Source organism: Corynebacterium sp. AOP36-E1-14, from assembly GCF_052377495.1.
GTDB lineage: Bacteria > Actinomycetota > Actinomycetes > Mycobacteriales > Mycobacteriaceae > Corynebacterium.
The window spans coordinates 56,995-114,029 of record NZ_JBQSWV010000006.1; the positions used below are offsets into that span (position 1 = coordinate 56,995).

General features: G+C 69.9%; 54 protein-coding genes (2 of these 54 only partly in view). 42 read left to right on the plus strand and 12 right to left on the minus strand.

What is annotated here, in order from left to right:
* Positions 1-369, plus strand: the 3' portion of a protein-coding gene (locus tag ACT3TD_RS04415; protein WP_441579217.1) for an Rv2175c family DNA-binding protein. It extends 24 nt beyond the left edge of the window; only the last 369 of its 393 coding nucleotides appear in the window; the start codon falls outside the window, past its left edge; the stop codon is at positions 367-369.
* On the opposite strand, the gene ACT3TD_RS04420 is transcribed toward ACT3TD_RS04415, so the two are convergent.
* Positions 283-1,899, minus strand: a complete 1,617-nt coding sequence (locus tag ACT3TD_RS04420; RefSeq protein WP_301442086.1) for an alpha-(1->6)-mannopyranosyltransferase A — start codon at positions 1,897-1,899, stop codon at positions 283-285. The genes ACT3TD_RS04415 and ACT3TD_RS04420 overlap by 87 nt on opposite strands.
* Positions 1,900-1,901: 2 nt before the next feature.
* A complete protein-coding gene (locus ACT3TD_RS04425) occupies positions 1,902-3,026 on the minus strand; it encodes a polyprenyl synthetase family protein (RefSeq protein WP_301442085.1) in 1,125 nt (374 codons plus the stop codon).
* 127 nt (positions 3,027-3,153) lie between these two features.
* Here ACT3TD_RS04425 and ACT3TD_RS04430 point away from each other — a divergent pair, with 127 nt between their 5' ends.
* Positions 3,154-4,155, plus strand: coding sequence for a methylenetetrahydrofolate reductase (locus ACT3TD_RS04430; RefSeq protein ID WP_301442084.1), 1,002 nt, complete (start codon positions 3,154-3,156; stop codon positions 4,153-4,155).
* Between the two features lie 19 nt (positions 4,156-4,174).
* On the opposite strand, the gene ACT3TD_RS04435 is transcribed toward ACT3TD_RS04430, so the two are convergent.
* A complete protein-coding gene (locus ACT3TD_RS04435; RefSeq protein ID WP_301442083.1) occupies positions 4,175-4,774 on the minus strand; it encodes a GNAT family N-acetyltransferase in 600 nt (199 codons plus the stop codon).
* Positions 4,775-4,930: 156 nt separating this feature from the next.
* On the opposite strand from ACT3TD_RS04435, the gene ACT3TD_RS04440 reads away from it, so the two are divergent.
* The 23 genes from ACT3TD_RS04440 (at position 4,931) to ACT3TD_RS04550 (ending at position 32,430) form a co-directional block, all read left to right on the plus strand.
* A complete protein-coding gene (locus tag ACT3TD_RS04440; RefSeq protein ID WP_301442082.1) occupies positions 4,931-5,368 on the plus strand; it encodes an SAV_6107 family HEPN domain-containing protein in 438 nt (145 codons plus the stop codon).
* 130 nt (positions 5,369-5,498) lie between these two features.
* Positions 5,499-5,891 carry a DUF3040 domain-containing protein gene (locus ACT3TD_RS04445; RefSeq protein WP_301442081.1) on the plus strand — a complete coding sequence of 131 codons (393 nt, stop codon included), beginning with the start codon at positions 5,499-5,501 and terminating at the stop codon, positions 5,889-5,891.
* Positions 5,892-6,406: 515 nt separating this feature from the next.
* A complete protein-coding gene (gene mraZ / locus ACT3TD_RS04450) occupies positions 6,407-6,838 on the plus strand; it encodes a division/cell wall cluster transcriptional repressor MraZ (RefSeq protein WP_301441989.1) in 432 nt (143 codons plus the stop codon).
* Positions 6,839-7,049: 211 nt separating this feature from the next.
* Entirely contained in the window at positions 7,050-8,126 is a 1,077-nt protein-coding gene (rsmH, locus tag ACT3TD_RS04455; protein WP_301441988.1) for a 16S rRNA (cytosine(1402)-N(4))-methyltransferase RsmH, read from the plus strand.
* Complete coding sequence (locus ACT3TD_RS04460) at positions 8,123-8,857, plus strand: hypothetical protein (RefSeq protein WP_301441987.1); 735 nt, start codon at positions 8,123-8,125, stop codon at positions 8,855-8,857. The genes rsmH and ACT3TD_RS04460 overlap by 4 nt, the downstream gene beginning before the upstream one ends.
* 236 nt (positions 8,858-9,093) lie before the next feature.
* Complete coding sequence (locus tag ACT3TD_RS04465; protein ID WP_301441986.1) at positions 9,094-10,989, plus strand: peptidoglycan D,D-transpeptidase FtsI family protein; 1,896 nt, start codon at positions 9,094-9,096, stop codon at positions 10,987-10,989.
* On the plus strand, positions 10,986-12,620 hold the full coding sequence (locus ACT3TD_RS04470) for a UDP-N-acetylmuramoyl-L-alanyl-D-glutamate--2,6-diaminopimelate ligase (RefSeq protein ID WP_441588135.1): 1,635 nt from the start codon (positions 10,986-10,988) through the stop codon (positions 12,618-12,620). Before ACT3TD_RS04465 ends, ACT3TD_RS04470 begins: the two co-directional genes overlap by 4 nt.
* Positions 12,617-14,122 carry a UDP-N-acetylmuramoyl-tripeptide--D-alanyl-D-alanine ligase gene (locus tag ACT3TD_RS04475; RefSeq protein ID WP_301441984.1) on the plus strand — a complete coding sequence of 502 codons (1,506 nt, stop codon included), beginning with the start codon at positions 12,617-12,619 and terminating at the stop codon, positions 14,120-14,122. Before ACT3TD_RS04470 ends, ACT3TD_RS04475 begins: the two co-directional genes overlap by 4 nt.
* 8 nt (positions 14,123-14,130) lie before the next feature.
* Positions 14,131-15,231, plus strand: a complete 1,101-nt coding sequence (gene mraY, locus ACT3TD_RS04480) for a phospho-N-acetylmuramoyl-pentapeptide-transferase (protein WP_301441983.1) — start codon at positions 14,131-14,133, stop codon at positions 15,229-15,231.
* Positions 15,232-15,261: 30 nt separating this feature from the next.
* A complete protein-coding gene (gene murD, locus ACT3TD_RS04485) occupies positions 15,262-16,722 on the plus strand; it encodes a UDP-N-acetylmuramoyl-L-alanine--D-glutamate ligase (protein ID WP_301441982.1) in 1,461 nt (486 codons plus the stop codon).
* Positions 16,719-18,212 (plus strand): peptidoglycan glycosyltransferase FtsW, encoded by a 1,494-nt coding sequence (locus ACT3TD_RS04490; RefSeq protein WP_301441981.1) that lies wholly within the window; start codon positions 16,719-16,721, stop codon positions 18,210-18,212. The genes murD and ACT3TD_RS04490 overlap by 4 nt, the downstream gene beginning before the upstream one ends.
* Positions 18,213-18,215: 3 nt before the next feature.
* Entirely contained in the window at positions 18,216-19,334 is a 1,119-nt protein-coding gene (gene murG / locus ACT3TD_RS04495; protein WP_301441980.1) for an undecaprenyldiphospho-muramoylpentapeptide beta-N-acetylglucosaminyltransferase, read from the plus strand.
* 38 nt (positions 19,335-19,372) lie between these two features.
* Complete coding sequence (gene murC / locus ACT3TD_RS04500; protein ID WP_444614825.1) at positions 19,373-20,827, plus strand: UDP-N-acetylmuramate--L-alanine ligase; 1,455 nt, start codon at positions 19,373-19,375, stop codon at positions 20,825-20,827.
* Between the two features lie 6 nt (positions 20,828-20,833).
* Positions 20,834-21,547, plus strand: a complete 714-nt coding sequence (locus ACT3TD_RS04505) for a cell division protein FtsQ/DivIB (protein WP_301441979.1) — start codon at positions 20,834-20,836, stop codon at positions 21,545-21,547.
* 148 nt (positions 21,548-21,695) lie between these two features.
* Positions 21,696-22,982 carry a cell division protein FtsZ gene (gene ftsZ / locus ACT3TD_RS04510; protein WP_301441978.1) on the plus strand — a complete coding sequence of 429 codons (1,287 nt, stop codon included), beginning with the start codon at positions 21,696-21,698 and terminating at the stop codon, positions 22,980-22,982.
* A complete protein-coding gene (pgeF, locus tag ACT3TD_RS04515; RefSeq protein ID WP_301441977.1) occupies positions 22,963-23,715 on the plus strand; it encodes a peptidoglycan editing factor PgeF in 753 nt (250 codons plus the stop codon). The genes ftsZ and pgeF overlap by 20 nt, the downstream gene beginning before the upstream one ends.
* A gap of 70 nt (positions 23,716-23,785) precedes the next feature.
* Positions 23,786-24,370, plus strand: coding sequence for a cell division protein SepF (locus ACT3TD_RS04520; RefSeq protein ID WP_301441976.1), 585 nt, complete (start codon positions 23,786-23,788; stop codon positions 24,368-24,370).
* Positions 24,371-24,376: 6 nt separating this feature from the next.
* Positions 24,377-24,673, plus strand: a complete 297-nt coding sequence (locus tag ACT3TD_RS04525; RefSeq protein ID WP_301441975.1) for a YggT family protein — start codon at positions 24,377-24,379, stop codon at positions 24,671-24,673.
* Positions 24,674-24,850: 177 nt separating this feature from the next.
* On the plus strand, positions 24,851-25,894 hold the full coding sequence (locus ACT3TD_RS04530; RefSeq protein WP_441579161.1) for a DivIVA domain-containing protein: 1,044 nt from the start codon (positions 24,851-24,853) through the stop codon (positions 25,892-25,894).
* A gap of 49 nt (positions 25,895-25,943) precedes the next feature.
* Positions 25,944-26,102, plus strand: a complete 159-nt coding sequence (locus ACT3TD_RS04535; protein ID WP_301441973.1) for a hypothetical protein — start codon at positions 25,944-25,946, stop codon at positions 26,100-26,102.
* A gap of 293 nt (positions 26,103-26,395) precedes the next feature.
* Positions 26,396-29,602: an isoleucine--tRNA ligase gene (gene ileS / locus ACT3TD_RS04540; RefSeq protein WP_444614821.1), complete on the plus strand. Its 3,207-nt coding sequence runs from the start codon at positions 26,396-26,398 to the stop codon at positions 29,600-29,602.
* A gap of 141 nt (positions 29,603-29,743) precedes the next feature.
* Complete coding sequence (locus tag ACT3TD_RS04545) at positions 29,744-31,060, plus strand: HNH endonuclease signature motif containing protein (RefSeq protein WP_301441971.1); 1,317 nt, start codon at positions 29,744-29,746, stop codon at positions 31,058-31,060.
* Positions 31,061-31,095: 35 nt separating this feature from the next.
* Positions 31,096-32,430: a DNA polymerase IV gene (locus ACT3TD_RS04550; RefSeq protein WP_301441970.1), complete on the plus strand. Its 1,335-nt coding sequence runs from the start codon at positions 31,096-31,098 to the stop codon at positions 32,428-32,430.
* Here ACT3TD_RS04550 and ACT3TD_RS04555 read toward each other — a convergent pair whose 3' ends face one another.
* Positions 32,431-33,336 (minus strand): asparaginase, encoded by a 906-nt coding sequence (locus ACT3TD_RS04555; protein ID WP_441582049.1) that lies wholly within the window; start codon positions 33,334-33,336, stop codon positions 32,431-32,433. It abuts the gene before it with no gap.
* An 80-nt stretch (positions 33,337-33,416) separates the two neighbouring features.
* On the opposite strand from ACT3TD_RS04555, the gene ACT3TD_RS04560 reads away from it, so the two are divergent.
* Positions 33,417-34,013 (plus strand): hypothetical protein, encoded by a 597-nt coding sequence (locus ACT3TD_RS04560; protein ID WP_441579163.1) that lies wholly within the window; start codon positions 33,417-33,419, stop codon positions 34,011-34,013.
* Here ACT3TD_RS04560 and ACT3TD_RS04565 read toward each other — a convergent pair.
* Complete coding sequence (locus tag ACT3TD_RS04565) at positions 34,010-34,939, minus strand: hypothetical protein (RefSeq protein WP_441579164.1); 930 nt, start codon at positions 34,937-34,939, stop codon at positions 34,010-34,012. The genes ACT3TD_RS04560 and ACT3TD_RS04565 overlap by 4 nt on opposite strands.
* Before the next feature lie 80 nt (positions 34,940-35,019).
* Here ACT3TD_RS04565 and lspA point away from each other — a divergent pair, with 80 nt between their 5' ends.
* Genes lspA through rarD form a run of 4 tightly spaced genes read left to right on the plus strand, consistent with a single transcriptional unit; the run spans position 35,020 to position 38,028 of the window.
* The gene (lspA, locus tag ACT3TD_RS04570; RefSeq protein WP_301443403.1) at positions 35,020-35,541 is read left to right on the plus strand and encodes a signal peptidase II; all 522 of its coding nucleotides are present in this window, start codon (positions 35,020-35,022) and stop codon (positions 35,539-35,541) included.
* A 23-nt stretch (positions 35,542-35,564) separates the two neighbouring features.
* Entirely contained in the window at positions 35,565-36,476 is a 912-nt protein-coding gene (locus ACT3TD_RS04575; RefSeq protein WP_301443410.1) for an RluA family pseudouridine synthase, read from the plus strand.
* On the plus strand, positions 36,476-37,156 hold the full coding sequence (locus tag ACT3TD_RS04580; protein ID WP_301443404.1) for a hypothetical protein: 681 nt from the start codon (positions 36,476-36,478) through the stop codon (positions 37,154-37,156). Before ACT3TD_RS04575 ends, ACT3TD_RS04580 begins: the two co-directional genes overlap by 1 nt.
* Positions 37,153-38,028 (plus strand): EamA family transporter RarD, encoded by an 876-nt coding sequence (gene rarD, locus ACT3TD_RS04585; protein WP_301443405.1) that lies wholly within the window; start codon positions 37,153-37,155, stop codon positions 38,026-38,028. The genes ACT3TD_RS04580 and rarD overlap by 4 nt, the downstream gene beginning before the upstream one ends.
* Here rarD and ACT3TD_RS04590 read toward each other — a convergent pair.
* Together ACT3TD_RS04590 and ACT3TD_RS04595 are read right to left on the minus strand one after the other, a co-directional pair.
* Positions 38,025-39,332 carry a D-arabinono-1,4-lactone oxidase gene (locus tag ACT3TD_RS04590; RefSeq protein WP_441588134.1) on the minus strand — a complete coding sequence of 436 codons (1,308 nt, stop codon included), beginning with the start codon at positions 39,330-39,332 and terminating at the stop codon, positions 38,025-38,027. The two genes, rarD and ACT3TD_RS04590, sit on opposite strands and share 4 nt — an antisense overlap.
* Positions 39,329-40,501 (minus strand): amino acid deaminase/aldolase, encoded by a 1,173-nt coding sequence (locus ACT3TD_RS04595; protein WP_444614822.1) that lies wholly within the window; start codon positions 40,499-40,501, stop codon positions 39,329-39,331. Before ACT3TD_RS04595 ends, ACT3TD_RS04590 begins: the two co-directional genes overlap by 4 nt.
* A gap of 62 nt (positions 40,502-40,563) precedes the next feature.
* On the opposite strand from ACT3TD_RS04595, the gene nadA reads away from it, so the two are divergent.
* The 7 genes from nadA (at position 40,564) to ACT3TD_RS04630 (ending at position 48,471) form a co-directional block, all read left to right on the plus strand.
* On the plus strand, positions 40,564-41,646 hold the full coding sequence (gene nadA / locus ACT3TD_RS04600) for a quinolinate synthase NadA (RefSeq protein WP_441579927.1): 1,083 nt from the start codon (positions 40,564-40,566) through the stop codon (positions 41,644-41,646).
* Positions 41,643-42,557, plus strand: a complete 915-nt coding sequence (nadC, locus tag ACT3TD_RS04605; protein ID WP_301444063.1) for a carboxylating nicotinate-nucleotide diphosphorylase — start codon at positions 41,643-41,645, stop codon at positions 42,555-42,557. Before nadA ends, nadC begins: the two co-directional genes overlap by 4 nt.
* Positions 42,558-42,728: 171 nt before the next feature.
* Positions 42,729-43,487 carry a hypothetical protein gene (locus tag ACT3TD_RS04610; protein WP_444614823.1) on the plus strand — a complete coding sequence of 253 codons (759 nt, stop codon included), beginning with the start codon at positions 42,729-42,731 and terminating at the stop codon, positions 43,485-43,487.
* Between the two features lie 166 nt (positions 43,488-43,653).
* On the plus strand, positions 43,654-47,217 hold the full coding sequence (gene dnaE / locus ACT3TD_RS04615; protein WP_441582051.1) for a DNA polymerase III subunit alpha: 3,564 nt from the start codon (positions 43,654-43,656) through the stop codon (positions 47,215-47,217).
* A complete protein-coding gene (locus ACT3TD_RS04620; protein WP_301443708.1) occupies positions 47,214-47,861 on the plus strand; it encodes an IMPACT family protein in 648 nt (215 codons plus the stop codon). The genes dnaE and ACT3TD_RS04620 overlap by 4 nt, the downstream gene beginning before the upstream one ends.
* Positions 47,862-47,880: 19 nt before the next feature.
* The gene (locus tag ACT3TD_RS04625) at positions 47,881-48,111 is read left to right on the plus strand and encodes a hypothetical protein (protein WP_301443707.1); all 231 of its coding nucleotides are present in this window, start codon (positions 47,881-47,883) and stop codon (positions 48,109-48,111) included.
* 3 nt (positions 48,112-48,114) lie between these two features.
* The gene (locus ACT3TD_RS04630) at positions 48,115-48,471 is read left to right on the plus strand and encodes an RNA-binding S4 domain-containing protein (RefSeq protein WP_301443706.1); all 357 of its coding nucleotides are present in this window, start codon (positions 48,115-48,117) and stop codon (positions 48,469-48,471) included.
* Here ACT3TD_RS04630 and ACT3TD_RS04635 read toward each other — a convergent pair.
* From ACT3TD_RS04635 to ACT3TD_RS04650, 4 genes are read right to left on the minus strand one after another with little or no spacing between them, the layout of a single operon-like run.
* Positions 48,453-49,454 (minus strand): GTP pyrophosphokinase, encoded by a 1,002-nt coding sequence (locus ACT3TD_RS04635; protein ID WP_301443705.1) that lies wholly within the window; start codon positions 49,452-49,454, stop codon positions 48,453-48,455. The genes ACT3TD_RS04630 and ACT3TD_RS04635 overlap by 19 nt on opposite strands.
* Positions 49,451-49,972 (minus strand): hypothetical protein, encoded by a 522-nt coding sequence (locus ACT3TD_RS04640; protein WP_441579810.1) that lies wholly within the window; start codon positions 49,970-49,972, stop codon positions 49,451-49,453. Before ACT3TD_RS04640 ends, ACT3TD_RS04635 begins: the two co-directional genes overlap by 4 nt.
* 16 nt (positions 49,973-49,988) lie before the next feature.
* Positions 49,989-50,831: a BRCT domain-containing protein gene (locus ACT3TD_RS04645; RefSeq protein WP_441579809.1), complete on the minus strand. Its 843-nt coding sequence runs from the start codon at positions 50,829-50,831 to the stop codon at positions 49,989-49,991.
* 11 nt (positions 50,832-50,842) lie between these two features.
* Positions 50,843-51,379 (minus strand): TetR/AcrR family transcriptional regulator, encoded by a 537-nt coding sequence (locus tag ACT3TD_RS04650; protein WP_441579808.1) that lies wholly within the window; start codon positions 51,377-51,379, stop codon positions 50,843-50,845.
* A 114-nt stretch (positions 51,380-51,493) separates the two neighbouring features.
* Between ACT3TD_RS04650 and ACT3TD_RS04655 the strand changes: the two genes are divergently transcribed.
* Positions 51,494-52,210, plus strand: a complete 717-nt coding sequence (locus tag ACT3TD_RS04655) for an Rv0361 family membrane protein (protein WP_301441714.1) — start codon at positions 51,494-51,496, stop codon at positions 52,208-52,210.
* Entirely contained in the window at positions 52,207-52,728 is a 522-nt protein-coding gene (locus tag ACT3TD_RS04660) for a hypothetical protein (protein WP_301441713.1), read from the plus strand. Before ACT3TD_RS04655 ends, ACT3TD_RS04660 begins: the two co-directional genes overlap by 4 nt.
* 16 nt (positions 52,729-52,744) lie before the next feature.
* Here the strand turns inward: ACT3TD_RS04660 and ACT3TD_RS04665 are convergent, their stop codons facing one another.
* Positions 52,745-54,451, minus strand: coding sequence for a hypothetical protein (locus tag ACT3TD_RS04665; protein ID WP_301441712.1), 1,707 nt, complete (start codon positions 54,449-54,451; stop codon positions 52,745-52,747).
* Positions 54,452-54,543: 92 nt separating this feature from the next.
* On the opposite strand from ACT3TD_RS04665, the gene hisD reads away from it, so the two are divergent.
* The 3 genes in view from hisD to hisB are tightly spaced (each overlapping or abutting the next) and all read left to right on the plus strand, a layout consistent with a single transcriptional unit that may run on beyond the window.
* Positions 54,544-55,863, plus strand: coding sequence for a histidinol dehydrogenase (gene hisD / locus ACT3TD_RS04670; RefSeq protein ID WP_301441711.1), 1,320 nt, complete (start codon positions 54,544-54,546; stop codon positions 55,861-55,863).
* Positions 55,864-57,000 carry a histidinol-phosphate transaminase gene (locus tag ACT3TD_RS04675; RefSeq protein WP_301441710.1) on the plus strand — a complete coding sequence of 379 codons (1,137 nt, stop codon included), beginning with the start codon at positions 55,864-55,866 and terminating at the stop codon, positions 56,998-57,000.
* Positions 56,997-57,035, plus strand: partial view of an imidazoleglycerol-phosphate dehydratase HisB gene (gene hisB / locus ACT3TD_RS04680; protein WP_441579362.1) — the beginning only. 558 nt of this gene lie beyond the right edge of the window; the window shows 39 of its 597 coding nt (coding positions 1-39); its start codon is at positions 56,997-56,999; its stop codon lies off the right edge, out of view. Before ACT3TD_RS04675 ends, hisB begins: the two co-directional genes overlap by 4 nt.

Here is a 57,035-nt window from a genome sequence, read left to right on the forward strand (position 1 = left end):
CGTCGCCTCGCCGAGGCGGTCTCGGGCCTGCCCGCAGGTACGCAGGTCCTCAACGTGCCCGAGGTCGCCGAGGTGCTCGACGTCCTGGTGACCCGCGTGATGGACGACCTGAACAGTCACCGCCTGGTCGCCGTGCACGTCGACGGCGTGCGCCAGGTCCCGGCCCGCTTCTTCACCGACGGCGGCGAGCTCAACCGCTTCGTCCCGGGGCTCGTCGCCCTGCTGGCCGACGGTGGCTACAGCGACGCGGAGATCCTGGAGTTCCTGTTCACCGAGGACGAGTCACTGCCGGGTCGTCCCGTCGACGCCCTGCACGGGCACCTCGCCCGGGAGGTCATGCGCCGCGCCCAGGCCATGGCCATCGCCTGACGTCTGCGACCTGTCCCCGCTGCTCCGGAGGCAGGAGGTCGTTGCCCACCACATCAGCAGGCCGACGACCACGAGCCACCACAGCGAGTAGAGGCGGTTGTTGCCGCCGCCGTCGAAGGTCATCGACATCACCATCGACAGCCACGCGACCACGATCACCGCGCGACGGTCTCGGACCCAGACGCCGAACAGTGCCAGCGGTGCCATGTAGTACCAGGGCAGGACGACGGCGTTGAGGACGCAGGTGACCGCGTAGGCCGCGGTCGCCCCGACCATGGCGTCCCTGGCGCCACGGCGCCACACGGCCCAGCAGACCACGAGTCCGAGAAGCATGAGGACCATGGTCACCGGACGCAGGACCGCGACGATCTCGTTGAAGTAGATCTCCTCGCTGAACAGGCTCAGCGGACGCACCAGCAACCCTGCCAACAGGGACGCCAGGGACAGCGGGTTGATCACCTTGGTGTTGCCGCTGATCTCGGCGACCCAGCCCCAGGTCTGCCCGCTGGCCCAGGTGATCGCCGCGACGGAGACCAGCATGACCGCCACCGAGCCCAGTCCGCCGAGCAGCATGCAGACCAGACGGGCAGGGGTGATGCGGGGCAGGTCACGGAGTACCTCGCGGAAGCTACGACGGGGACCGTTCGCCCCGGGGGCCTCGCCGGCACGACGTGCAACGAAGACCCACACCAGGAACGGCAGGGCGAACAGGGCGGTGGCCTTCAGCGCCACGCCTGCGCCGACCAGGGCGGAGCCGTAGACCAGCCCACGGACCGGTGCGGCCCTGAATCCCAGGTACAGGCCGGTGCACACCAGGGCCATCATCGTGACCTCGTTGTGCATTCCGCCGATGAAGTGGATGACCGCCAGCGGGTTGGCGACACCGATCCACACGGCGAGTTCCGGGGAGCTGCCGATACTGCGGGCGAGGCCGGCCACCGCCCACACCAGGACGGCGAAGCTGGCCAGCGAGAGGATCTTGTAGGCGATGATCCCGGCGGTGATGTTGTCCCCGGTGATCCGGGTGATCCCGTCGCCGATCCACAGGTGCAGGGGGCCGTAGGGCGTGGTGGTGTTACGCCAGTCGCCGCTGACCTCGAAGAACATGCGTCCGGGGTTGGCGGAGGCGCCCACCTCGTAGGCGTTGAGGCCGTCGCGGGCCAGGGTGCCCTGCATCAGGTAGGAGTAGATGTCGCGGCTCATCAGCGGGCCGGCGAAGAACAGCGGGGCGACCCACGCGACGATGGTGGAGGCGCCGAGCCTCTCGCCGAGCCGGACGATCCGTCCGCCCACGACGATCCACGAGGTGATCATCAGCAGGATCGCCACCCACATGAACACCACCACGATGCCGTAGAGGTGGCCGAACCCCAGGTTGGACCAGCCCAGTTCCTGCAGGAGGCCACCGCGGTTACGGGTGGCGCCCACGGAGTGCGAGCACAGTGCCAGCAGCACCGAGCCGACCACCCCGAGGATGACGGCCGTGCGACGGGGCATGTCCCGTAGCCGGGCCCCGGTCCGTGTCAGCACGTTCAGCTCCTCCGCTCCGTGAGTTGTTCGGCGACACCGACGAGGTCGTCGGTGACGGCGTCGCCGAGCCCGCCGGCGCGCAGCGTGGCCACGGCCCGGTCGGTGAGGGAACGGATCAGCGCGGTCGACTCGGTCGCCGCCCCGGAGTCGACGATGATCCCGCGCAGGACGTCGACCTCGTCCTCCGTGGTCACCGTCCCCATGCCGGCGCGCAGCCGGGCGGCCGCGGACGGGTCCGCGGCGTCGGCGGCGCGCAGAGCGGAGGCCACCAGGTAGGTCCGCTTGCCCGAGCGCAGGTCGTCGCCGGAGGCCTTGCCGGTGACCGAGGGGTCACCGAAGACGCCGAGATGGTCGTCCTCCAACTGGAAGGCGATGCCGATGTCGCGGCCCACCGAGCGCAGCATCCGGACGGTCTCCGCCGGCGCGTCCGCCAGAACGGCGCCGAGGTGCAGGGGACGCTCCACGGTGTAGGCGGCGGTCTTGTAGGTGTTGACCTTCCACGGCGCCTCCGGGTCCTCGGAGCCGCTGGCCTCCACCGAGATGTCGAGCATCTGCCCGGCGATGACCTCGGTGCGCATGGCACGCCACGGTTCACGCGCCCGGCGCAGCGCGGCGGCGGAGACCCCGGAGTCGGCCAGCATGTCGTCGGCCCAGGCGAACGCCAGGTCGCCGACGAGGATCGCCTGGCTGACCCCGTAGGCGCCGGCGTCGCCGAGCCATCCGTCGTGCCGGTGCCGGGCCTCGAAGGAACGGTGCACGGTGGGGCGTCCGCGGCGGGTGTCGGAGCGGTCGATGATGTCGTCGTGCACCAGGGCGCAGGCCTGGATGAACTCCAGGGAGCTGGCCGCGGCGACGAGTGAGGTGGCGTCCGTCCCCTCGTCGAGCGACCCGCCGCCACCCTCCAGGGCACAACGCACCCCGGCCCAGGTGAAGAGGGGACGCAGTCGCTTACCGCCGACGATGAACGCCGAGAGCTCGTTGATGCCCTGCTCGATGACGGGGTCGATGCCGTCGAACTCCGCGTGCCTGGCGGCCAGGAAGTCCGTGAGGGTGGCGTCGACGACCGGCGGGACGTCGGACAGCGGGCTGTCCACGTGCCAGGTCGGCGTCGGGGCGGCGTCGGCCATCGGGGGGTGCCTCCGTAACGTGAAGAAGTAGGGGACGGGGTGATTCATCCCCATAGTAGGGACCGGTGCGCGGAAAGCGGACCTCGACCTGCCCGAGACGCCGGGTGGTCTTCTAGGATGGGGCGCTATGGTCAACGAAATTCACCGCGAAACTCACCGCCCCGCCCCGGCGAGCCTGCAGGTCGCCGTCGCAGACACCCTCAAGTGGGGTACGCCCGGACGTGTGCCCTTCTCGGTGGAGTTCATGCCCCCGCGCAACGACGACGCGGAGCAACGCCTCTGGTCCGCCGCGGAGGCCTTCCACGACCTCGGCGCCAGCTTCGTGTCCGTCACCTACGGTGCCGGCGGTTCGAGCCGGGAACGAACCGAGCGCGTCGCATCCCGCCTGTCGGTCAAGCCGTTGACGACGCTGCTGCACCTCACCCTCGTGGACCACCGTGAGGAGGAGCTCCGCGACATCCTCCGCGAGTTCGCCTCCCTGGGCCTGACGAACCTGCTGGCGTTGCGCGGCGACCCGCCGGGTGACCCCACGGGTGACTGGTCGCCGGTCGACGGTGGGCTGAACTTCGCCCACGAACTGATCGAGCTCGTGCGGTCGATGCCGGAGTGCTCCGACTTCGACATCGGCATCGCGTCCTTCCCGGAGGGGCACTACCGTGCCGGGAGCCTGGAGAACGACACCCGCTACACGCTGCAGAAGCTGCAGGCGGGTGCGAGCTACTCGATCACCCAGATGTTCTTCGACGTCGACCACTACCTGCGTCTGCGGGACCGGCTGGCGGCGGCGGACCCGGTGCACGGGGCCAAGCCGATCATCCCGGGTCTGATGCCGATCACGTCGTTGCGCTCCGTGCGCCGGCAGATGGAGCTGGCGGGGGCGTCGCTGCCGGCCTTGCTGGAGGATGAGCTGACCAGGGCGGCCGCCGGTGACGAGGTGAAGAATGCCGCGGCCATCCGTGAGGCCGGCATCGACGTGACCTCGAGGATGGCGGAGCGGCTCATCGCCGAGGGCGCGCCCGACCTCCACTTCATGACGATGAACAACGTGCGCGCCACCCAGGAGGTGCTGCACAACCTGGGCATGGCACCGGCCTGGGGCCCGGAGCTCGGGCAGGACATGGTCCGCTGACGGGGTGCCGTCGGGGGCGTCAGCGCCTGGGGAGGGTGAGGATGCCGAAGGGGCGGGGGTCTGAGCCGAAACGGAAGTCACGCAGCAGGTCCCCGAAACCTGCCGCCCGGTAGAGCGACCAGGCCGCGTTGGACTCGTCGGGAACCTCCGGGGTGGAGAGCAACGCGACGGGGCTGTGGAGATGGGGGAGCAGGGCGTCCAACATCGCCCGGCCGGTGCCGTGCCCCTGGTAGTCGGGGTGGACGTGGACCTCGGAGATCTCGTCGTAGTCGCTGAGCAGGTCGTCCGCCTCATCGGGCGTGCTGCCGGCAGTCCGTAGCCCACGGTGGACCTCCCGGTACCACCAGCTGTGCAGGTCGCCGGGGAATCCGTACGCCACGCCCACCGCGCGGTGCCGCGAGCTGCCGGGGTCCGGGGTGGAGTGTGCCGGATGGGTCAGCGCGACGACGCAGCGGAACCCGGGTTTCCGGGCGTTGGCGATCCAGAGCTGACGGCGCTGGCTGAAGGTCTCCGGAGGGTAGTCCATGGCCCGCAGGTGGATGTCGACGAGCTGGTCGATCCTCCGCACGTAGTCCTGGGCGGACAGGGGGCACACACTGATACGGAGGTCGTCGTTCACCCCACCATTGTGGCAAACCAGGGGAGGAGGGACGGCGGATTCCCCGAAACTAGAACATCTGTTCGAGTATAGTTCCGGTCGCCAGTTTCGTGTCCGGGGTGCCCCGTAGTTTCAGGTGCATCATCGCAACGTGGAACGGGACGTAAGGAGGCGGTCATGGTTCAGGGAGCAGGCGACAATGTCGCGAGGATGGCGCGGTCGCGCCGGGGTGGGGCGGTCCTGCCCGAGACGTTCGTCATCGAGGCGGAACGTCTGCTGGAGCTCAGCAGGACCGACCTGGTCCGGGAGGAGCGGCTCACGTGGGCCTACCGGGCTGCACTCCGTGCGGCGGGGGCGGTCATCCAGTTCGCCCGGAAGAAGCGCCGCCGGCTGCCCCCGGGCAGTGCCTGGGAGAAGGTCCGTGCCTTGGCGGGTGACGAGGAGATGGAGCGGTGGTGCGACCGTTTCGCCCCGCACGCCCGGCTGGTCGCGCAGGTGGAGATGGGCCTGGTCCCGGACCTCGGGGAGCACACCGTGGCCGAGGTCTACCACGATGCCTGCGAGTTCCTCGACGCCGTCCGGGGCATGGTCGGATACCTCCCCGAGGTAGCGTGACAGGTCTGTGTTCACCCTGGGGTAGGCTGGTGGACATCGAGGCGGAACTTTTCTCACTCCTTGTGCGTTAACACGGTAGAGACAGAACAACCGTCAACATCTACACCCGACACCTCAGGGGAGGACGATCGTGGCACTTTCGGAACAGGAACGGCGCATGCTGCAGGAGATCGAGCAGGCGCTGATTGCCGACGACCCCAACCTCGCCCGGCAGGCAGCCGGGGACACCTCCGTCGGCGGTGGCTTCAATATCGGGATCCGCTCTGTGGGGGTTTTCCTCCTCGGCGTCTGTCTGCTGATCGCCGGTATCGCTCTCTCGCAGAACAGCCTGTGGTTCGTGGGCCTCAGTGTTGTCGGGTTCCTCGTGATGTTCGGCGGCGGGCTGCTGGCCTTCCGCGGGCCGTCCGGGTCGGGTAACGGCAAGGTGAAGGCCAACCCCTCCTCCGGCAAGCAGGGCTCCGGGTCCTCCGGCGGCGGGGTCGCCGACCGTATGGAGGACAGCTTCCGTAAGCGCTTCGAGTAGGCAGCCGCAGTAGGCCGCCGGTCAGGGGAGACCAGCAACCTGCCGCACACACCGCCAGCGGGCGGGTCCGATCATTGATCGGACCCGCCCGCTGTTGTCGTGTGTCACCACGCTTTCCCCACTTTGCTCCACCCGGCCCGGTGGGTGTCGACCCCGATGCGCCTCGGCAGGGCTCTGGCGTGCCTAAAGTCCCTCGTTCTGCCCTGTCTGCGCTCCGGCGACACGGGCCTGCGGGCGCTCCCAGTGAGTTCTACGAAAACTTCCCCCACCTTCCCCCACCATGCACCTGTTCTTATATCTGCAGTTCACGCGCCTGCAGTGTCGAGGCTATCTTCAGGTCTCCGGCATGAGATGCAACTTCTGTGGTCTTGTGTGACTGATGGGCTAGTCAGTGTGGTTGGAAGTGGGGTACTGTGGGGCGCACTGGGGCACAATGGTCCCCGGGACAACTTCACAGAGATCGCATACGGCAACAACATTTCAGATGCCCGGGATGGCCGGGGGAGGGAGCCGACATGTTCTTCGGCACCTTCACCCCGAAGCTTGACGACAAGGGTCGGCTGACCCTTCCCGCCAAGTTTCGTGAGCAGCTGTCGGACGGCCTCGTCGTCGTCAACGGTCAGGATCACAGCCTGGCCGTGCACACGAAGGCGGAGTTTCAGGTGCGCGCGTCGAAAGCCGCCGCAGCCTCCCGGTCGAATCCGCAGGCGAGGGCCTACGTCAGGAACCTGGCGGCCAGCGCCGACGAGCAGGAGCTCGACAAGCAGGGCAGGATCACCCTCTCTGCGGGGCACCGGGACTACGCGGGACTCAACAAGGACTGCGTGGTCATCGGCTCCGTCGACTTCATCGAGATCTGGGATGCCGAAGCGTGGGACGCCTACCTGGCGGAACACGAGTCGGACTTCGCCGACGGTGACGACGACTCCCTCGCCGGGATCATCTGAGCTACCGCCCGCCCTCCGCCGTATGCCCCGCGACGCCGGTGGGACTGTGTGCCGGCCCTCATCTGCGCGGACGACCTTGACTTTGATGTACTTCCCCGACATCAAACCTGGCCCGTGCAGGTGAGGCCCCGTGTACAGTCCCGGCGGCGTTGCGATGACCACGTGAAGACAACAGGACCGGACGAGCGCCCCTGAAGAAAGGACCACCCCGATGACCGTCGCCGACGACGAGAAGCAGCCACGCGTCTCTGGCGAGCACGGGCACGTCCCGGTCATGCGCGACCGCATGGTCGACCTGGTCGGCAAGGGCGTCGGCACGGGCACGGACTCCGGGCAGGCGCCCGAGACCCCCGTCATCGTCGACGGAACCCTGGGCGCGGGTGGCCACACCGAAGTCTTCCTCGAACGATTCCCGCAGGCCGTCGTCGTCGGACTCGACCGCGACCCGGCCGCCATCGCCCAGGCGGAGCAGCGCCTCGCCCGGTTCGGCGAGCGGTTCGTCGCCTACCGCACCCGGTTCGACGGGCTCGGTGACGCGATCGACACCCTGGTGGAGCAGGGGAGGATCCCCGCCACCGCCCGTGAGGTCGGGGTCTCGGGCTACCTCTTCGACCTGGGTGTGTCGTCGATGCAGCTCGACCAGGCCGGCCGCGGGTTCGCCTACTCGCAGGACGCGCCGCTGGACATGCGCATGGACCCGGACCTGCCCGTCACCGCCGCGGACATCCTCAACACCTACGCCCACGGCGACCTGGCCCGGATCCTCAAGACCTACGGGGACGAGCGCTTCGCCGGCAAGATCGCCTCGGCGGTGCTGCGCGAGCGTGAGGTCGAGCCGTTCACCACCTCGGCCCGCCTGGTCGAGCTTCTCTACCGAACGATCCCGGCGGCGTCGCGACGTACCGGTGGGCACCCGGCGAAGCGCACCTTCCAGGCGTTGCGGATCGAGGTCAACGCCGAGCTCGACTCCCTCGCGGCGGTCATCCCCGAGGCGACGGCGCGACTGCACGTCGGGGGCGTGGCGGTCTTCATGAGCTACCAGTCCCTGGAGGACCGCATCGTCAAGAAGGCGCTCGCCGACCTGACGGTGGATCACACGCCGCCGGGCCTGCCGGTGGCGCTCCCGGAGTTCGCCCCCGACTTCGAACTGGTCACACGTGGTTCAGAGAAGGCCTCCGAGGTCGAGATCGAGCAGAACCCGAGGGCCGCGCCGGTCCGTGTCAGGGCCGTCACCCGCATCCAGAACTCCCAGAACACCCACCGAGACGCACAGCGAGGAACCAGATGAGCACCGCCACCGCAGCCCGTCAGCGCACCCGCGAGCACTCCGGTTCGACCGGACGCGACGACCACGGCACTTCGGGCGCCCACGGCGCCGTCCGCACCGGTCGGTCGGGTTCGGGCCCGAGCAGCCTCGACCGCCGGCAGACGCACAGCAGTCCGGTGCGCCGCCGCGGCTCGCGCCAGCAGGTCTCCGTCCGCGGTCGGCGCGTGTCGGTGCCCACGGCGAAGGAACGTTCCGTCGTCCGGACGTGGGTCGTCCTGCTGTTGATCTTCGTCGCCGGTGTGGCGTTCGCCATGTACCTGTCCGGCAAGACCACCGAGCAGTCCTTCCAGCTGTCCGAGGCCCAGGAGCAGAGCACGTCGCTGTCCAATGAGCTCGAGTCGCTCCACCGCGACGTCGAGGACGCCTCCTCGACCCAGCGCATCGCCGCCGAGGCATCCCGCCTGGGTATGGTCGCCCCGGCGCAGGCCGGCGTGCTGAACGTCGACGGTGACGAGGTCAACGAGCTGCGCGCGGCGGACTCCGGCTCCACGCTGCCGATCACCGACATCAACGGTGAGGTCACCGCCCAGCGTCCCACCAGTGACCCCGACGCCACCGACCAGGTCCCGGGGCTCGCCCCGCAGGCGCTGGAGGACAGGAACGACGGCAACACCGGCAACAACGGTAATGACGACGGGGCTCCCGCCGATCAGAACAACGGTGCGGCCTCGACCGGAGAGCTTCCCTACTGAGACACTTCAAAGACACGCCCGGAGTCCAATGCCCCGGGTGTGGTGTCCGTGGCACGACAATGGACGGCATGCATTCGCTGCGGGTCGTCAGGGGCCCGGTCGAGACGATCTTGTGTTGAGCTTCGCGGAAGGGAGAGGTCACATTGGCCCAGGACAGGGACCGGAGTAGGCACGCCGGGCGCGACAACCGAGGTCAGCGACCCCCGCAACGCCAGTCCCGTCCGGCCCAGGGGGGTGTGCCCGGCAACTCCTGGCGGACCCTCGACATCGGTGTCGGCAGCTTCGGACGCCGCGGCGCCGTGGTGCTCATCATCGTCGTCATCCTGGTGCTCGCCCTGCTGCTGCGGCTCGTGTGGGTCCAGTTGATCAAGGGGCCGGAACTCTCGGCGATGGCCAGTGAGCAGCGCACCGCGGTGATCACCGAACCCGCCCACCGTGGAGACATCGTGGACCGCAACGGACAGCGGCTGGCCTACACCATGGAGGCACGCTCACTGTCGGTGAACCCGCACCTGCTGGAGTCCTTCATGCAGGACCGCCACGACCTCGACCCGGAGGGGGTGTCGGAGCCCGAGGAACGCATCAAGGAGATCGCCGACGGTCTGCCCGGTCTGCTGGAGGAGTCGGACGCCCAGTCCGGGGAGTCGGAGTCTGACGAGGCCTCCACCGCCTCGGAGGTGAAGTCCGACGAGATCCTCGACAAGCTCAACTCCGACTCCACCTACGAGGTGCTGGTGCGCGACGTCGACCCGGACGTCGCGGAGAAGGTCAGCGCGGAGTACCCGGAGATCACCGTGGAGCGCCAGGACATCCGTCAGTACCCGAACGGTGCGGTGGGCCAGAACGTCGTCGGCAAGATTAGCCGCGACAACGAGGGCCAGTTCGGCCTGGAGCTCGCCCAGGACTCCCGCCTGCAGGGCACGAACGGCTCGCGCACCGTGGACGTCGGCGCCAACGGTCTGGCGATCCCGGGGTCCACCCGTGACCGTCACCCGGCCGTCGACGGGGACGCCTACGAGCTCACCCTCGACCTGGAGGCGCAGACCTACATCCAGCAGCTCGTGCAGCAGGCCAAGGACAAGTCCGGGGCGGACTCCGCCTCGGCGGTGGTGCTCGACTCGGCCAGTGGCGAGGTCGTCTCGATGGCCACGTCCGACACCATCAACCCGCAGGGCAACATCGACGAGCAGCTGGAGGACGGCAAGGTCTTCGGTAACCGTGTGGTGCAGGACGCCTACGAGCCCGGTTCGGTGGCCAAGGTGATCACCGCCGCGGCGGCGATCGAGGACGGCAAGACCACCCCGGACGAGGTCCTGCAGGTACCGGGCAGTATCGACATGTCCGGTGTCACGGTGAAGGACGCCTGGGACCACGGCGTGGTGCCGTACACGACCACGGGTATCTTCGGTAAGTCCTCCAACGTCGGCACGCTGATGCTGGCCGACCGGGTGGGCGAGGAGAGTTTCTGGGACTACGTGCAGAAGTTCGGCATCGGCCAGGCCACCGACCTGGGCCTGCCGAGTGAGACCAGCGGGTACGTCCCCGACCTCTCCCAGTGGTCGGGCGGCACGTTCGCCAACCTGCCGATCGGCCAGGGCATGTCGATGAGCCTGCTCCAGATGGCCAGCATCTACCAGACCATGGCGAACGACGGTGTGCGGGTGACTCCCAGCATCATCAAGTCCGCCACGGACGCCTCCGGCAACGAGATCCCGCAGGACGAGCCGGAGTCGGTGGAGGTTGTCTCCCCGGAGACGGCACGCAGCGTGGTGGACATGTTCCGCGCGGTCAACCAGTCCGACCCCAGCGGCGTCCAGCAGGGCACCGCTCCCACCGCGGGCATCGAGGGCTACCAGACCAGCGGAAAGACCGGTACCGCCCAGCAGATCGACCCGGAGACGAGGGCCTACTCGAACTCGGACTACTGGATCACCTACGCCGGCATCGCGCCGGCGGACGACCCCCGCTTCGTCGTGGCGATCATGCTCGACGACCCTGAGCGGGGCACCGACGGCAGTGGCGGACAGTCCGCCGCCCCGTTGTTCCGGGACATCACGTCCTGGTTGCTCGACCATTACAATGTGCCGCTCTCCCCGGAGGCCGCACCTCGACTGACGTTGGAGGCGCAGTGAGCGTGAAACCACCCACCCTGTCCGCACTCGCGGAACTGACAGGAGGGCGCCTGGTGGCGCTCGGCGAGAGCGGTGACCCTGGTGACTCCAGTGCTGCCGCCGGTACCGTCGTCGCGGGCGCGGCGATCGACGCGCGCTCGGTGCCGTCCGGCGGCATGTTCATGGCCGTGCCCGGCACCCGGGCGCACGGTGCGTCCTACGCGGACCAGTCCGCAGGCGCGAGCGTGCTCACCGACGAGGCCGGCCTGGAGGTGCTGCGCGCCGACGGCGTGACCACCGACGTGCTGGTGGTCGACGACTGCCGTGCGTGGCTCGGCCCGGTGTCGGCGGAGATCAACGGCCACCCCTCCCGGTCGATGACCGTGATCGGGGTGACCGGAACCAGCGGCAAGACCACGACCTCGTACATGGTCGAGCGCATGCTGCTCGACGACCACAGCGTGGGCCTCATCGGCACCACCGGTACCCGGATCAACGGCACCGCGGTGCCCACCTCGCTGACCACCCCGGAGGCACCGACGCTGCAGGCGTTGTTCGCCCGGATGCGCGACGAGGGCGTGACGCACGTCGTCATGGAGGTGTCCTCGCACGCGCTGGTGATGGGACGGGTGCGCGGTGTCGACTTCGACGTCGCCGCCTTCACCAACCTCAGCCGCGACCACCTGGACTTCCACCCCACGATGCAGGACTACTTCGAGGCGAAGTCCCTGCTGTTCACCACCCCGCAGGATCCCGGCGCCGGGCTGCCGGCGGCGGTGGTCTGCGTGGACGACGAGTGGGGCCGCAGCCTCGCCGGCACGCTCTCGGCGAGCGGCACCTCGCCGGTCACGGTGTCGACCACCGGCGCCCACGGGCAGGACGCCGCGACCTGGTCGGTGTCCTCGGTGGAGGTCGGTACCGACGGTCTGCAGCACGTCACCGCCGTTCACGCTGGTCAGGACGTGACCTTCCCCGTCTCCCTGCCCGGCACCTTCAACGTCGCCAATGCGACGGTGGCGCTGGCCTGCGTGGCGGCCGCCGGCGGCACAGGGGAGACGGAGGAGACCGTCGCCGCGAAGCTCGGCGACGTCCGCGTCCCGGGCCGCATGCAGTCGGTGACGGTGGAGGCAGACGGTTCGCGTTACCCCGATGACTTCCTCGTCCTGGTGGACTACGCCCACAAGCCGGGTGCCGTCGCCGCGGCCCTGTCCACCCTCGCCGACCAGATCGAGCGGGCCGGCCACGGTGGGCGGGTCGGCGTGGTGCTCGGCGCCGGTGGCAACCGTGACCACGAGAAGCGTCCGCTGATGGGCTCCGAGGCGGCGAAGGTCGCCGACCTGGTCGTCGTCACGGACGACAATCCACGCGACGAGGACCCGGCGACGATCCGTTCCGAGGTCCTCGCCGGGGCCCGCGGGGAGCTCGCGGCCCGTGGCGGAAACACGGGTGTGGACCTCCGTGAGATCGGTGACAGGGCCGACGCGATCAGGGCCTCGGTCGCCTGGGCCCGTCGGGGCGATATCGTCATTGTTGCCGGGAAGGGCCACGAGACCGGGCAGATCGTCGGGGACACCGTCCTCGAGTTCGATGACGTGGCAGTAGTTGCACAAGCACTCAGGGATAGACAGGACGGACAGGAACCGACACGATGATAGAGATGACAAGCGGCACCATCGCCGAGGTCACCGGAGGGCAGCTCGTCGACGGCGCCACCGCGGAGACCGTCGTGACGGGGCCTGTCGAGTTCGACTCCCGTCGGATCACCCCGGGCAGCGTCTTCATGGCGCTGCCGGGCCAGCGCGTCGACGGCCACGACTTCGTCCCCGGTGCCCTGCGCGACGGTGCGGCACTGGTCATGGTCGGACGCCCCGTCGGCGCCCCGTCGTTGCTCTGCACCGACGAGAGCGCCGGTGAGGGGGCGGACTCCGCCCAGCGCAACGCCGCCTACCTGGACAGCGACCCGGACGGGGTCGGGGAGCGCGTGCTCACCGCCGTCGGGCGTCTGGCCCGCTACAACACCGACACCCTCGTCGCCGAGGAAGGCCTCACCGTGGTCGGCGTGACCGGTTCGGCCGGCAAGACCTCCACGAAGGACCTGCTCGGCGCCGTGCTCACCCGTGGCGGTGAGACCGTGGCGCCCCCGGGGAGCTTCAACAACGAGATCGGGCACCCCTACACCGCCCTCAAGGCGGGACGAGACACCCGTTTCCTCGTGGCCGAGATGTCCGCACGCGGCCAGGGGCACATCGCCCACCTGGCGCGTATCGCCCCGCCGCGGGTCGGTGTCGTGCTCAACGTCGGCACCGCCCACCTCGGCGAGTTCGGCTCGCGTGAGGCGATCGCCCGCGCCAAGGGTGAGCTCGTCGAGTCGCTGCCCTCGGCGGCGGACGGCGGCCTGGCCGTGCTCAACGCCGACGACGACTTCGTCTCGGCGATGCGCTCGCGCACCGACGCCCGCATCGTCCGGTTCTCCATGCACGGCAACGAGGCGGACTACAGCGCCTCCGACATCACCCTCGACGAGGTGGCACGTGCTTCGTTCACGATGCACCACCCGCACGGCGAGCCCGTGCAGGTCACCCTGGGCGTCTTCGGCGCCCACCAGGTGTCCAACGCGCTGGCCGCCGCCGCGGTCGGGATGGAGAGCGGCCTGGACGCCGCCACCGTCGCCGGCGCGCTGAACAGCCACGTCGCCGCCAGCGAGAACCGGATGGACGTGCGCACCCGCGCCGACGGCGTCACGGTGATCAACGACACCTACAACGCCAACCCGGACTCCATGCGCGCCGGCGTCGACGCCCTGGCCTACACCGCCACGGGACGTCCCGACGCGCAGAGCTGGGCCGTCCTCGGACAGATGGGTGAACTCGGCGACGGGGCCCGCGAGGAGCACGCCCTGCTCGGAGAGGTGCTGGCACAGCGCCGCATCGGCAATGCCGTCGTCGTCGGCAACGGTGTCAACCAGAACGCGTTGGCCGAGTCCGCGGAGGCCCACGGGGTCTCCGTGCGCCAGGTCGAGAACGCCGACGCCGCGGTGAACTTCCTGGACCTCAACGTCGGTGCCAACGACGTGGTCCTGGTCAAGGCGTCCTACGCCGACGGCCTGTGGAGTGTCGCCGAAGGCCTTTTCGTCGGTGAAGAAGAGAGCAGGTAACCGCAGCCATGACACAGATCATCGTCGCCGCACTCGCGGCGTTCTTCGTCTCGATCTTCCTGACCCCGGTCCTGATCCGGCGGTTCTCCGCCGAGGGCATCGGCCAGGAGATCCGCGAGGAGGGGCTGAAGTCCCACCTGCGTAAGCGCGGTACGCCCACCATGGGCGGTATCGCCATCCTCGCCGGCATCACCGTCGGCTACCTCGCCGCCGTGCTCGTGGGTCTGCTGACCAACGGCACCGGCCCCGGTGTCTCCGGCTGGCTGGTGCTGGGACTGACCCTGGCACTCGGCGGGCTCGGCTTCGCCGACGACTACATCAAGGTCATCAAGGGCCGGAACCTCGGGCTGAACGCCAAGGCCAAGCTCGCCGGCCAGCTGGTCACCGCCCTGATCTTCGGTTTCCTGGTACTGCAGTTCCCCAACGCCGACGGTCTCAAGCCGGCGTCGACGAAGCTGTCGTTCACCCGCGACATCAACACCCTCGACCTCGCCGTGGGCGGTGCTGTCGTGGGCACGATCCTGTTCCTGATCTTCATCTACCTCGTCATCTCGGCGTGGTCGAACGCGGTGAACCTCACCGACGGGCTGGACGGACTGGCCTCGGGCGTGACCGCGATGGTGCTGTCGGCCTACGTGGTCATCACCTTCTGGCAGTTCCGCAACTCCTGCTCCGGCGCCGCCGAGGCCGGCTGCTACGCGGTGCGTGACCCGCTGGACCTGTCGATGCTCGCGGCCGCCGGCCTCGGTGGCTGCGTGGGCTTCCTGTGGTGGAACGCCGCACCGGCGAAGATCTTCATGGGTGACACCGGTTCGCTGGCCCTCGGTGGCCTGGTCGCCGGGCTGTCGATCGCCTCGCGTACCGAACTCCTGATGATCATCGTCGGCCTGCTGTTCGTGATGGAGGCCGCCAGCGTGGTCATCCAGGTGGTGTCCTTCAAGTCCACGGGTCGCCGTGTGTTCCGCATGGCACCCTTCCACCACCACTTCGAGGCCGGGGGGTGGGCGGAGACCACGGTCACCGTGCGCTTCTGGCTGCTGTCGGCGTTGTTCGCCGTCGTCGGTGTGGCGGTGTTCTACTCGGAGTGGTTGAGCAACTCGCCACTGTAAGATGCATTCAGGACAGGAGAGCGATCACACATGGTGAACCAGACCGTCGAGGCGATACGTAACGGGGACGTCCTCGTGGCCGGTGCCGGCGTGGCCGGTGCCGGTGTCGCCCGCATGCTCGGGTGCCTCGGGCGCCTCGGTGCGCCCGACCGTGCGGTCACGATCGCCGACGACAACGTCGCCGCCGGCGGCCGACTCGCCGAGGAGACCGGTGCCCGCGCCGTCACCGTCGTCGACGCTGTCCAACTGCTTTCCGACGGGGCGTTCGCCCTCGTCATCACCTCGCCGGGGTGGCGTCCGGACGGACCCGTCGCCGTGGCGGCGGGAGAGGCCGGCGTGCCCGTCATCGGCGACGTCGAGGCGGCCTGGCTGGCCGACCGTGCCGGACTGTTCGGCGCGCCGAGGACCTGGCTGGCGGTCACCGGGACGAACGGAAAGACCACGACCACGGCCATGCTGGACGCGATCCTGCGCGCCGACGGACGCAGCTCGCTCGCCGTCGGCAACATCGGCACGCCCCCCGGTGAGGCGCTGCTCGCCGAACCGCGGGTGGACGTGCTGGCCGCGGAGGTCTCCAGCTTCCAGCTCCACTGGGCGCCGGACTTCGCACCGGACGCCGGGTGCGTGCTCAACCTCGCTGAGGACCACCTCGACTGGCACGGCTCCTTCGACAACTACGCCGCGGACAAGATGCGTGCCTTGACCGGTGACGTCGCCGTGGTCGCCGCCGACGACGCCCGCGTGGTCGCCGGTGCTTCGGGCGGCTCCGGTGTCACGGGGGAGCGCCGCGCGTTCACCACCGGGGACCCCGCCGAAGTCGCCGACCCCGCCTCGACGGTCACCGGCGTGCGCGACGGCCGGCTCGTCGAACTCGACACCTCCACGGGTACGCTCACCGACCTGGCGGACACCGAGGGCATCTCGCCTCCCGGGCCCGCCGGGGTGGCCGACGCCGCCGCGGCCGCGGCCCTGTCCCGCAGCATCGGGGTGTCCACCTCCGCGGTGGCCGCGGCGCTGGCGGACTTCCGGGTGCAGGCCCACCGTGGCCAGGTCGTCGCCGAGACCGAGGGCGCGCGCTGGATCGACAACTCCAAGGCCACGAACCCGCACGCCGCCACCGCCGCACTGCGCGGGCTGACGGACGTCGTCTGGGTCGCCGGTGGTCAGCTCAAGGGTGCCGCCGTCGACGAGATGGTCGCCGAGGTGGCCCCGGGCCTGCGCGGCGTGGTGCTGCTCGGCGTGGACCGCGCGGTCCTCGCCGACGCCCTGGCGCTCGCCGCCCCGGACGTGCCGGTGCGGGTGGTCGACGAGACCGACCCGGTCGCGGCGATGAGCGAGGCGGTCGACGCCGCACGCGACCTCGCGGCGTCCTGCCACTCTGCGGTGTCCGTCGTCCTGGCGCCGGCGGCGGCGTCGCTGGACATGTACGACGGGATGTCCCACCGCGGTGACCTCTTCGCCGCGGCGGCACGGAAGGACGGCGAGCCATGAGCGTGAAGGACCAGCCCACCCGCACGGAGTCGCCGTGGCAGGGCATCCGGGAGCGCGGTCGCCGCGTCCTGGCGACCCCGCAGTTCAACTACAAGGTCATCATGAGCGTGACCGCCATCCTCGTGCTCATCGGGCTCACGATGGTGCTCTCCTCCTCGATGGTCACCTCCATCGACAGCGACACCGGCGTCTTCGGCGAGTTCATGAAGCAGGCCGTGGTCGTCGCCGCGGGTCTGGTCGGCATGTGGTTCTTCCTGCGGATCACCCCGTCCACGGTGCGCAACCTGTCGGTGGTCTTCCTCGGGATCTCCGTGGTGCTGCTGATCCTGGTGCTGATCCCCGGCATCGGTGTCGGCGGTACCGAGGTCGGCTCGAACTCGTGGATCCGTTTCGCCGGTGTGGGCATCCAGCCCTCCGAGGTGGCGAAGTTCTCCCTGGCGGTCTGGGGCGCGGCCGTGGTCGCCGCCCGCTCGCGGGTGAGCAACTCCGCCCGCTTCGTGCTGAACCCCTTCTTCGTGGTGGCGGCGGTGATCCTGGGCCTGGTGCTGCTGCAGGACGACCTGGGCATGATGCTCTCGTTGGCAGCCGTGGTCGCCGCGATGCTGTTCTTCGCCGGCGTGAGCACCGTGGCACTGCTGTCCGTGCTGGCGGTGGCGGCGGTGCTCGGCGTGATCTTCAGCCTCCAGCACGCCTTCCGCAGCGCCCGGTTCAGTTCCTGGACCGAGACCTTCACCCTGAGCTTCAACGACGCCACCTCCCGTGGCGCGACGTTCCAGTCCAGGCAGGGCATCCTGTCGCTCTCCGACGGAGGGTTGCTCGGCCAGGGGCTGGGCCAGTCGCGGGCCAAGTGGCTCTACCTTCCCGAGGCGGCGAACGACTTCGTCTTCGCCATCCTCGGTGAGGAGCTCGGCCTGCTCGGCGCAGGCCTGGTCGTCATCCTCTTCGGTGTGCTGGCCTGGTTCGGCATCCGTACCGCCACGGCCCAGACCGACCCCTTCCTGCGGCTGCTGGCCGCGGCGCTGACGATGGGTATCACCGTCCAGGCGTTCTACAACATGGGGTACGTGGTCGGTCTGTTCCCGATGACCGGTGTGCAGCTGCCGTTGATCTCCGCCGGCGGTTCCTCGGCGGTGGTGACCCTGGCCTCACTGGGCCTGCTGGCCAACATCGCCCGGCACGAACCGGCGACGGTGTCGTCGATGCAGCACGAGGGCAGGCCGCTGATCGACCGGATCCTGTTCCTCCCGGAGCCCGAACCGTACCGTCCGGGCCAGGAGCGTCGGGAGCGTGTCCGGGAGCAGCCGAAGCGGTACGGTGAACCGGTGACGCGTCGGCGTCGACCGCCGCCCGGTGAACCGTCCGGAGCAGCCGGCGAGCCGCGCTACCGTGGCGAGCGGGAACCCCTCCCGGAGCCCCGGAGTTCCCGGAGCACCCGAAGTTCCAGAAGCACCAACCACACAAGTCAGCAGTACAACCGCAGGAGGCGTTGAGCCGTGTCCCCCTCTTCCCGTCCGTTGTCCGTCGTCCTCGCGGGCGGCGGGACGGCCGGGCACATCGAACCCGCACTCGCCGTGGGCGACGCCGTCCGGCGCGCCCGTCCGGACGCCCGGGTCACCGCCCTGGGCACCACCCGCGGGCTGGAGACGACCCTGGTCCCGGACCGCGGTTTCGACCTGGAGCTCATACCGGCGGTGCCGGTGCCGAGGAAGGTGAACAAGGACCTGTTCACCCTGCCGTTCCGGCTCGTCGGGGCGTTGCGGCAGACCCGTCGCACGCTGCGCGAGGTGGGTGCGGACGTCGTCGTCGGTTTCGGCGGCTACGTGTCCGCCCCGGCGTACCTGGCGGCGAAGTCGCTGCGTCTGCCCGTGGTGGTGCACGAGGCCAATGCGCGTGCCGGCATGTCCAACAAGCTCGGCGTGCGTCTCGGCGCCCGTGCGTTGGCGGCCTCCGGGGACTCCGGTCTCGGCGGCAAGTCGGGGGAGGCCGAGGTCGTCGGCATCCCGGTGCGTGAGTCCCTGCTGTCGCTGGACCGCGCGGCGTTGCGCGCGCAGGCCCGCGAGTTCTTCGGGCTGGACCCCGAGCGTCCCGTCCTGCTCGTCACCGGAGGCAGCCAGGGGGCGGCGTCGATCAACTCCGCCGTCGCCGCGGCGTCCGGCACCTTCGCCGACGCCGGGATCGACGTCCTGCACGCCTACGGCCGGAAGAACGACGCGCCGGACGTGGCTGCGCACGGTGGCGCGTCGTACGTCGCCGTGCCCTACATCGACCGCATGGACCTCGCCCTCGCGGCGGCGGACATGGTGCTGTGCCGCTCGGGCGCGATGACCGTGGCGGAGATCTCCGCCTGCGGTCTGCCCGCGGTGTACGTGCCGCTGCCGCACGGCAACGGTGAGCAGGAGCTCAACGCCCGCCCCGTCGTCGCCGCCGGTGGCGGGGTGATCGTGCCGGACGCCGAGCTGGACGCCGGACGCGTGGCGCGCGAGGTCGTCCCGCTGCTGCGTGACCGCACCCGGTTGCAGGCCGCCGGCGATGCCGCCGCGGCCGCCGGGCACCGCGACGCGGCGGACCGCATCGCCCAGATCGTGATCAGTGAGGCAGGGGAGAAGAAGTGAGCGACAAGTACAACCTCGGTGACCTCCACCGCGTGCACATGGTCGGCATCGGTGGTGCCGGCATGTCCGGCATCGCCAGGATCCTGCTGGACCGTGGCGTGCAGGTCAGCGGGTCGGACATGAAGGAGTCCCGGGTCGTCCTGGCCCTGCGTGCCGCCGGCGCCGAGGTGGCCGTGGGCCACCGGGCGGAGAACCTCACGCTGGCCGGCGACGGCGTCCTGCCGGACGCGGTCGTCACGTCCTTCGCGGCGATCCCGCAGGACAACCCGGAACTCGTCGCCGCCCGCGAGGCCGGCGTGCCGCTGCTGCGTCGTTCCGACGTGCTGGCCCTGCTCATGGAGGACCGCCGGGCGGTGCTCATGGCCGGCACGCACGGCAAGACCTCGACCACCTCGATGGCCGTCGTGGCCCTGCAGCACGCGGGCATGGACCCGTCGTTCGCCATCGGCGGTCAGCTCAACCGGGCGGGCACCAACGCCCACCACGGGACCGGGGACGTCTTCGTCGCCGAGGCCGACGAGTCCGACGGCTCCTTCCTGTCCTACTCGCCCGAGGTCGCCGTGGTGACCAACGTGGAGCCCGACCACCTCGACTTCTTCGGGACCGAAGAGGCCTACCGGGACGTGTTCGGCAAGTTCGCCGGACGCGTCGTCGCCGGCGGTGCCCTGGTCGTCTGCCTCGACGACGAGGGCAGCGCCCACCTCGGCGAGCAGGTCGTCGCCGGACGCGTCGAGGTGGCCGAGGGGGTGCGCGTGCTGGGTTACGGCACGTCCGACGCCGTGGCCGCGCACCCCTCGGTCCCCGTCGGCGCGGAGATCCTGTCGACCTCGACGATGCCCGACGGCGGCACGCAGGCGCAGGTCCGGCTCGGTGGTGATTCCGCTGATGTCGCTGAAGTCTCCGTGACCGTGCGTACGCCGGGGCTGCACATGCTGTTCAACGGCGTGGCCTCCCTGCTCGCCGGTGTGCTCGTCGGCGCCTCGGCCGAGGGGATGGCCGCCGGTGTCGCCTCCTTCGACGGGGTGCGTCGCCGGTTCGAGTACCACGGCGCCGTCGGCGGGGTGGAGGTGTACGACGACTACGCCCACCACCCGACCGAGGTGCGCGCGGTGGTCACCGCGGCACGGGAGAAGGTCGTGGCACGCCAGGAGCAGACCGGTGGTGCCGGTCGTGTCGTGGCGGTCTTCCAGCCGCACCTGTACTCCCGGACGCTGGCCTTCGCCGACGAGTTCGCCGAGGCGTTGTCCCTGGCGGACGTGGCGGTGGTCCTCGACATCTTCGGCGCCCGTGAGGAGCCGGTGGAGGGTCTCGACAGCAGGATCATCACCGACCGGATCGACGGGTCCGCCGAGGTGCACTACGAACCGCACTTCGCCGACGCCCCGGCCCTGGTCGCCGGCCTGGCGACCGACGGGGACGTGGTGCTGACCGTGGGGGCGGGCACCGTCACGATGCTCGCCGACGAGATCCTCCGCGCCCTGGGCGAGGCCTGATCGCCGATGGCAGGCAACAACCGTCGCAACCGCCGCAACCGCAGCAACCGGCGTGACCCGCGGCGTCGCCGCCGTCTGGCCGTCGTCCTGGGCGGGCTCGTCCTGGTCGTCGTCCTGGCGGTGGTGCTCGTCCTCAGTCCGTTGTTGCAGGTGCGCTCCATCGAGGTCGAGGGCACGCAGCGGCTGGCGCCGGAGGACGTGATCTCCGCGGCCGCGTCGGTGGAGGGGCAGAACCTGCTCTTCGCCGACACGGACGAGGCGGCGCGCTCGGTGTCGGCCCTGCCGTGGGTGGAGAAGGTGACCGTGTCGCGCGACTGGCCGTCCTCGGTGCGGGTGCAGGTGACCGAGTTCGAGGCCGTCGGTGTCGTCGAAGGTGACGGTGACGGTCCGCTGGTGATCAACGAGCGCGGCCGGGTCTTCCTGCGCGGCGAGAGCCCGGAGGGGGCCGTGCCGGTACGGGCGTCCGCCGACGACTCCGACGCGCTCACCGCCGCCGGCGAGGCGCTCGCCGCCCTGCCGGCGGAGCTGCGCGACCAGGTCGAGGAACTGGAGGCGTCCTCCGCCGAGGAACTCACCCTGCGCTTCCCGGAGGGCCGTGAGGTCTATTGGGGGTCGGCGGACCGTGCCGAGGAGAAGGCCGAGGCCACCCGGGTGGTCCTCACCCGCGAGGGCGACCGGTGGAACGTCTCCAACCCGGCGATGCCCTCCGTCCGGGAGTGAGAACCCTCAACCCCACATTGAGGGATACGACACGCACGAAAAATGTGCGCGGAAATCACCGCCGTGTCACACACAATTGGTCGCAGAGTTAGCAGCGACAGCACACGGGCAGACACTGGCCGAAACATCGGGAAAGAGAGCGCACACCATGACCCTCTACGACAACCACCTCGCCAAGATCACCGTCGTCGGTGTCGGTGGCGGTGGTGTCAACGCCGTGAACAGGATGATCGACGCGAACCTGCAGGGTGTGGAGTTCGTCGCGATCAACACCGACGCGCAGGCACTCCTGCTCACCGACGCGGACACCAAGCTCGACATCGGCCAGGCCGAGACCCGCGGGCTCGGCGCCGGCGCCAACCCCGAGGTCGGACGCAAGTCCGCCGAGGACCACAAGGAGCAGATCGAGGAGGTCATCGAGGGCTCCGACATGGTCTTCGTGACCTGTGGTGAGGGTGGCGGCACCGGTACCGGCGCCGCCCCGGTCGTCGCCAACATCGCCAAGAAGAAGGGCGCGCTGACCGTCGGTGTGGTCACCCGCCCGTTCACCTTCGAGGGGCAGCGTCGTTCCAAGCAGGCTCTCGAGGGCATCGAGGCCCTGCGCGACGTCTGCGACACGCTCATCGTGATCCCGAACGACAGCCTGCTCAAGATGGGCGACGCGGACCTCCAGCTCATGGACGCCTTCCGCAAGGCCGACGAGGTCCTGCACTCCGGTGTCGAGGGCATCACCCGCCTGATCACCACGCCCGGCGTGATCAACGTCGACTTCGCCGACGTGCGCTCCGTGATGACGGACGCCGGTTCCGCCCTGATGGGCATCGGCAGCTCCCGTGGGGACGACCGTGCCCGCAAGGCCACCGAGCTGGCGATCAACTCGCCGCTGCTGGAGACCACGATGCAGGGCGCCAAGGGTGTGCTGCTGTCCTTCGCCGGTGGTTCCGACCTGGGGCTGTTCGAGGTCAACGAGGCGGCCACGATCGTCCAGGACCTCGCCGACGAGGACGCCAACATCATCTTCGGCACGATCATCGACGACCAGCTCGGCGACGAGGTCCGCGTGACCGTCATCGCCACCGGTTTCGACGACTCGCCGAACGTGGTCGCCCAGCCGCGCCGCGGTCAGCACCGCGCGCCGGAGACCTCCAACAACCAGCAGGCACAGTCGGCACAGCAGTCCCAGCCGGCACAGCGTGCCCAGCAGCCCGCCGCCGAGCAGTCCCAGCCGGGGATCTTCAACGGTGAGGAGGCGCCCGCCGCCCAGCGTCAGCAGGAGGAGTCGACGAGCTTCACCCGCCGTACCCGTTCGGGTGTGCCCGGTTCCTCCGAGCCGGCGAACTCCTCGGGCCTGTTCACCTCGAACGGCGACCGTCGCGACAACCGTGACAGCCGCGATGACGGAGACGACGATCTCGATGTCCCGACCTTCCTCTGAGCCGGTGGAACGTAGCGTCCGCAAGGTCGTCACCGACCGACACGGCGGTGCGTCCACGGGAGACTTCGACTCCTTCAACCTCGCCGGCCATGTCGGCGACGACGAGGCGTCCGTCGCGGCGAACCGTGCCCGGCTCGCCGGGCTGATCGGTGTGCCCGAGTCCCGCATGGTGTACATGGAGCAGATCCACTCGCCGAACGTCACCGTGGTCACCGCGGAGATGCTCGACGAACTGGACGGCGCGCCGGTGGAGTTCACCGACGCCCTGGTGACCGCCGAGCCCGGTGTGGCCCTGGTCGTGCTGACCGCGGACTGCGTGCCGGTGCTGCTGTCCGACGAGGAGGCTGGGGTGGTCGCCGCCGTGCACGCCGGACGCATGGGCGCGCGCAACGGCGTGGTGCCCGCGACGCTGCGGCGCATGGTGGAGCTCGGCGCTGTGCCGGCGCGCATCCACGCCCTGCTCGGTGCCGCGGCCGCCGGTGTGGACTACGAGGTGCCCGAGGAGATGGCCGCCGACGTCGAGGGGCGTCTGCCGGGGTCACGCACGACGACATCACGCGGAACCCCGGGTCTGGACATCCGCGCGGGGATCACCCGTCAACTGCTCGGTGAGGGTGTCCGCTCGGTCGACGCCGACCCGCGCAGCACCGTCTCCGAGGAGAACTTCTTCTCCTACCGGAGGGAGGGGCGCACGGGCCGCCAAGCCTCCGTGATCTGGATTCCCGACGCCTGACCGGACTTCCCGGTAATTTCGACAGTAGACGATCCCCGCACGACACATCCCAGAGAAAGCGAGACAGACCATGGCAGACGGAATCACCGGGAAGGTCAAGGATTTCTTCGGCTTCGGTGACGTTGACAGCTTCGATGACCCCTACTACCGCGACGAGTTCGAGGAGGACCGCGGCGGCTACCGTTCCTCCGGTCGCTACCAGGACCGCGAGGACGACCGTGACCGGGACCGCGACTACGAGCGTCCCGACCGCACGGAGCGTGCCGAGCGCGCCGAGCGTCCTGCGCGGTCCGAGCGCTCCGACTACGACTACCGCGCCCCGCGCACGCCGCGGCGCGCGGAGACCCCGGTGGCCCCTGTGGCCCCGGTGTCGCCGGCGCAGTCGCGTGAGCCGCAGGTCGTGCGTCTCGCACTGAGCTCCTTCCAGCAGGCCGGGGAACTGGCCACGGAGTTCAAGGCGGGGGACATCGTGGTCCTCAACCTCTCTGCGATGGAGAAGTCGGAGGCGAGCCGCGTCCTGGACTTCTCCGTTGGTCTCGCGAAGGGGCTCGACGGTACGCTGAAGAAGCTCGGCGGTATCCGCAACTTCGCGCTGATCCCCGCTTCCGTGACCCTAGACCAGAGCCAGCTCGACCAGCTGGTGGAGGACCAGTAGAACACCGTGGCTGCCACTCTCTATTTCATCGCCCTGCTCCTCCGGCTGTACTGGTTCATCCTCCTGGCGAGGGTGATCATCGAGATGATCCGGTCCTTCTCACGGCAGTGGAGGCCGTCGCGGCGTTTCGCGCTGATCGCCGAGCCGATCTTCGTGTTGACCGACTTCCTGGTCAAGCCGTTGCGTCGCATCATCCCGCCGCTGCGTCTGGGCGGGGTCGCCCTGGACGTGTCGGTTCTGGTGCTGTTCTTCGGCATCTCGATCCTCACCTCCGTGCTGCTGGGTATCGCCAACAGTGTGTGACGCGGGGTGGGGCGTTCTTGCAGGTGGGAAAACGCCTGCTGTATAACTGACCTGAAAGACTACACATGAGGTTGAACCTGAAGCCTCATGACCGTGGTCGCTGATAAGATCGTGACCGACTCACCGTCCGGCCCCACTAGGCTTGGCGGAACACATCGACTGTGAAGGGAACTACCGATGCCGTTGACTCCCGCTGACGTTCATAACGTGGCATTCAGCAAGCCGCCGATCGGCAAGCGTGGCTACAACGAGGACGAGGTTGACCAGTTCCTCGATCTCGTCGAAGACACGCTGGCCGAGCTGCAGGACGAGAACGACGACCTGCGCGGCCAGGCCGGCTCCGGTGCCGCGGCACCGGTCGCCGCCGCCGCTACCGGTTCGTCGGACGACTCGGCGCTGAGCGCCGAGCTGGACGAGGCCCGTGCCCGGGTGTCCGAGCTCGAGGCCGAGCTCGCCAAGGCGCAGGACGCCACGGCCGCCGCCGAGAAGCGCGCGAACGCCGCCGAGGACAAGGCCGCCGCCGCCGACAAGCGCGCCGAGTCGGCGCAGGCCCAGGCTGCCCAGTCCGCCAGTTCCGCACAGTCCAACCAGGCTCCGGCCGCCGCCCAGGCCCAGGCCCCGGCGGACACCGCCACGGCCGCCGGTACCGCCAACGCGGACACCCACATGCAGGCCGCCCGCGTGCTGAGCATGGCCCAGGAGATGGCGGACCGTCTCACCGGCGACGCCAAGACCGAGTCGCAGGGCATGCTGGACGACGCCCGCAACGAGGCCAACCGCACCCTCGAGGACGCCAACACGAAGGCGAGCTCGCAGCTCTCCGACGCGCAGAAGCGTTCCGAGAAGCAGCTGGCCGACGCCGACCAGCAGGCCCGCAAGTCGGTGGCCGAGGCGCAGCAGAAGGCTGACACCCTCGTCGCCGACGCGACGCAGAAGTCCGAGACCCTGATCTCGGACGCCACGGCACAGTCCGAGGCGCAGGTCCGCGCGGCGCAGGAGAAGGCCGACGCGCTGCAGAAGGACGCGGAGCGCAAGCACACCGAGATCATGACCACGGTGAAGAAGCAGCAGTCCGCGCTGGAGAGCCGCATCGAGGAGCTTCGTACCTACGAGCGGGAGTACCGTACCCGCCTGAAGACCTTCCTCGAGTCGCAGCTGGAGGAGCTCAACAGCCGCAGCACCGCGGCCCCGAACTCCAACATCGACTTCGGCGAGAAGTAAGGCCCTTCCCGGGTCTGACGACGACGGACGAGGACGGACGGCAACCGAGATGCTCGCACTGTCCCTGCTGATGTCCCTCCTGGGGTTCCTGGCTCTGCTGGTGGCCCTGTACGTGGGATCCACGTTCTGGGCGTGGGTCTGCATCGGGGTCGCCGTCGTCGGCCTGGCCGTCTTCGTGGTGGACCTGATTCTCCGCCGCAGACAGTGACACGTATACTTCATTGATGACCGGCCCCGCACCGCCGTGCGGGGCCTTTCATTCGCACTGATCCGGCCATCACCGGGGAGCGATCCGGAAGAAAGGCGTTCAACCACCCCGGTTGCGCCGAGTAGAGCCGGACGTGGTCGCGGCACGTCACAGCCGTAGGAACAAGTGGGATTCCCCGGTCCGGCGGTGTCGTCGGGGAGCCCAAGCGGGGTGGTACCGCGTGGTCCGGTCGTTGTGCCGGGCTCTCGTCCCCGCGGACCGTGAGAAGCACACCAACTTACGAGGAGTCCGCGATGAGCACCCCCGCAGGCGGAGCGTACCCGCACACCGACATGTCGGACGGCACCAGTTCCTTCCCCACGATGGAGGAGAACGTCCTGGACTACTGGGGTCGGGACGACACCTTCCAGGCGTCCCTCGACAACCGTGAGGGCGCCCCCGAGTACATCTTCTACGACGGCCCCCCGTTCGCCAACGGTCTGCCGCACTACGGTCACCTGCTGACCGGCTACGTCAAGGACATCGTCCCGCGCTACAAGACGATGCGCGGCTACCGCGTGCCGCGGGTGTTCGGCTGGGACACCCACGGCCTTCCGGCGGAGCTGGAGGCGGAGAAGCAGCTCGGCATCACCGACAAGGGCGACATCCAGAAGATGGGCCTGGCGAAGTTCAACGAGTACTGCGCGACGTCGGTGCTGCGCTACGCCGACGAGTGGAAGGACTACGTCACCCGGCAGGCCCGGTGGGTGGACTTCGACAACGGCTACAAGACCATGGACATCACCTACATGGAGTCGGTGATCTGGGCGTTCAAGGACCTCTACGACAAGGGCCTGATCTACCAGGGCTTCCGGGTGCTGCCGTACTCGTGGGCCGAGCACACCCCGCTGTCGAACCAGGAGACCCGCCTGGACGACTCCTACAAGATGCGTCAGGACCCCACGCTCACGGTGACCTTCCCGGTCACCGGTGCGCAGCCGGGCACCGCCGCGGTGGAGACGCTGGCCGCCAACCCGGCGCTCGCCGAGGCGTCCGCCCTGGCCTGGACGACGACCCCGTGGACGCTGCCGTCGAACCTCGCGCTGGCGGTCAACCCGTCGGTGTCCTACGTGCTGGTCACCGCCGCGCAGGACGGCGCGGACGCGATCGCCGGACGCAGCGTCCTGCTTGCGAAGGACCTGGCGGGTGCCTACGCCGCGGAGCTCGGCGAGGACTCCGAGGTCGTCGCGGAGTTCACCGGCGCGCAGCTGGTGGGGCTGACCTACGAGCCGGTCTTCGGCTACTTCGCCGACCGTGCGGAGCTGGGGGAGAAGCGTGCCTTCCGGATCCTGGCGGCGGACTACGTCACCACCGAGGACGGTACCGGTGTGGTCCACCAGGCGCCGGCCTTCGGTGAGGACGACATGCTGACCTGCAACGCCGAGGGCATCGACACGGTGGTCCCGGTGGACATGGACGGCAAGTTCACCTCGCTGGTGCCGGACTACGAGGGCCAGCTGGTCTTCGACGCCAACAAGGACATCATCAAGGACCTCAAGGCCGCCGGCCGGGTGGTGCGCCACCAGACCATCGAGCACTCCTACCCGCACTCCTGGCGCTCCGGTGAGCCGCTGATTTACATGGCGCTGCCGAGCTGGTTCGTGTCCGTGTCGTCCTTCCGTGACCGGATGGTGGAGCTCAACCACGAGCAGATCGAGTGGATCCCGGAGCACATCCGCGACGGGCAGTTCGGCAAGTGGCTGGAGGGCGCGCGGGACTGGAACATCTCGCGCTCGCGCTACTGGGGCTCACCGATCCCGGTGTGGGTGTCCGACGACGACGCCTACCCGCGCACCGACGTCTACGGCTCCCTGGACGAGCTGGAGGCGGACTTCGGGGTGCGTCCCGAGTCGCTGCACCGCCCGTACATCGACGAGCTGACCCGCCCGAACCCCGACGACCCGACGGGCCGCTCCACGATGCGCCGCGTGCCGGACGTGCTGGACGTGTGGTTCGACTCCGGGTCGATGCCGTTCGCGCAGGTGCACTACCCGTTCGAGAACAAGGAGTGGTTCGACTCCCACTCGCCGGCGGACTTCATCGTGGAGTACATCGGCCAGACCCGTGGCTGGTTCTACCTGCTGCACGTGCTCTCGACGGCGCTGTTCGACCGTCCGGCGTTCACGAAGGTCGTCTCGCACGGCATCGTGCTCGGCGACGACGGACTGAAGATGTCCAAGTCGAAGGGCAACTACCCGGACGTCAACGAGGTGTTCGACCGTGACGGTTCGGACGCGATGCGCTGGTTCCTGATGAGCTCGCCGATCCTGCGCGGCGGCAACCTGATCGTCACCGAGCAGGGTATCCGTGAGGGTGTTCGTCAGGCGATGCTGCCGATGTGGAACGCCTACTCGTTCCTGCGGCTGTACGCGCACAACCCGGCGCAGTACGACACCTCCTCGTCGAACGTCCTGGACCGCTACATCCTGGCCAAGCTGCACGACACGGTCGAGGCGGTCACCGGTTCGCTGGACGCCACCGACATCGCTGCGGCGACCGACGAGATCCGTCAGTTCTGCGATGCGCTGACCAACTGGTACGTGCGTCGTTCGCGTGACCGGTTCTGGGCCGGCGACTCCGGCGAGGACGGCCACCCGGAGGCCTTCAACACGCTCTACACCGTGTTGGAGACGCTGTGCCGGATCGCCGCCCCGCTGCTGCCGATGACCACGGAGGTCATCTGGCGGGGTCTGACCGGTGAGCGGTCGGTGCACCTGACCGACTGGCCGTCGGCGGACGAACTGCCGGCGGACGCGGACCTGGTGGCCTCGATGGACGCCGTGCGCGGGGTCTGCTCGGCGGCGTCGTCGTTGCGCAAGTCGCACAAGCTGCGCAACCGCCTGCCCCTGCCGGGGCTGACCGTGGCCCTGCCGGAGTCCGCTGCGTTGGCGGACTTCTCGTCGATCATCCGCGACGAGGTCAACGTCAAGGAGATCTCCTTGACCGACGATGTGTCTTCCGTGGGTCGTTTCGAGGTCGTCGTCAACGCACGTGTGGCCGGCCCGCGCCTGGGCAAGAACGTCCAGACCGTGATCAAGGCCGTGAAGACCGGCAACTACACGGTCGCCGAGGACGGCACGGTCACCGCCGACGGCATCGAGCTGGTCGACGGTGAGTTCAGCCGCAAGCTGGTGGCGGTCGACCCGGACAACACCACGGAGATCCCGGGCGGCGACGGCCTGGTCGTCCTGGACACCGCCGTCACCCCCGAGCTGGAGGCCGAGGGCTGGGCCGCTGACCGCGTCCGTGGTGTGCAGGACGCACGCAAGGCGTCCGGCTTCGACGTCTCCGACCGGATCACGCTGACGCTGTCGGTGCCGGCGGACAAGCGGGAGTGGGCCGACCGGCACGCCGACGCGATCGCCGGCGAGGTGCTCGCGACCTCCGTGACCGTGGTCGTCGACGAGACGCTGAGTCACGACGTGGGCGACGGGGTCACCGCCGAGGTGGCGAAGGTGTAGTCCCGCCGCGTCGTCGACCTGCCCCGGACGGTTCGCCGTCCGGGGTTTTCGACGTCTCCGCCCCGAGACCTTGACACTCGAACACACCATCGATAATGTGTTTGCTCTCGAGAGCGGTTCCATGAATCTGAGGGGAAAGACATGGTGCAGGACGGTACGGGACTGAGCGTCATCGAACGTGATTACGAGGAGCTGTGCTTCGACTGCGACGTCGAGTACGTGGAGGAGAACCTCGACGAACCCTGCTGGGCGGTCAGCGCGCAGGAGGTGATGTTCAACGCCAAGCGCGACATCAACGTCCTGGAGCTCGACATCGCCCGTGAGGCGGCACCGTCGCCGGGTATGGAGGTCTCCCGCCACGTCCGGAAGCTGTCAGTGGGGTTGGGGGTGTCGAAGGGTAAGGCCCTTGCATACTGCGACATCGGGACGATGCTGACCAGGATGCACGGGGTCGGCCTGCTGCTGAAGAACGGCGCGTTCTCCTTCGACCACCTGCGCGCGCTCGCGGATTCCGTCGCCGCCGTGGACGACGGGCACCTCGAGGAGGTCGAGCGTTCCGTGATGGGTGTGCTCACCCCGACGGTTCCGCGGCAGGCGGTACCCGGGGTGGTCACCCTGCGCCGTCTCGTCCAGGAGGTCGTCGCGGAGATCCAGCCCTCGGCGCGACCACTCGACCCGGAGGGCCACGGTGAGGTTCCGCCGCCGCAGTGCCAGCTCGACTTCTCGGTCGACACCCGTGCGGACGCGGCGACGGTCTTCCACGTCACCGTGCCCACCGACGAGGGCATCGGCGCCATCCGCATCATCGACGCCGTCGCCGCGGCCCGCGACTGCACCCGCGCCCAGGCCTTCATCGACCTGGTGCACGGTCGGGCGGGGGACGTGTCGGTGACGTTGAACTGCTACCGCAACCTGGACAGCGGCACGATGCACCTGGAGAGCACGTGGTTGCACGAGGTCGCCACGGACCGCTGGATGGAGCGGGTCACCGAGCTGTGCGTCGCCGGGCACAGCGAGGTCTCCGGCTACACGCCCTCGGCCCACCAGCGCGCCACGGACGCCGGGCGGGACGGCACGTGCCGGTTCCCCGGGTGCGACCGGCCCGCCGCGGAGTCGCAGATCGACCACGTGAGCCGCTGGACCGGTGACGAGGAGGACGGGGGAAAGACCGCGTCCTGGGCGATGCACTCGCTGTGTCCGGGGTGCCACAGCCTCAAGACCCGCGGACTCTACGACGTGACCCTGAACCCGGACGGCTCGGACTGGTGGACCAGCGTGGAGGACGGCCACGTGTACGTGACCACCCCGACCGGCCCGTTGGCCGAGGCGGTCCTGGACTTCGACACTCGTCTGCACCGCAAGGTCCGAACCCTGGCGGCGCACAACGAGGCCAGGCTTCGTCGGATCGGCGAGGTCGTCGAGGCTGCCCGCGTCGCGGCTCAGGAGGTGCCTTTTTGACGGTGCTGGCGGTCCCCGGAACTAGACTCGGGGACATGAACTCCACGCAGCGATGGGTGGTCCACCTCGACATGGACGCGTTCTTCGCCTCCGTGGAGCAGTTGACCCGTCCGACGCTCGCCGGACGCCCCGTCCTCGTCGGCGGTGCCTCCGGCCGGGGCGTCGTGGCCGGTGCGTCCTATGAGTCGCGGGTGTACGGGGCCCGGTCGGCCATGCCGATGCAGCAGGCCGTGCGCCTGTGCCGCGGCAAGGCCGTGGTCGTGTCCCCGCGCTTCAGCGTGTACTCCACCGTCTCCGCCCAGGTCTTCGAGCTCCTCGGGCGCGAGGAGGACACCGTCGAGCAGCTCAGCGTGGACGAGGGGTTCGTGGAGCCGGAGTCGCTGGTCGGGCTGGACGCCGCGGAGGTCGAACGGTGGGCCCGCGTTCTGCAGGAGCGTGTCGACGCCGAGATCGGCCTGCCCTGCTCGATCGGTGTGGCCACCACGAAGCTGGACGCGAAGATGGCCTCCGACCTCGCCAAGCCGCACGGGGTGACGGTGGTGGGTGCCGATCGTCGCGGGGAGGTCTTCGGCCCCCGTCCGGTCGGGGAGTTGTGGGGTATCGGCCCGGTGGCCCAGGGCAAGCTGGCCGACGTCGGCGTCACCACCATCGGCGCATTCACCGCGATGGACGACGTGGACGTCAAGGGCCTGCTCGGCTCGGTGGGTCTGCAGGTCCTCGGCTACGCCCGTGGTGCGGACACCCGCCCGGTGGCACCGCGGGCGCGGTCGAAGCAGGTGTCCGCGGAGCGCACCCTGGAGGTCGACGCGGTGACCACGGTGGAGGTCGACCCGGTGCTGGTGCTGGCGGCCACCGCGGCGCGTCGTCGACTGCTCGGGGACGGTCGGGCGGCCCGTACGGTGACGGTGAAGACCCGGACCGCAGACTTCAAGGCCCACACGCGCTCGACCACGCTGGTCACCCCGACCGACGACCTCGACGAGATCCTCGCCGCGGCCCGCTCGGTGGTCCCGCGGCCCGAGGTGTCCGGCGCGGTGCGGCTGGTGGGGGTGAGCCTGTCCGGGCTGACGGAGGAACGCCAGGCCGTGCTTTTCCCGGAGCCCGGCATGGTCGCCGTGGAACCGGAGACCGAGACAGAGACCGAGCCGGCGCCCGAACCCGAGCCGGAACCTGAGGCCACCGTCACCTCCTGGCGTCCCTCTGCGGACGTGCACCACCCCGAGTTCGGCCACGGTTGGGTGCAGGGCACGGGCGCGGGGGTGGTGAGCGTGCGTTTCGAGACCCGCTCCACCGGGCCGGGCAGGGCGCGCACCTTCGCCGTCGACGACCCGGAGCTCAGTGCGGCGGACCCGCTGGACAGTCTCCGTTAGTCAGCCGGCACGGCGGACGGCCAGTTCGCACAGCAGTTCCATGCGCGCCTGCGCGGCGGTGAGTTCTCCGCCGGAGCGCACCCCGGCACGGGCGAGGGAGCGTCCTCCGCCGGCGCCGCCGTAGACCAGCTGCACCCCGCCGGACGCCACACGGCTGGCGACGACGACGGGGACGCCGGCCTCGACGGCCCGGTGGGCACCGTCGGCGAGCACCCCGATGTTGCCGGACCCGAAGGCCTGCACGACCACGCCGTGCGCCCCGGCGGACACCGCGGCGTCGATCGCGGCGGGGTCGGCGCCCTGGCAGGCGGACACGATGTCCACGCGCAGCCCGGCCAGCGGGGCCGGGGGAGCGGACGGGTCGGCCGGACGGGTGGGGCGGGTGATGCCGGCCGGGGTGTCGAAGGCGGCGTCGGCGGTGGTGTGCACTTTGCGCACACCGTAGGCGGGCGAGGTCCGCCCGCCGAGCACCACGGCGGGATGCAGGACGCGGCGCGCCGCCTCGATCGCGTCGCGCAGGTTGCCCGGGCCGTCCGGCGCCGGGTCGTCGGCGGGACGTTGCGCGCCGGTGAGCACCACCGGCCCGCCGATGAGCCGGTCGACGGCCATGGCGGTCTCCTCCATCGAGTCGGTGCCGTGGGTGACCACGACCGGCCCGCTGCGGCGCGCCCCGTGGATGTGGGTGAGCAGGACGTCGAGGTCGGCGAGGCCCATCGTGGAGGAGTCGAGGTGCAGGACGTCACGGGCGTCTCGCACGGCGGCAGCGACGGCGGCGGAGTCCGTTGCGTCGGCCAGGAGGTCGGCGATGGTCCTGGTGGGGACGAGGTCACCGCGGTCGTCGCGCGCGCAGGCGATGGTGCCGCCGGTGGCTAGCACGGTGGGGGCGAGGGTGGTCTGGTCGGTCACGGATTACAAGGCTACCGTCCCATCGGCGGTAGACTCGCTTCATTCGCCGTACATCCACGACTCGAAGGAGCGTCGTCACAGTGAGCATCACGTCCACTCTGAACCCCCTGAAGCGACCCCGCGCACTCGCCGCCGTCATCGCCCTCACCGCCGGCCTGTCGGTCACCGCCTGTTCCTCGGACGACTCCGACGACGGCTCGTCGGACACCACCGCGGCCCAGACCACCGAAACCACCCCGCTGCCCGACGCGCAGGAGCTCGGCGACATCCTCGCCCGCGCCGTGGACCCGGGTGTCCCGGCGGAGGAGAAGGCCGACACCGTGGAGAACGGTGAGGAGGCCGTGGACCTCTTCGACGTGATGATGCAGTCACAGCAGGAGTCCGGCGCAACCTTCGAGGTCGTTGACCCGATCCTCCCCGGCAACACCCCGCAGGAGGTCATGGCGACCATGAACCTCATCCAGCCGGACGCCGAGCCGGTGCGGATGGACGGCGTGAAGTTCGTCAACGACAACGGCCAGTGGAAGCTGTCCCAGGAATGGGCCTGCACGCTGGTCAGCAACGTCGCCCCCGACCAGGTCCCCGACAGCTGCGCCCCCTTCCTCGAGGAGGCCCCCGACCCCGCCGCCGAGCAGGACGCCCCGGCGGAGGATCCCGCCGCCGAGCCCGCCGCCTAGGCCGGCTCCCAGCTGGACCTCGTCCGCGAGGTCTGCACCACGGTGACCGGCGAGTCCGTCTCACCGTAGGTCACGCTCGTCGACGTCTCGATCACGCCGGAGACCGGCACGGGACGTCGCAGATCCACCGTGATGTTGCCGGTGGACTCACTGTCGGAGCCCACCACCTTCAGGTCGGAGCCCGACATCTGCTGCACCGAGGGTGTGCGCTCCACGTCGACGTCGAGCTCGATGCGTGAGCCCTCCCGCGACACCAGGGTGTAGGTCACCCCCTGGCGCATGGAGATCCCCAGGTTCGGGTCGTCGACCTGGCCGGTGACCGTCCAGCGGGCACCGGTGCCCAGGTCGTCGGCGGGGAATACCACCGGCACGTCCGTCATCTGGGTGAAGGAGCGCTCCACGTTCGACCGCGCCGCGTCCGAGGCGCCCTCGGGCGCGGTGAAGCCGCGCGTGGTGACGCGTCCGTCCTGGTTGTAGTTCTGGTTCATCGTGAACCCCTCGGCGGTGGAGAGGTCCTCGTTGCCGTCGGTGTTGTCGCCCGACGGGCTCCCGGCGACGACCTCGGCCTCCAGCTCGTCACCGTCGGTGGCGGTGGACACGGTGACCGGGACCTCCATGGTGACGTCCTCGTACGGCAGGTCGTCCTCGCTGGTCTCGTCGGAGTCACCACCCTCGATGCTCTGCCCCCACCCCTGGGTCGCCTTGTAGACGGTCTCGGTCTCCGTGTCGTCGCTGAACCACACCAGGGGCTCGCGCGGGGCGTCACCGGTGTCGTCGACGGTGACGGAGACCCCGGACACCGGGGCGTCCACCGGCTCCTCGGGCGACGCGGCGTCGTCGGAGGAGCATGCGGTGAGGACCGATCCCGCCAGCAGGGTGGTCGTCACGGTGGTCAACAGGGTCGGCAGGAGTCGTTGGGTGCGCACGTGGGTCAGCGTACCAACTGGCGGCCGGGCAACAGAGGGTCGCGGGCGGGGACATGCCGCGACGCGATAGGATCATGGCCGTGACTGTTTTCAACGTCCGACCCTGGGCGCTCCTCCCACTGGCCGGCATCGTGGCCGTCGACCAGCTCAGCAAGTGGCTCGTCGTGGAGAACCTCGAACCCGCCACGGCGTACCCGGTGGTCGGCGACGTCGCCCGGCTGTACCTGATCCGCAACTCCGGGGCCGCGTTCTCCATGGGGGAGAACGCCACCGTGGTGTTCTCCGTGATCCAGATGGTCGCCGTGGCCATCTGCGTGGTGCTGGCCTTCCGGGTGCGCAACCCGTGGTCCGTGGCTGCGGTGGCGTTGATCGGCGGCGGGGCGGCCGGCAACCTCATCGACCGGATCTTCCGCGCCCCCGGCGGGCTGCACGGCCACGTGGTGGACTTCGTGTCCGTCGGCAACTTCGCCATCTTCAACGTGGCGGACGCGGCGATCAGCGTGGGCGTGGTGGTGTACCTGGTGTACGCGCTGGTCGTGGAGCCACGGCAGGCGCGCAGGGAGAACTCAGAGAACGCAGAGAACGAGGGGAGCGCAGCGTGAACGCCCCGAGGGAGTCGCGGCTGATGCCGGTGCCGGACGGCCTGGCGGGGATGCGGGTGGACGCCGGGCTGTCGAAGTTGCTCGGGTTGTCGCGCACCGTCGTCGCCGAACTCGCCGAGGCCGGCGACGTGGTGCAGGACGGCAGGACCGCGGGCAAGTCCGACCGGCTGGTCGCCGGCGCGTGGCTGGACGTCACCCTGCCGGAGCCCGAACGCGACCTCGCCGACGAGCCCGCCGAACTCGTCGAGGGCATGGAGATCCTCTACTCCGACGACGACGTGATCGCCGTGAACAAGCCCGTCGGTGTCGCCGCGCACCCCACCATCGGCTGGGACGGGCCCACGGTGACCTCGGGTCTGGCGGCGGAGGGGTTCCGTATCTCCACCTCGGGTCCGCCGGAGCGTAAGGGCATCGTGCACCGGCTCGACGTCGGGACGTCCGGCGTGATGCTGGTCGCCGCCAGCGAGCGCGCCTACACGGTGCTCAAGCGGGCGTTCCGCGACCGGACGGTGGAGAAGACCTACCACGCGCTGGTGCAGGGCCACCCGGACCCGACGGTGGGCACCATCGACGCGCCGATCGCCCGGCACCCCGGTGCGGGGTGGAAGTTCGCGGTGCGTGAGGACGGTCGCCATGCCGTGACGCACTACCGCACGCTAGAGGCGTTCCGGCAGGCCACGATGCTGGAGGTGCACCTGGAGACCGGGCGTACCCACCAGATCCGCGTGCACTTCTCGGCGCTGCACCACCCGTGTTGCGGGGACCCGATGTACGGGTCGGACCCGGCACTCAGCGAGTTCCTCGGACTGCAACGTCAGTGGCTGCACGCGGTGCACCTGGGGTTCACACACCCGAACGGGCGGTGGATGGACATCGAGTCGCCCTACCCGGAGGACCTGGACGTGGCGTTGGAGCGACTGCGGGAGGTGAACTGATGCGTACCTCGCGGCAGATCGCGCCGGACCGCAAGGTGCGGCGCCGGCGTGAGTGGGAGGACACGCGTCGTCCCGCGTGGGTGATGTGGTTGTCGGTGCTGTGCCTGGTGGCGCTGGCCGGCACGGTGATCGCCCTGGCAGGTTCGGACCGTATGTCCCAGCCCCAGGCCATCAACGGCGACATGCTGGGCCCCGACAACAGCGAGACCCTGGACGAGTACGTCGCGCGGGCGGGGACGACGCTGCAGGACACGCCTGACACAGGTGACACAGGTGACGAGGCCCGCTGGGCGCTGGTGACCCCGGTCGAGCCGGCCGGGACGCAGGAACTCACCGAGATCTTCTCCGGCATGTCCGGCGTGCGGGTGTCGACCCTGCTGTACGCGAACTCGCGGTGGGAGATCGCCGAGCCGGCGGACGGCCACCGTCGCGAGGACGTCTTCGCCGGTGCCCGTGACCAGGTCGCGGCGAACGCGGGGGTGGGGGAGGACGACCCGGCGCTCGACGTCCTCGGCGTGCTCGTGCACGCCGCGCCGGACGACCTGGCGGCCCTGGACGACCGTGAGGACGTCCTGGCGGTGGAGGCGTTGCCGCCCGACGCGTCCTACGGGCGTTTCGGGCTGCGCCCGGTGACGGCCGAGGAACGCGAACAGGCACAGGAACAGGCGGCGGCCCGGTGATCTGGGGTGTCCTGGCCTACCTGATGTGGGGGTTCTTCCCCGCGTTCTTCCCGCTGCTGCGCCCGGCGGTGCCGATGGAGATCCTGGCGCACCGCTTCGTGTGGACGCTGGCCTTCGTCGTGGTGGTCATGGCGTGCACCACCGGTTTCCGGTGGGTGCGTCGGATCCCCGCGGGTCTGTGGCTGCGCATCACCGCGGCCGCCGTGCTCATCGCAGGCAACTGGGGGCTGTACATCTACGCGGTCAACAACGACCACGTCGCCGACGCCGCCCTGGGGTACTTCATCAACCCGCTGGTCAGCGTGCTGCTCGGCGTGGTGGTGCTGCGTGAGCGGCTGCGGACGCTGCAGTGGGTGTCCGTGGGCATCGCCGCGGTGGCGGTGGTGATCCTCACCGTGGCCTTGGGTTCGCCGCCGGTGGTGTCGCTGGGGCTGGCGTTGTCCTTCGCCGGCTACGGGCTGCTGAAGAAGCGGGTGCCGTTGACCCCGCTGCAGTCGTTGACGGCGGAGACCGCGGTGCTGGCACCGGTGGGGGTGCTCTACCTGGTGTGGCTGCAGTCCCAGGGGGAGAACACCATGGTGCAGGGAGGGCACGGTGTGGGCCATGCGCTGCTGCTGGTCACCGCCGGGGCGATCACGGCGCTGCCGTTGCTGTGTTTCGCCCGTGCGGCCCACGAACTGTCGTTGACCAGTCTGGGGATGCTGCAGTACCTGACCCCGGTGATGCAGATGCTGTGGGCGGTGCTGGTCGTCGGCGAGTACATCGAACCGGCCCGGTGGGTCGGGTTCGCGGTGATCTGGGTGGCGCTGCTGGTGTTCGTCACCGACACGCTGATCAACGCCCGGCGCACCCGGCTGCGGAAACTCGTCTAGATCCCGAAGACCCGGTCGACCATCGGGTTGCGGAACATGCCGGACGGGTCGACCTGCGCGCGCAGCTCGGCGACGTCCGCCAGGTCGGGGTGCACGGCGGCGAGGCCGTCGTGGTCGAGGGTGTGCAGCTTGCCCCAGTGCGGGCGTCCGCCGGCGGCGACGAGGACCGGCTCGACCACGGCGAAGAGTTCGCGGTAGTCGTCGCGGTGGTAACGGTGCACCGCGACGTAGCAGGACTCCCGCCCGTTCGCGGTGGACAGCGGTACGTCGTCGGCGGCGGTGCAGCGCACCTCCAGGGGGAATCCGACGGGCAGCCGGGAGGCGTCCACGGCACGGTGGACCTCGGCGAGGACCTCCGCGGCATCGGTCAGGGGTACGGCGTACTCCATCTCGTTGAAGCGCACCCGGCGCGGGGAGACGAAGACGTCGTGGGCGGTGTCGGAGTACTCGCGCTGTGCGAGGCTCGCCGCCGCCAGACGGTTCATCGCCCCGGTGGTGCGCGGCACGTGGTGCATCAGTGAGCACATCGCCGCGAAGGCGGCGTTGCTGACGAGTTCGTCGTCGACGAACGCCCGCCAGCGCGGCACGGGACCGGGCAGGTCGGCGGACGCGGCGTCCTGCAGGCTGTGGCGGGTGTTGGTCTTGACGTGCGCGCGCCCGGTGCCGGGGAACCAGTAGTACTCCATGTGGTCGACGGCGGCGGCGCGGGCGGGGAAGTCGCCGACGAGCTCCTCCAGTGGTTCGGCGCGTTCCACGGCGGACAGCACGAAGGAGTCGACGACCGCCATGGTGATGCGGGTGGTCACCCCCAGGGCGCCGAGGGAGACGCGGCCGAGGTCGTGGAGGGGGTCGCCGGGGCCGACGTCGTGCACGGAGCCGTCGGCGGTGACGGTGCGCAGTCCGCGGACCATCCCGGCGAAACCGGTCAAGCCGATGCCGGTGCCGTGGGTGCCGGTGCTCACCGCGCCGGCCAGGGACTGCGGGTCCACGTCGCCCTGGTTGGCCAGCGCCAGGCCGTGCGGGCGCAGCAACGCCGGGACGTCGCGCAGGCGGGTGCCGGCCAGGAAGGTGACCTCCATGGCGTCGCGGTCCACCGACACGAGCCCGGAGAGGTGGTCGAGGTTGACGAGGATCCCGTCGGTCACCGCCACGGGTGTGAAGGAGTGGCCCGCACCCACGGCCTTGACCCGCAGGCCCCCGCGGGCCGCCCGACGGACCAGGTCGACGACCCCGTCCTCGGTGGTGGGCTGCTCGAATGCGGCCGGGGTGGCGTGCTGCGCGCCCGACCAGTTGCGCCATCTCATGTGAAGCTCCGTCCCTCGCCCCGGTAGGTGGGCCATTCGTCGATGATGTCGCCGTCGCTGACCACCAGTACGGACTCGGCGAACTCGGCCTGTTCGCCGGCCTTGGCGTGCCGGAACCACACGTGGTCGCCGAGGTCCATCGCCGCGGCGACGTCGCCGCGCAGGGGTGTCTGCACCTCCCCGGCGCCCTCCGTGGCACTCATGCGCAGGCCGCGGGGGTAGTCGACGACCGGGACGCGGTCGGCGCCGGGAGGGCCGGACGCGATGCGCCCGCCGCCGGCGACGGTGACGATGTCGGGGACGGGCCGGCGCACCACCGGCAGGACGAACCACTGCGCCGAGACCGGACGGAACGCGGAGTAGTGGTCGAACAGGCCCGGGCCCACGACCCCGGAGCCGGCACCGATCTCGGTGACCACCTCCTCGGCGGTGGTGGACTCGATGGAGCCGGTGCCGCCGCCGTTGACGAACTCCAGCTCGCCGTCCACCGCCTGCACGGCCTCCACGATCGCGGCCCGGCGTCCCGCCAGTTCCCGGGCGGAGACCCGCTTGACCGCGGTGACCAGCGGGGAGGTGTCGGTGGTGCCGGCGATCTGCCCCTCGTAGGCCATCAGGCCGACCAGGCGGAAACCGTCGCGGTCGCTGACGGCCTCGGCCAGGGCGCGGGCCTGCTCCACGGTGTGCACCGGCGAGCGGCGTGCACCCAGGTGCACCGGACCGAAGGACAGGGACGCGTCGACGTCGATGCACACCCGCAGCACGCCGCGTTCGGTCGGCGGGACGACGGCGTCGATGAAGTCGAGGTGCTCCACCGAGTCGACCATCACCGTGACCGACCGCAGGTAGGTCTCCCCGCACATCAGCCGGTGCAGCAGCTGCCGGTCGGCGCTGGGGTAGGCGACGAGCACGTCGTCGCACACCCCCTCGTCCACCAGCCACATGGCCTCGCCAAGGGAGTAGGACAGCAGTCCCTGCACACCGTCGAGGGCGAGGAGGCGCTCGATGAGCCCGCGGACACGCACCGACTTCGTGGCCAGCCGGATCGGGGTGCCCGCGGCACGCCGGACCATGTCCGCGGCGTTGGCCAGCGCACTGTCCAGGTCGAGGACGGAGAAGGGGGCGTCGAGGTGCGCGACGGCCTCGCGCACCGCAGGTCGTGGTGTACTCACGGGGTTGAGGATACGTCGCGAAACCCCCCGGCGTGTGCCGGTTTCGGATATCATCACCGGACATGACTGTGACGAGTGTTGAACAATTCGGGAGTCCGCTGTTGGAGCGGGTCTTCCGGGCGCCGGGGCACACCGGTCCTGAAGGCAACATCGGGCGGTGGGAGGGACTCGCCGGGGACGCCGCGTGGGTCGCCGAGATCACCCGCCTCAAGCAGGAGCGCAACGCGGTGATCCTGGCCCACAACTACGAACTCCCCGAGATCCAGGACATCGCCGACTACACCGGAGACTCCCTGGCGCTGTCGCGTATCGCCGCGCAGACCGACGCCGAGGTGATCGTCTTCTGCGGCGTGCACTTCATGGCCGAGACCGCCAAGATCCTCTCCCCGGACAAGACCGTGCTGATCCCCGACGCCGAGGCCGGCTGCTCCCTGGCGGACTCGCTGAGCGTCGAGGAACTCGCCGAGTGGAGGTCCGAGCACCCCGACGCCCTGGTCGTGAGCTACATCAACACCACCGCCGCAGTGAAGGGCCTCACCGACGTGTGCTGCACCAGCTCCAACGCCGTGGACGTGGTCGCCGGGTTGCCGGAGGACCGCGAGATCCTCTTCGGCCCGGACCAGTTCCTCGGCGCGCACGTGCGCCGGCAGACCGGGCGCGACAACATCCACGTCTGGGCCGGGGAGTGCCACGTCCACGCGGGCATCTCCGGGCCCGAACTCGCCCGCCGCGCCGAGGAGAACCCGGACGCCGACCTGTTCATCCACCCCGAGTGCGGCTGCGCCAACTCGGCGATCTACCTCGCCGGCGAAGGCGTGATCGACCCGGGGAGGGTGCACATGCTCTCCACCGGGGAGATGCTCACCAGCGCGCAGGACGCCGCGGCCGCCGGACGCGGCAAGGTCCTCGTCGCCACCGAGGTCGGCATGCTCCACCAGCTCAAGGGCGTGGCCCCCGACGTGGACTTCGCCCCCGTCAACGAACGTGCCTCCTGCCCCTACATGAAGATGATCACCCCCGCGGCCCTGCTGCGCTGCCTCGCCCTGGGCACCGACGAGGTCGACGTGGACGAGGACGTGGCCGCGCAGGCCCGCCTCGCCGTGGAGCGGATGATCTCCGTCGGCACCCCGGGAGGAGGCGAATGAGCGACGCGAGAGCACTGCTACCGACGACCGACCTCGGCACCCTCGACGGCGACCCCTCCCTGTTCTCCTCCCTGGCGTGGGCGGCACTGCAGGAGGACATCGCCGCCGGTGACGCCACCACCCTGGCCACCGTCCCGCAGGACCTGCAGGGCAGCGCACGCCTCATCGCCCGTGTCCCCGGCGTGATCTCCGGCACCGACGCCGTGCGCGCCGTGCTGGACGCCGGGGCGTCCAACCCCGTGCTCGGCGGACGCGTGGAACTGCAGGACGCCCTGGCCAACGGTGCCCGCGTGGCTCCCGGTGACGTGGTCGGCGTGCTGGAGGGACCGGTCCGGGCGATCCTGCAGCTGGAGCGCTCCGTGCTCAACGTGCTCTCCCACGCCTCCGGGGTGGCCACCCACACCGCCGCCTGGGTGGACGCCGTGGCCGCCGCCCGCGACGGGGTGGCCGTACGTGACTCGCGCAAGACCCTGCCGGGGCTGCGTCTGCTGCAGAAACGCGCCGTGGTCCACGGTGGTGGCACACCGCACCGCTATAACCTCTCCGACCAGGCCATGGTCAAGGACAACCACGTGGTCGCCGGAGGGGGAGTGGTCGCCGCCTACCGGGCGGTACGTGCCGAGGACACCGCCCTGTGGTGCGAGGTGGAGGTCGACGACCTGGAGCAGCTGCGTGAGGTGCTGGGCCTGGACCTGCCGCCGCAGCAGGTCCTGCTCGACAACTTCGACGTGCCGACCACCGTGTCCGCGGTGCGGCTGCGCGACGAGATCGCGCCGGGTGTGCTGCTGGAGTCCTCCGGCGGGCTGACCCTGGACAGGGCCGGCGACTACGCGGCCGCCGGTGTGGACTCGCTCGCCGTGGGGGCGCTGACCCACTCGGTGACGGCCCTGGACATCGGGCTGGACCTGTAGGGGTTCTCTCCGGGAGTCTCGGTGCTGTGGGGTGGTTCGAGTGCTTCGGAGTCCGGGGCCGTGAACTGCGCAGACGGTCACTGACCGTCGTTTCGTCGGATCTGTGGGGTGCAGGCGCGCCGGGAACTAGTATTGGGGTGTGTACGACATGGAGATGGAGGTGACTGCCTGATGCGCATCCGTGGAACCGGGGCGGCGACCCTGGCCACGACGGTGCTGTTGCTCGCCGCCTGCGCCTCGTCCAGGGAGGACGGGGGACAGGACGGCTCGGAGCCGTCAGGCACCGTCACGGCGACAGCCACCGTCACGGAGACCGTCGCCGAGCCTGCCACGCCCAGTGTGACTCCCACCGGGACCCCTGCCGAGGTGCCCGGCGAAGAGGTCGAGGCCTACTTCTCCACCGCCGGCCAGGAGGTCGGCGTCGCCGGCCTGGAGTCCGAGGAGGAGCCGATCATCGTGCGGGACGTCCCTTCGTCCACCGGCGCGCAGGTCGAGGAGGTCGACCGGCTCGGGGCCGTGGAACTCGCCGGCCGGGAGTGGAACAACACCCAGGACCCCGACGAGGGCTTCTGGGCGCAGGTGCGGGTGGACGGTGCCGCCGGCTGGATGCCGAGCGCACACCTCTACCATTTCGCCGCGACCACGGACGTCACCGACGACTACCGGGACGTGACCGGGGACAGTGAACAGGCCGTGGTGGAGACGGTCGGTCGGCAGGCGGCGAGCATGGCGGACCACGTCCTGCTGACCACGCCGGACTACGCCGGTGAACCGTTCTACCGGGTGGACGTCACCGGGATGAAGGACGATGCCCAGGCCGGGGAGCGACTGTTCGTGACCGTCGGGGAGAACGACGGGAGCTACGCGGCCGAGAAGGTGGAGCGCACCCTGCTGTGTCACCGTGGCGTGAGCGGCGGGCTGTGCCTGTAGGAGTCGGCCGGAATCTGTTCCCGGAGTTCTTCCTGACGGGGAGCTGCACACCGGAGCAAGGTACAGCACCGTATGGCACGTGTAGCACGGTATGGCGCCGCGGGGACGTCCGGTGCACCCCGATCTCCCGGTCGCCCGACTTGCCACCGCCGGTAGACTGACCCGCATGAAGAAGTCCTCCTTCGTCCACCTGCACAATCACACCGAGTACTCCATGCTCGACGGGATGGCGAAGGTGGACCTGCTCGCCGAAGAGGTGTCGCGGCAGGGCATGCCCGCGGTGGGCATGACCGACCACGGCAACATGTTCGGCTCCGACGCCTTCTACCGGGCGATGACCGGTGCCGGCATCAAACCCATCATCGGCATCGAGTGCTACATGGCGCCGGAGTCCCGCCTGATCAAGGACCGGGTGCGCTGGGGCGAGCCCGACCAGAAGCGCAACGACGTCGCCGGCGGCGGCTACTACCTGCACCAGACCATGATGGCGGAGAACGCCACCGGGCTGCGCAACCTCTTCCGACTGTCCTCCCTGGCCAGCTACGAGGGGCAGGTCTCGAAGTACCCGCGGATGGACGCCGAGATCGTCGCCGAGCACGCCGACGGGATCATCGCCACCACCGGCTGCCCGTCCGGCGACGTGCAGACCCGCCTGCGTCTGGGCCAGTTCGACAAGGCCCTGGAGGCCGCGGCGATGTGGCAGGACATCTACGGCCGAGACAACTACTTCCTCGAGCTGATGGACCACGGCCTGGAGATCGAGAAGCGCGTCCGCGACGAGCTCCTGGAGATCGGCCGCAAGCTGGACCTTCCGCCGCTGGTCACCAACGACTGCCACTACGTCCTGCAGAAGCAGGCCAAGCCGCACGAGGTCATGCTGTGCGTGCAGACCGGTGCCACGATGGACGAGCCGACCCTGGACGAGGGCGGGCGTCGCTTCGCCTTCTCCGGCGACGGCTACTACATCAAGCCCGCCGAGGAACTGCGCAACTACTGGGACCCGATCGTGCCCGACGGCTGCGACAACACCCTCTGGATCGCCGAGCGCGTCCAGGACTACGGCGAGCTGTGGGAGGAGCACACCCACGACCGCATGCCGAACTACGACGTCCCCGAGGGCCACACGCCCACCACCTGGCTGCGCCACGAGGTCCAGCTCGGCCTGGTCGAGCGTTTCAACGGCGGTGAGGTCCCCAAGGAGTACCTCGACCGGGCCGACTACGAGATCGACGTCATCGACATGAAGGGCTACCCGTCCTACTTCCTCGTCGTCGCCGACCTGATCAAGCACGCCCGCTCCATCGGCATCCGCGTGGGGCCGGGCCGTGGTTCCGCCGCCGGCGCCCTGGTGGCCTACGCGCTGACGATCACCAACATCGACCCCATCGACCACGGGCTGATGTTCGAGCGCTTCCTCAACCCGGAGCGTCCGTCCGCACCCGATATCGACATCGACTTCGACGACCGCCGTCGTGGCGAGATGATCCGCTACGCCGCGGACAACTGGGGCCAGGACAAGGTCGCCCAGGTGATCACCTTCGGCACGGTGAAGACCAAGCAGGCGCTGAAGGACGCCGCGCGCGCCCACCACGGCCAGCCCGGTTTCCAGATCGCCGACCGCATCACCAAGACCCTGCCCCCGGCGCAGGCGGCCAAGGACATCCCCCTGTCCGGCATCATGGACCCCAACCACGACCGCTACCAGGAGGCCGCGGAGATCCGCACCCTCATCGAGACCGACCCGGTGGTCAAGGAGATCTACGACGACGCCCTCGGTCTGGAGGGCGTGGTGCGCCAGGCCGGCGTGCACGCCTGCGCGGTGATCATGGCGTCCGTCCCGCTGCTCGACCACATCCCGATGTGGAAGCGTCAGCAGGACGGCGCGATCATCACCGGCTGGCCCTACCCGGCCTGTGAGGCCATCGGCCTACTGAAGATGGACTTCCTGGGGCTGCGCAACCTCACCGTCATCGGCGACTGCATCGAGAACATCAAGAAGAACCGGGACGAGGACCTCGACCTCGAGGGCCTGACCACCGACGACCCGCAGTCCTATGAACTGCTGGCCCGCGGCGACACCCTCGGCATCTTCCAGCTCGACTCCGGCGGCATGCAGGAGCTGCTGAAGCGTATGCGCCCGACCGGCTTCAACGACATCGTCGCCGCCCTGGCGCTCTACCGTCCGGGGCCGATGGGTGTCGGCGCGCACTGGGACTACGCCGACCGCAAGAACGGGCGCAAGCCCATCGAGCCGATCCACCCGGAGCTCGCCGAGGCGCTCCAGGACATCCTCGAGGAGACCTACGGTCTGATCGTGTACCAGGAGCAGATCATGAGGATCTCCCAGAAGGTCGCGAACTACACCGCCGGTCAGGCCGACGGGTTCCGTAAGGCCATGGGCAAGAAGAAGCCCGAGGTGCTGGCCAAGGAGTTCGAGAACTTCGAGGCCGGGATGAAGTCGAACGGCTTCTCCGACGCCGCGATCAAGACCCTGTGGGACACGATCCTGCCCTTCGCCGGCTACGCGTTCAACAAGTCGCACGCCGCCGGCTACGGCCTGGTCAGCTTCTGGACCGCCTACCTCAAGGAGCACTACACCGCCGAGTACATGGCGGCCCTGCTGACCTCGGTGGCGGACAAGAAGGACAAGTCGGCGATCTACCTCGCGGACTGCCGCCACCTGGGCATCAACGTGCTCTCGCCGGACGTCAACGAGTCCGACTACACCTTCAAGCCCGTCGGCCAGGACATCCGCTTCGGGCTGGGCGCGGTGCGCAACGTCGGTGAGGACGTCGTCGACTCGATCGTGGCGACGCGCAAGGAGAAGACCCCCTTCCAGGACTTCTCCGACTACCTCGACAAGATCGACGCCACCGCCTGCAACAAGCGTGTCACCGAGTCGTTGATCAAGGCCGGTGCCTTCGATTCGCTCGGCCACCCGCGCAAGGGCCTGATGCTGGTCTTCGAGGACGCCGTCGACTCGGTGACCTCCACGAAGAAGGCCGCCGCGCGCGGCCAGTACGACCTGTTCTCCGGGCTCGACGCGGTGGAGGACGACGCCTTCAAGGTCGACGTCCCCGACCAGCACTGGGAGCGCAAGCACGAGCTCACCCTGGAACGCGAGATGCTCGGGCTCTACGTCTCGGGCCACCCGCTGGACGGGTTCGAGGCGTCCCTGGACTCCCAGATCGACACGCCCCTGACCACGGTGATCTCCGGCGAACTGCCGGACAAGCGGGCCATCAAGGTCGGCGGCATCATCTCCAGCGTGGACCGCCGCGTGGACAAGAAGGGCAACCCCTGGGCCATCGTGACGATCGAGGACCAGCACGGTGCGCAGATCGAGCTGCTGTGCTTCTCCCGGACCTACGCGATGGTCGCCCCGATGATCGCCGAGGACAACATCATCCTCGCCCAGGCCGAGGTCAGCATCCGCGACGACCGCACCAGCCTGTTCTGCAACGACCTCAAGCCCGCAGAGCTCTCCGTCGGCGCCGGGGCCGGCGTCCCCCTGCGTCTGCGCATGCGCATCGACCAGTGCACCCCGGACAACATGGACCGCCTCAAGGGCGTGCTGCACAACAACAAGGGCGACTCGGACGTCTACCTCACCCTCTTCGACGGCACGGAGGAGCTGCAGTACATGCTGCCCGCGGACCTGCGGGTGGCGCGCACGTCCTCGCTGATGGGGGACCTGAAGGCGTCGACCTGGGCCGGCGTGCTCGGGTGAGTGCCGCCCCCACCCCGGCCTACCTGCGCCCCGGAACCGACCGGCCCGTCGCGGAGACGGAGGTCAAGCGCTCCCGCTTCATCGCCTGTGCCGCCCGCGTCACCGACGAGGCCGACGCCCGGGACTTCCTCGCCGAGGTCCGTGCGGCCTACACCGACGCCCGTCACCACTGCAGCGCCTACGTCCTGCACGTCGACGGCGCCAACCCGGTGGAACGTTCCAGCGACGACGGCGAACCCGCCGGCACCGCCGGCCAGCCGATGCTCGAGGTGCTGCGTGGTTCGGGCCTGCAGGACGTCGCCGTGGTGGTCGTGCGCTACTTCGGCGGGGTCAAGCTCGGCACCGGCGGACTGGTGCGCGCCTACCAGGACGCCACGCGCGCGGTGCTGGAGCGGGTCAGCGTGCTACGCCGGGAACCGCGCGACGTGTGGACGCTGGACGTCGACCACGCCGAGGCAGGACGCGTCGAGGCGGAGCTGCGGGCGCGGGGGCTGGACGTCGCGGCGTCCTACTCCGCGACGGTCACGCTCACGCTCACCGTCGCGGCCGGGGAGGACCCGGGCGGGATTGTCAGCGAAATTTCAGGTGGGACGCTGGAAGTTGTACGCGACGGGTCTCGCTGGGACGACGTCCAAGCCCGGTGAACGGGGGTAGACTCCAGGTATGACCATGGACAACAACTCCGACAATCCCGTTGCCCGTCGTAAGGCCGACGTCCGAAAGCGGTCGCGGTCGATCCAGGTGTCCGGGGGCATCGCGGTCGCCGGAGGGGTGCTGGCCGTGCTGACCACGGCGACCACCTTCTTCCTCGTCATCGCCATCGTCGCCCTGGTCGTGCTGGGCTGGAACGCGGTGAAGGTCCGCGAGGTGCTCAACCACAAGGACGAGTGGTGAGCGGTGGCCCGGATCGACGCGTGGGTGTGGTCCGTGAGGCTGTACAAGACCCGCTCCGCCGCCGCTGACGCCTGCCGTGCCGGGCACGTGAAGGTCAACGACGCGGCGGTGAAACCCGCGCAGACCGTCGCGGTGGGCGACACCGTGCGCGCCCGGGTGAACCACCGCGAGTACGTCGTGGAGGTCGCCGAGCTCGTGAGCAAACGCGTCGGCGCCCCACACGCCCGGCAGTGCTACGTGGACCACTCACCACCACCGCCGTCGAAGGAGGTGCTGGCGTCCATCCCGCGGCGTGACCGGGGTACCGGACGGCCCACCAAACGTGAGCGCCGCCAGATCGATCAGCTGCGCGGGCGCTGACCCATACGCTGCCACCGGTTGCCCAGCCGGCCCGGACGCGAGGACGCGTGGTCGCCGATGTGCACGGTGCGGCGGATGTGGTCACGGCCGTAGGTGTACAGCAGCAGGTCGTCGATCAGGCGTACCTGACCGGGCGGGTAGTCGTAGCCCATCGTCTCCTGGAGCCCGGCCAGTGCCTCCGGGGAACACAGGACGCTGAGTTCGCCGATGGTGGTGACACCGTTGGCCGCGAGCATGTCCACGGCGAAGCGGTAGTACTCGGCCTTCGACATCGGGTAGCCGCCGCCGACCAGCATGGTGAGCACACCGGGCAGCATCGTGGCGGTGAGTTCGGTGTCCGCGGTGTCCCCGGACTCGTCGGGGGCCTCCTCGACGCTGGTGGCGCGCGCGACGTTGTCGAACTGCTGGTCGGCCAGTTCGATCAGCCCCGCCGCCAGCGTGAACGCGCGGTGCACCTCCGGGCTGAGTTCGTGGCCGGGGTTCTTGTAGCGCACGTCGTGCTCGAACTCCGCCCACGCGTGCTGCAGCACGGTGCGCACCTGGATCTCGATCAACCTGCCGTCCAGGTCGGTGCCGTCGGTGAGGGTGGGCAGCCGCCGCCCGCTGACCCGGGCGATCACGTGGGAGGAGGCGTAGCCGAACTCGCCGCGCACCGCGGTCTGCGCCGCCTTGTCGGTGACCGAGACGACGTCGAACAGGCTTCGCATCACCTCCACCAGCAGGACGATGTCGGAGGTCGTGTACACGGTGACACGCACCCCGAGCACGTCGTACGCGGACTCGAAGTCCTGGTAGTCGGGGTGGGCGGGGTCGTGGATCTTCGCCAGGTAGCTCCCACGGTCCTTGATGCGCACCGACACCTGGTCGAAGGCCAGGCCCGCGTCCGAGAGCTCGTCGGAGAGGACCTTCTGGATGTCCGGCACCACCGTGGGGTGCCCGGCGAGCCAGGAGTCGAAGTCGTGCAGGACGGCGGAATCTTTCATGGCACCGACTCTAGCGCCTTGCAGTGTCCGGCCGAGACGTCGATCGGGCCGGTGCACGGTACCGAGGGTGTCGGTCCCGAGGAGACGAACAGGCGTTGGTCGGCGGTGACGTGGAAGGAGACCGCAGTGGAGAGGTGGTGGTCGTCCCCGCACAGGATGCGGTGCGTCGGGATCGCGAGCAGGGGGTGGGCGATCAGCCCGGCGGCGGGGAAGGGGGCGCCGATGACCGCGATCTCGCGCACGCCCCCTCCGTCGTCGCGGTGGCGCAGGGCGGTGCCGTGCACGGCGGTGAGGTCGCCCAGGACGCCGAGCATGTCCGTGGCGGCCTGCTGCCACAGCAGGGCCGCGCTGCTGCGGTGCACGCTCAGGTCGGCCACGGTGAGTGGGGTGGGCCCGTCGTGCACCACGGCGACCAGGCCGCCGCCCAGGGGGACGCTCAGCGGGGCGGTGGGGTCGAAGGGGTCGAAAGGGTCGTGCCCGGTGGTGGTGACGGTGTGGAGGTGGAGTTTCCGGCTCATACCGGTAGAGGGACTCCTAGAACGGCGCGGAGGTTCCCTTCACCTCGTCGAGATCCGGGCGCCGCGGCTTGCCCAGCGCGGAGAGGAACTCGTCGAAGCTCCACAGGGAGATCTCCTGGCCCTTGTCCTTGAGCTCGCGGGCGCGCTTCTCCTTGCTGGTCACCGAGCCCCACTCGCCGATGACCAGCAGTGTGGTCTTCTTGGTGACGTTCTTTCCGACCGTCCCGCCGGCCGCGGCGATCATGTCCCACACCTCACCCTTCTCGTAGGGGGCGAAGTCGCCGGTGACGGTCACGTTCTGGCCGAAGACGGGGCCGTTGGCGTCCGCTGAGGCATTCGCCTCCGGGACGGTGTCCGGGGTGGCGACGCGCTTCCACGTCTGCTGCGGGGCGGAAGAACTTGTCGAGCTCGTCGAGGCCGGCTTCCCGGCGGAGGTCTCGGCCGGTTTCTCGGCCGGCTTCTCCACCGGCTCGGCGGGCGTCTCGGGCACGGTCTCCAGGGGCTGGCCCGACTGCAGGTTCGTCAGCAGCTGGTGCACCGTGGCGAACTCCTCCTGCTGCCCGGGGGCGAAGACCACCACGTCGGACGCCCCGCGCGTCGCGGGGAAACCGCGCACCGGCCGCAGCGCGGCGTTCGCCGGCGCGGTCGCCAGCGAGAACTGGATCCAGCCGGGGGAACTCGCCGTCGGAGCGTGGTGGTACCAGCCGCGCAGGTCCGCCGGAGCCACGGTCAACTCGGCGAGTTCGGGCGGCAGCAGGGTCTGGCCCATCGGTGTCCTGCGGACGCGGACCCCGTCGCCGTCGACCGTGACGTCCGCCCCGTGTGCGGTGACCGTGTGCGCTGCTGCCGTGGTGCTCATGGCGTCCGATCCTAGTTGGCGGCGCCGTCGAGGACGAGGTCGACCCCGGAGAGTACCTGCGACACCGGACGGGGCGAACCGCCTGCGGCCTCGGCGGTCTGCAGGTCCGTCGCCGCACCCAGCAGGTAGCGCGACAGCACCCAGCCGGTCAGCTCACAGTCCTGTGCCGGGGAACCCTGCAGTGCGGCGGCGAGGGTGTCGGCGGGGTCGTGGGCGGTGGTGCCCGCCGCCAGGGCGGCGGCGACGACCTCGGCGCCGTCGCGTACCGCCAGCAACCCTTCGAGCACACCCGCCGCGGCGGCGTAGGTGCGCGGACGCCAGCCGGACGTCGCAGCGTCCTCCCCGGCGTCCTGCGGCTGTTCGGTGCCCAGCAGGATCCGCTCCGCGATCCCGCCGAGCAACTCCTGCTTGCTGGGGTAGTGCCAGTACAGGGCACCGGGGGCGACCTCGAGGGTCTTGGCCAGTCGCCTCATCGTGAGGTCCCCGAGGCCGTACTCGGAGAGGATGTCGAAGGCGGCGGCGTGGATTCGGTCGCGGTTGAGCTGCACCCCACCCAGTGTAACGATCCGGTGTGATGATCCGGGGGAGTGCGGCTAACGTTCCGGTGACGGGCGACGTTGTAGGGTCGTAGCTGTAGTACGAGTGCGAGAAGGGAACCTTTCATGTCACCACGGGTGTCTGGCCGCCGGCCGGGAATCACCAGGGCGGTCCTCACCGGCGCCGTCGCCGTAACACTGGCGACGACGCTGGGCCTGTCCGCCTGCGGCTCGGACGACGATGCCGACGAGGCGTCAACCAGCGCGTCCGGCACGGCCAGCAGTTCGTCGAGCGCCACGAGCTCCAGCAGCGCCGCGGCCTCCTCCGAGAACCCTGAGGGGTCCGAGAGCGCCGAGGACGCCGGGGCCGAGGGCTCCGAGGACGCAGGTGCCGGGAACCAGGACGGCACCGAGCCCGCCCCGGAGGACAACCAGGACGGCGTGAACGCCCAGGGCGGCGGCAACAACGCCGCCGGTGCCCCCGCAGGTCAGGACGACGCCGCGCAGATCACCGCCGTGGCCCGGGGCCTCGGCGAGGACAAGCCCTGGGGCGAGTACCAGCGCATGGTCGTCGACACCTCGTGTGCGGCGGACCTGGAGCAGGTCGGTGGACGTGACGCCATCCTGCAGGACCTGGAGCGGCAGTCGGAGAACACCCTGGCCAGCAAGGTGATGTCCGACCAGGGCACGAGCCTGCCCGTCGTCCACGGGGTCAACGACATCCAGGTCAACGGTGACCGCGCCACCGCCAACGTCGACGCGGAGATGGCGGGCCAGCGCCAGACCTCACCCGCGGTCTACGTCCGCGAAGACGGGCAGTGGAAGACCTGCAGCACCGCATGACGTCATCCCGTCGAACACTGATCGGACAGTCGGCGAAGACCCTCACGGTCTTCCTGGCTGTCTTCAGCATTTCCGGACTTCTGTGGGGATGGTGGCGTCCCGCGGTCACCGCGGTGATCACCGACACCGGCGCGGCCGAGGTCGACCCGGCGACGTCCGGTGCCCCGTTCCTCTCCTTCGCCGTCTTCGCCGCGGCGACCGGCCTGCTCGGCGCACTGCTGGCCGGCTGGTCGTTCTGGCGCTCGCCCCGGCTGCGCGGCCCGGTGATGATGATCGCCGTGATCGTGCTCGCCTTCCTCGGCGCCGGGGTGTTCCTGCTCTTCGGCAACTGGCTGGCAGAGACCCTGCACGGCACGGAGATCACCGCCGGACTCGCCGACAGCCTCAGCCCGGGTCAGGACTTCACCATCGTGTCCCGGGTCACCGGGGCGGCCGGGTTCCTCGCCGCACCGGCGGCAGCGGCGGTCGTCTACTGGACGTGCTCGCTGTTCGCCCCGGACACCGCCTTCGAGCGGTAGGGCAGGTCAGCTGACGTCAGCTCTCGCGCAGCTGCCGTAGCTGGCGGTAGGCCTGCCAGACGGACCCCTCGTCGCCGGCATCCTGCAGGTCATATTGCGGGTCATCGTCCGGGTCAGCCTCCCCGAACCCGTCGTCCTCGACGCCGGTCTCCTCCGGCACCATCAGGAGCTCTCCGTGGGCGCGGTCCAGGGCCACGTCGCAGGAGGAGTTCTGGCCGAGTTCCAGGTGCAGCGACGCCGCGGCGACCCAGTTCATCGCCGCACTGCTGTGGTCCCGGGCGTCGGTGAAGGACCGGGCGGCACGCGTGGCGTACTCCAGGGCGAGGTCCTCGCGGCCGGCGTCCTCCCAGATCGCCGACATGTCCTCGTTCCAGTCACCCAGGTGCCAGGAGAACATCGGGTCGTCGGCGAGCCCGTCGGAGCCCTCCAGTATCCGGCGGGAGCGTTCCATCATCTCCACGGCGCGTGAGGTGTCACCGACGTTGAGGTGCTCGCGGGCGGCGGTACGCAGCGCCTGCGCCGCGGCCAACGGGCGGTCGAGTTCGCGGTAGAGCGTGCAGCTGCGCTCCAGCAGGTTCGCGGTCACCACGTGCTGCCCCGAGGTCGAGGCGGCAACGCACGCCATGGTGAGACAGGCCAGGGTGCGTTCGGTGTCGGGGGAGAACATCGACCAGTCGGCCGTCGCCACGGCCAGGGCGAGTCCCTCCTCCAGGTTGCCCACGCCGATCGCGGCGCGGGCGCGCACGGCACGCAGGTTCAGCACGGCGGGGGAGACCGGTGCCCCGGCGGCAGCCTCGTCGACGCGCACGGCCAGGTCGTGGGCGGCGGCGTAGTCGCCGTCGGCGTTGAGCAGCTGGCAGGCCTGCTCCGCCCGGTGCATGCCCTCCAGGGGCGCGCCGAGCTCCAGGGCGATCTCGGCGCACTGGCGCCAGTGCTCCAGGACCGTGTCGTTGTCGTCCTCGGTGAGGGCGAAGTAGCCGAGCAGGTCGTGGGCCTCGTAGCGGGTGGTGGGCGAGTCGGACGCCAGCATCGTGGTGGCCACGGCGACGGCGGCCTCCACCTCGCCTTCGGCGTGCAGCTGCTGGGCGCGGGTGAGCTCGCGGTCGCCGGCCGAGGCGCCGTTGACGGTGAAACGGTCGGCGAGTTCGCGGAACACCGGGCGCAGTGGCGCGGTCTCCGGCGTCGCCAGCGACGTCGCGCAGGTCAGCCCACCCATCGCGGCCAACGACAGGCACGTGGCCTGGTGGCGCGGCAGGGTGGCCCCGGTGATCGAGGCGTCCTCCCCGAGGGTGGGTCCGTCGGCGTCGGGACGAAAGGCGAGGATCGAGGCGTGCAGGTCGTCGAGCAGGCGGGCGGCCGGCGGCAGGTCGGCCAGGTCCACCCCGTCGGACTCCACGACCATCGCCACCAGGCACAACGCGGAGTCGGCGAGGACGGAGGAGGCGTCGTCACCGGTCTCGCGGGCCAGGCGCCGCCACTGCATGACCGCCTCGGCGGACTCCTCGTGCAGCTCCAGGCGGTCGGCGACGGCGGCGCGCAGGACGTGGAACTCGGTGCGCAGGTGCGCCGGGGCGTCCTGCGGCAGGTCTGTCGCAGGATCGGCGAGCCAGTGGCGGGTGCCGAACTGGCTCGTGAGACGCCAGCTGGTGGCGTGGTCGCCGGCGGACGTGGCGGCGACGGACGCCTGCAGCAGGTCGACGAGCGGTAGCGGGTGTGAGGACACCGGCGGTGACCCTCCGTCCTTTCCTCGGTGCGGTAACGGGCTAGAATCACAACACGTTACCCGTTCACCGACCCTGGAGACGATCCCACGCCATGCTCTCGCGCCTGGACCTGAGGGGCCAGACCCCCTCCACCGCCGAACTCCGTCGAATCCTGCCGCGCGGCGGCACCGACATCGACCATGTTCTCCCCGCGGTGACACCGGTGGTCGAGGCAGTCCGCGACCGCGGAGCCGAGGCCGCCCTGGAGTACGGGGAGACCTTCGACCACGTCCGACCGCCGTCGGTGCGCGTGCCGGAGGACGTCATCGCCGCCGCCCTGCGCGACCTCGACCCGAAGGTCACCGACGCCCTGCGAGAGGCCGTCCGGCGCGTGCGCGCCTTCCACGGCGCCCAGAAGCCGCAGGACGCCTCGGTCGAGGTCGCCCCCGGCGGCGTGGTCTCCGAACGCTGGATCCCGGTCAACCGCGTCGGGCTCTACGTGCCCGGCGGCAACGCCGTGTACCCGTCCTCGGTGATCATGAACGTCGTGCCAGCCCAGGAGGCCGGCGTCGGCAGCCTCGTGGTGTCCTCACCGCCGCAGGCCGACTTCGGCGGCTGGCCGCACCCCACCGTGCTCGCCGCCTGTGCGCTGCTCGGTGTGGACGAGGTGTGGGCCGTCGGCGGTGGCCAGGCAGTCGCCCTGATGGCCTACGGTGATGCAACCGATCCGGATCTCGAGCCGGTCGACATGATCACCGGGCCCGGCAACATCTTCGTCACCGCCGCCAAGCGGCTGTGCCGCTCGGTGGTCGGCATCGACTCCGAGGCCGGACCCACCGAGATCGCCGTTCTTGCCGACTCCACCGCCGACCCCGTCGCCGTGGCCTACGACCTCATCAGCCAGGCCGAGCACGACGTGATGGCAGCCTCCGTGCTGATCACCGACTCCGTGGAACTGGCCGACGCCGTGGACCGCGAGATCGAGGCCCGCTACCAGGTCACCCTCAACGCCGACCGGGTCGCCGAGGCGCTGACCGGCGAGCAGTCCGGCATCATCCTCACCGACAGCCTCGACGAGTCCGTCCGTGTGGCCGACGCCTACGCGGCCGAGCACCTGGAGGTCCAGACCTCCGACTCCGCGGCCGTGGCCGCCCGGATCACCAACGCCGGGGCCGTGTTCGTGGGCCACTACGCGCCGGTGCCGCTCGGCGACTACGCCGCCGGGTCCAACCACGTGCTGCCCACCTCCGGCACCGCCCGGCACTCCTCGGGCCTGTCGACCCACACCTTCCTCAAGCACGTCGACGTGATCAGCTACGACCGTGGCGCGCTCAAGGAGGTCGCCGACACGGTGACCGCCCTGGCCGACGCCGAGCAGCTGCCCGCCCACGGTGAGGCCGTGCGTGCGAGGTTCGAGAGCGAGGAACGTTAGATGACTGACAACGCCGCCCCGATCACCCTGTCCGACCTGCCGCTGCGGCCTGAACTGCAGGGCAAGTCCGCCTACGGTGCCCCGCAGCTCAGCGTGACCAACCAGCTCAACACCAACGAGAACCCGTACCCGCCCAGCGAGGGCCTCGTCGAGGACCTCGTCGCCGAGGTCCGCCGCCTGGCGTCCACCCTCAACCGCTACCCGGAACGCGACAGCGTGGAGCTGCGCCGGGAGCTGGCGTCCTACGTGACCCGGCAGACCGGCGTCACGGTCGGGGTGGACAACGTGTGGGCCGCCAACGGGTCCAACGAGATCCTCCAGCAACTGCTGCAGGCCTTCGGCGGACCCGGGCGCAGCGTGCTCGGGTTCACCCCGAGCTACTCGATGCACCCGATCCTCGCCGCCGGCACGCAGACCGAGTTCCTCGAGCTGCCGCGCAGCGCGGTGGACTTCGGCATCGACGTCGACGCCGCGGTGCGCACCATCGAGGAGAACCGTCCCGACATCGTCTTCGTCACCACGCCGAACAACCCCACCGGCGGGGTCACCAGCGTGGCCGACCTGCGCCGCATCCTGGACGCCGCTCCCGGCATCGTCATCGTCGACGAGGCCTACGCGGAGTTCTCCGCCGAACCCAGCGCCACCGCGCTGATCGCCGAGTACCCGTCCAGCCTGGTGGTGTCGCGCACCATGTCGAAGGCCTTCGACTTCGCCGGCGGACGCCTGGGCTACTTCGTCGCCGACCCCGCCTTCATCGAGGCGGTGATGCTGGTGCGCCTGCCGTACCACCTCTCCACGCTGTCGCAGGCGGCGGCGACCGTCGCCCTGCGCCACAGCGACGAGACCCTGGCCACCGTCGACGCCCTGCGTGGCGAACGCGACCGGGTCGTCGCCGCACTCGTGGAACTGGGTTACGGTGTGGTGCCCAGCGAGTCCAACTTCATCTTCTTCACGCTGCCCGGTACCGGCTCCGGCACCAGTTCCTCGGCCCACGACGTCTGGCAGCGCTTCCTCGACCGCGACGTGCTGATCCGCGACGTCGGGGTCCCCGGCCACCTGAGGATGACGGTCGGGCTCCCGCAGGAGAACGACGCCTTCCTCGCCGCCGCCGCAACGATCATCGGAGATTTCACGTGAGAACCAGCCGCATCGAACGCACCACGAAGGAGTCC

Bases quoted from the DNA above. Each gene is read 5' to 3' on its own strand.
- ACT3TD_RS04425 (WP_301442085.1), bottom strand. From the start codon at position 3,026: ATGGCCGACGCCGCCCCGACGCCGACCTGGCACGTGGACAGCCCGCTG.
- ACT3TD_RS04430 (WP_301442084.1), top strand. From the start codon at position 3,154: ATGGTCAACGAAATTCACCGCGAAACTCACCGCCCCGCCCCGGCGAGC.
- ACT3TD_RS04440 (WP_301442082.1), top strand. From the start codon at position 4,931: ATGGTTCAGGGAGCAGGCGACAATGTCGCGAGGATGGCGCGGTCGCGC.
- mraZ (WP_301441989.1), top strand. From the start codon at position 6,407: ATGTTCTTCGGCACCTTCACCCCGAAGCTTGACGACAAGGGTCGGCTG.
- rsmH (WP_301441988.1), top strand. From the start codon at position 7,050: ATGACCGTCGCCGACGACGAGAAGCAGCCACGCGTCTCTGGCGAGCAC.
- ACT3TD_RS04460 (WP_301441987.1), top strand. From the start codon at position 8,123: ATGAGCACCGCCACCGCAGCCCGTCAGCGCACCCGCGAGCACTCCGGT.
- ACT3TD_RS04475 (WP_301441984.1), top strand. From the start codon at position 12,617: ATGATAGAGATGACAAGCGGCACCATCGCCGAGGTCACCGGAGGGCAG.
- mraY (WP_301441983.1), top strand. From the start codon at position 14,131: ATGACACAGATCATCGTCGCCGCACTCGCGGCGTTCTTCGTCTCGATC.
- murD (WP_301441982.1), top strand. From the start codon at position 15,262: ATGGTGAACCAGACCGTCGAGGCGATACGTAACGGGGACGTCCTCGTG.
- ACT3TD_RS04490 (WP_301441981.1), top strand. From the start codon at position 16,719: ATGAGCGTGAAGGACCAGCCCACCCGCACGGAGTCGCCGTGGCAGGGC.
- murC (WP_444614825.1), top strand. From the start codon at position 19,373: ATGGTCGGCATCGGTGGTGCCGGCATGTCCGGCATCGCCAGGATCCTG.
- ACT3TD_RS04505 (WP_301441979.1), top strand. From the start codon at position 20,834: ATGGCAGGCAACAACCGTCGCAACCGCCGCAACCGCAGCAACCGGCGT.
- ftsZ (WP_301441978.1), top strand. From the start codon at position 21,696: ATGACCCTCTACGACAACCACCTCGCCAAGATCACCGTCGTCGGTGTC.
- pgeF (WP_301441977.1), top strand. From the start codon at position 22,963: ATGTCCCGACCTTCCTCTGAGCCGGTGGAACGTAGCGTCCGCAAGGTC.
- ACT3TD_RS04520 (WP_301441976.1), top strand. From the start codon at position 23,786: ATGGCAGACGGAATCACCGGGAAGGTCAAGGATTTCTTCGGCTTCGGT.
- ACT3TD_RS04530 (WP_441579161.1), top strand. From the start codon at position 24,851: ATGCCGTTGACTCCCGCTGACGTTCATAACGTGGCATTCAGCAAGCCG.
- ACT3TD_RS04535 (WP_301441973.1), top strand. From the start codon at position 25,944: ATGCTCGCACTGTCCCTGCTGATGTCCCTCCTGGGGTTCCTGGCTCTG.
- ileS (WP_444614821.1), top strand. From the start codon at position 26,396: ATGAGCACCCCCGCAGGCGGAGCGTACCCGCACACCGACATGTCGGAC.
- ACT3TD_RS04545 (WP_301441971.1), top strand. From the start codon at position 29,744: ATGGTGCAGGACGGTACGGGACTGAGCGTCATCGAACGTGATTACGAG.
- ACT3TD_RS04550 (WP_301441970.1), top strand. From the start codon at position 31,096: ATGAACTCCACGCAGCGATGGGTGGTCCACCTCGACATGGACGCGTTC.
- ACT3TD_RS04575 (WP_301443410.1), top strand. From the start codon at position 35,565: ATGCCGGTGCCGGACGGCCTGGCGGGGATGCGGGTGGACGCCGGGCTG.
- ACT3TD_RS04580 (WP_301443404.1), top strand. From the start codon at position 36,476: ATGCGTACCTCGCGGCAGATCGCGCCGGACCGCAAGGTGCGGCGCCGG.
- ACT3TD_RS04590 (WP_441588134.1), bottom strand. From the start codon at position 39,332: ATGAGATGGCGCAACTGGTCGGGCGCGCAGCACGCCACCCCGGCCGCA.
- nadA (WP_441579927.1), top strand. From the start codon at position 40,564: ATGACTGTGACGAGTGTTGAACAATTCGGGAGTCCGCTGTTGGAGCGG.
- nadC (WP_301444063.1), top strand. From the start codon at position 41,643: ATGAGCGACGCGAGAGCACTGCTACCGACGACCGACCTCGGCACCCTC.
- ACT3TD_RS04610 (WP_444614823.1), top strand. From the start codon at position 42,729: ATGCGCATCCGTGGAACCGGGGCGGCGACCCTGGCCACGACGGTGCTG.
- dnaE (WP_441582051.1), top strand. From the start codon at position 43,654: ATGAAGAAGTCCTCCTTCGTCCACCTGCACAATCACACCGAGTACTCC.
- ACT3TD_RS04625 (WP_301443707.1), top strand. From the start codon at position 47,881: ATGACCATGGACAACAACTCCGACAATCCCGTTGCCCGTCGTAAGGCC.
- ACT3TD_RS04635 (WP_301443705.1), bottom strand. From the start codon at position 49,454: ATGAAAGATTCCGCCGTCCTGCACGACTTCGACTCCTGGCTCGCCGGG.
- ACT3TD_RS04640 (WP_441579810.1), bottom strand. From the start codon at position 49,972: ATGAGCCGGAAACTCCACCTCCACACCGTCACCACCACCGGGCACGAC.
- ACT3TD_RS04645 (WP_441579809.1), bottom strand. From the start codon at position 50,831: ATGAGCACCACGGCAGCAGCGCACACGGTCACCGCACACGGGGCGGAC.
- ACT3TD_RS04655 (WP_301441714.1), top strand. From the start codon at position 51,494: ATGTCACCACGGGTGTCTGGCCGCCGGCCGGGAATCACCAGGGCGGTC.
- ACT3TD_RS04660 (WP_301441713.1), top strand. From the start codon at position 52,207: ATGACGTCATCCCGTCGAACACTGATCGGACAGTCGGCGAAGACCCTC.
- hisD (WP_301441711.1), top strand. From the start codon at position 54,544: ATGCTCTCGCGCCTGGACCTGAGGGGCCAGACCCCCTCCACCGCCGAA.
- ACT3TD_RS04675 (WP_301441710.1), top strand. From the start codon at position 55,864: ATGACTGACAACGCCGCCCCGATCACCCTGTCCGACCTGCCGCTGCGG.